Below are 56,938 nucleotides of genomic sequence, written 5' to 3' on the forward strand. Positions count from 1 at the left end.
CACCGCCGCATCCAGCGCCTGCTGCGCGGTCTTCTGCCCGCCCAGCGCCGCCTCGATTTCTTCCGACCAGATGTCGCGCAGCTGCACCATGTTGCCGAAGCGAAGCCCGCGGGAATTCTCCGTCGGCTCCTTGTTGGTGAGCTCCTTCAGCGGTGTCTCCAGCGTCGGGTTCTTCTCATAGAAACCCGATGCCTTGGTCTTTTCATAGGCCGCCTTGGTGATCGGCAGATAGCCGGACTCCTGATGCAGCTTCGCCTGCCGATCGGTGTCGGAGAGGAACGCGAAGAATTTCGCCACGCCTTTATATTCGTCCGGCTTCTTGCCGCCCATCACCCACAGCGATGCGCCGCCGATGATCGAGTTCTGCGGTGCGCCCGTGGCGTCCGGATAGTAAGGCATCGGCGCCGAGGTGAAGGCGAATTTCGCGGTGCTCTTGGCGGTCGCGTAATAGCCCGACGAGGTCAGGAACAGCGGACATTCACCGGAGCCGAAGCGCGCTTCGCTGCCATTGGCGCGGCCGGAATAGTCATAGGTCTTGTCCTTCACCAGTTCGGTCAGCGTCTGCAGATGCTTCACATGCAGCGGCGTGTTGAATTGCAGCACGGTGTCGAAGCCGTCGAGCCCGTTGGCCTTGCTGCCGATCGGCACATTATGCCAGGCAGAGAACTGTTCGATATTGGCCCAGGTCGCCCAGGCATTGGAGAAGCCGCAGGTCGTGTATCCCGCGGCCTTCAGCTTCTTGGCGCTGTCGAAAACCTCAGGCCAGGTCTTCGGAATCTCCGCGATGTCAGCTTTCTTCAGCGCATCGAGATTGACCCACATCACCATCGACGACGAGTTGAACGGGAAGGACAGCATCTCGCCCTTCGAGGTCGAATAGTAACCGGTGATCGCCGGCAGATAGGCGTTGGGGTCGAACGGCTCGTTCGCATCCTTCATCAGTTGATAGACGGGCTTCACCGCGCCCTTGGCGCTCATCATGGTCGCGGTGCCCACTTCGAACACCTGCAAAATATGCGGCGCCGTGCCGGCGCGGAAGGCGGCGATGCCGGCATTCATCGTGTCGGGATAGGCGCCCTTGAAGGTCGGCACCACCTTGTAGTCGCTCTGCGAGGCATTGAAGTCGGCGGCAAGCTTGTTGACGATGTCGTTGTTGCCGCCACTCATCGCGTGCCACCACTGGATCTCGGTCACCGCCTGCGCAGGTGCAGCAAAAGCCAGCGTGGAGGCGAGCAGGGTGGCGAGCGCGATGTGAGTGCGATTCATTCAGTTTCTCCCGGGTGCCGTCATCGTCTTACCGCAACAAATCTGCGCCGGATGACGTGCATGCGACATTTTGACGGCGCGGATGCTAGGCGGGAAAGGGCGGCGTTGGGAAGCCGCAAAAAAGTCGAACAGGGTTTGCGCTCTGTGGCCTGCCCCGCACCTAGTCTGTCGTCTCCGCCTAGCGCGCAATTGCGCGCGCGGAGGCGGGGATCCAGTACACGCCGGCTCTTCGGTTTTATCACAACCGTCAGTGTTTACTGGGCCGCCCGGTCAAGCCGGGCGGCGACAGTTGATGTTGATCGTCAGCGCTTGCGCTCTGTGCCGCTCACGGTTCCCTTGGCAACGAGGTCCTTGATCTGATCGGCCGAGTAACCGAACTCGGTGAGGATCTCGTCGAAGTGTTCGTTAAACTTCGGCGGCACGCGGCGAAGGCTCGCTTTGGTGCGATCGAAGCGGACCGGCGACGCGACGCCCTTGTACCAGTCCTTCTCGATGACATCGCCGCGATGCTTGGTGTGCGCATTGGCGAGGGCCTTGTCGATCGACTGCACCGGGCCGGCGGGAAGGCCGGCGCCAAGCAGGCGTTCGCACAGCGGTGCGGAATCGTGCTGTGCGAGGATCGTCTCAAGCTCAGCCCGCAGCGCATCGCGATTCACCACGCGGTCGCGGTTGCGCGCGAAGCGTTCATCGGTGCCGAGATCCGGCTTGCCGAGTTCGCGGCACAGTTTTCGGAAGGTGCCGTCATTGCCGACGCCCATGAAGATGTTGCCGTCGCGCGCCTTGAACACGGCATAGGGCACCAGATTGGGATGCTCGTTGCCGGTCAGGGCCGGTGGCTTGCCGCCATTGTAGAAGTAGTTCGAGGTGTGCGGGTGCATGATGGCAAGGCCGGTCTCATACAACGTCGCTTCCACGAACTGTCCAAGGCCTGACTTTGCACGCTCCTGCAGCGCCATCAGGATGCCGACGCAGGCATAGAGGCCGGTGCACATATCCACGAGCGCGACACCGATACGGGTCGGGCCAGAGTCCTGCGAACCGGTGGAGGCCATCAGGCCGACCATCGACTGGATGATGGCGTCATAGCCGGGATGGCCGCCATGCGGGCCGTCGGCGCCGAAACCGGAGATGCGGCAATGGATCAGCTGCGGGAATTTTTCGCGCAGGAAATCGTTGCCGATGCCCCATTTGTCGAGGGTGCCGGGCTTGAAGTTCTCGATCATCACATCGGCGTCTTCGAGCATGCGCATCAGGACGGCGCGGCCGCCTTCGGATGCGAGATCGAGGCCGATGGAGCGCTTGTTCCGATTGGCGCCGACGAAATAGGCCGCATCCTCGTCATGGAAGGGGGGGCCCCAGTCGCGGGTCTCGTCGCCGGCGGGCGGCTCGACCTTGACGATGTCAGCGCCGTGGTCGCCCAGGATCTGCGTGCAGTAGGGACCGCCGAGCACACGCGACAGATCGATCACGCGCAGGCCGGCAATGGCGCCGGGGGCTACGGGTAAGCTCATTCAATCAGCCTTCTCTCTAGTGTCGTTGTTATTATGCCGGAGAGCATCGTGAAGGCTGTCAGAGCTACCGGGCTTGGCGGCGCGCGGCAATGGGCGTCTTCGCGCAGCCGCCATGAGCGCAGGGCGAACGCAAAAGGCCCGGCAGATGCCGGGCCTTTTGGCCGATCTATCTCGCTCCGCCCTCATCCTGAGGAGCCGCGTAGCGGCGTCTCGAAGGATGGCTGCAGGCTCCGAGCCCGGCCAGCTCATGGTTCGAGACGCGCGCAAGGGCGCGCTCCTCACCATGAGGGCTAGAGATCAGCTTCTTACACGATCACCGAGCGCACCGCGATATTCCCGCGCGTGGCATTCGAATACGGGCAGACCTGATGCGTCTTCTCAACCAGCGCTTCCGCTTCGGCGCGATCGACCCCCGGCAGCGAGATCGCCAGTTCGACATCGAGACCGAAACCGCCTTCGGAGCGCGGGCCGATACCGACGGTCGCGGTGACGGCGGTGTCAGCCGGCACCTTCGGTCCGCCCTGCGAACTGACGAACTTCATGGCGCCGATGAAGCAGGCGGCATAGCCGGCTGCGAACAGCTGCTCGGGATTGTTGCCTTCGCCGCCAGCGCCGCCGAGCTCCTTCGGGGTGGCAAGCTTGACGTCGAACGTGCCGTCGGTGGTGGTCGAGCGGCCGTCACGGCCGCCGGTTGCCTTGGCGCTGGTCTTGTAGAGGACATTCACGGACATGGTGGTCTCCTTCGGGCTGTGGCGCTTGCGCGTCGTTTGTTGATGCGATCATAATTGAGCGCAATTAGATTGTGCGCAATATAAAAAGAAGCGCGCGCGATCGAATTGTGCTCAACAGATCGTGAGCGGGCTTGGCTGGGGCGTCGGCTCGTGACCAGATGGGGTCTGGAGATGATGATGGCGAAGAAACCGGCCCCTTCGGGCCTCTTGCAGCTCGATAACCAGATCTGCTTTGCGGTCTATTCCGCAGGCCATGCGTTCAACCGCGTGTACAAGCCACTGCTGGAGAAGCTCGGGCTCACTTATTCGCAGTATCTGGCGATGCTGGTGCTGTGGGAGCGCGATCAGGTGCCGGTGAAGGAGATCGGCGAAAAGTTGTTCCTGGATTCGGGCACGCTGACACCGTTGCTGAAGCGGCTCGAGGCGGCGGGCCTGGTGAAGCGCACGCGTGGTGCGGAGGACGAGCGCACGGTGATCGTGACGCTGACCGCGCAGGGCAAGGCGCTGCGTGACAAGGCCGGCGCCGTGCCGCAGGGCATTCTCGGCGCGACGGGCTGTTCGGTTGATGAGCTGGTGGCAATGAAAGACGAGATCGTCGCGCTCAGGGATCGGCTGAACAGGGCGCTGGGGGAGTAGGCGGCGTCAGAGGCGTTTCTTGGCAAAGGCGCGGCCGGAGTGGGATTTCAGATATTTCTCAAACGCGAGCGCACGGTGCTTATCCGGAAATGCGCAGTACCACACCAACTCCCACGGCATGAACTTCGACGTGTGCGCTGATCTGCCCGCGTTGTGTTCAGCGATTCGCTTTTTCAGATCGGCAGTCGCGCCAATATATTCCTGCTCAGGAAACTGAATGCTCCGGATGATGTAGACGTACCACATGACGGTGTTCGCCTGGGATCGTCGGAAGAAGAGCGGGTAGGGCAGTCAAAAAGAAAGAAACGGAGTTTCAATTTCAGTCCGTCTTCGCCCTTTGGGCTTCGCCGGACACCACGCTTCGCCAAAAGGCTCTGCGCGGCTGCGCCACGCGAAGCCACTTGGCGAAGCGTGGTGGAGCCAGGCGGGATCGAACCGCCGACCTCTTGCATGCCATGCAAGCGCTCTCCCAGCTGAGCTATGGCCCCTGAAGCGCGACGGCCTGGGTCGGCGTCGCGCGGCAAACCCAAACCACATGTTCGGGTGGATCACAAGACCCTTGTCAGGATCTTGTCACTTAACTTTCTTCGTCGCCGCCAACGTCGCCGATGATGTCGGTCACGTCGTCGTCGCCTTCGTCCTCGTCGGCGATGAAGGTCGAATCGTCGTCATCATCATCAACCGAATCGTCGGCTTCGATGTCGTCCTCGGATTCCAGCACGGCAGCCTTCTTGCCGGTGTTCTCCTCGGCATCGGCTTCCTCGAGCGACACCAACTCTTCGTTCTCGTTGGTCTCGTTCTCGTCCGTCGTGTTCGCAGGCGACGCAGCGCGCTCGGCGGCGCGGCCACGGGGCGGAGCAACAGGAGCGATCGGCACCACCTCACCGGTATAAGGCGAAATCACCGGCGTCTTGTTGAGGTCGTAGAACTTCTTGCCCGTGGTTGGGCAAATGCGTTTGGTTCCGAGGTCGGATTTGGCCACGTGCAGGTGTCCTGGGGATTTCTTGAAAAACGGTGCTTCACTTGGCTAGTTGAGACGCTCCTGTCAATAGCGGTTTGCACGAGAGTGACGGCCGCGTGACGCGCCGTGGCCCATATGCTACGAGCCCGCTTGCGCAAGGGAACAGTATTTTGAGCCATCCAGACACATCCGCCGCCCAGCCGACGCCTCTCACAGCGCGCAAAAGCGGCGCTTTGCGCGGTTCCGCACGCGTGCCCGGCGACAAGTCGATCTCGCATCGCGCGCTCATTCTCGGCGCGCTGGCGGTCGGCGAAACCCGGATCACCGGCCTGCTCGAAGGCGAGGATGTCCTGAATACCGCCAAAGCGATGCAGGCGCTCGGCGCAAAGGTCGAGCGGACCGGCGATTTTGCGTGGAAGGTCAATGGCGTAGGTGTCGCCGGCTTTGCCCAGCCGGAGGCGCCGCTGGATTTCGGCAATGCCGGCACCGGCTCGCGCCTGGTAATGGGCGCCGTTGCCGGTTGCCCGATCACCGTGACATTCGACGGTGATGCCTCGCTGCGCAGCCGCCCGATGCGCCGCATCGTCGATCCGCTGGAACTGATGGGCGCAAAAGTCACGGACTGCCAGGAAGGTGGCCGGCTGCCGCTGACCTTGCAGGGCGCCCGTGATCCGCTGCCGATCGTCTACAAGACGCCGGTGGCTTCCGCGCAGATCAAGTCCGCGGTGCTGCTGGCCGGCCTCTCGGCCCCCGGCACCACCACGGTGATCGAGTCAGAGGCCAGCCGCGACCACACCGAGCTGATGCTCAAGCATTTCGGCGCCGAGATCGTCTCCGAGAAGGAAGGCGCCCACGGCCGCAAGATCACGCTCACCGGCCAGCCCGAGCTGAAGGGCGCCGACGTCGTGGTGCCGGCCGATCCGTCCTCAGCCGCCTTTCCGATGGTGGCGGCGCTGATCACGCCGGGCTCGGAGATCGAGCTCACCGACGTCATGACCAATCCTCTGCGCACCGGCCTGTTCACGACGCTCCGCGAAATGGGGGCGGATATCGAAGAGACCGATGTCCGCGGCGATGCCGGCGAGCCGATGGCCAGGTTCCGTATCAAGGCATCGAAGCTCAAGGGCGTCGACGTGCCGCCCGAGCGCGCGCCGTCGATGATCGACGAATATCTGGTGCTGGCGGTGGCGGCGTCCTTCGCCGAGGGCACCACCATCATGCGTGGTTTGCAGGAGCTGCGCGTAAAAGAGTCCGACCGCCTCGAAGCCACCGCCGCGATGATCCGCGTCAATGGCGTCAAGGTCGAGATCGTCGGCGACGACCTGATCGTTCACGGCACCGGCCGTGTCCCCGGTGGCGGCACCGTTTCCACCCATATGGATCACCGCATCGCCATGTCGGCCCTCGCCATGGGCTGCGCGTCGGATGCGCCGGTCACCATCGACGACACCACCTTCATCGCCACCAGCTTCCCCGACTTCATCCCGATGATGCGCCGGCTGGGCGCGGATTTTGCTTAAATACGCCGTAAGGGCGCATCTCTAGGTACCGACACGCATATGATCATCGCCATCGACGGACCCGCCGCCTCCGGTAAAGGCACGCTCGGCAAGCGCCTGGCAAAGCATTATGGCTACCGTCATCTCGATACCGGCGTGCTGTATCGCGCGGTCGGCTTTGCGCTGCTGTCGCGCGGCATCGATCTGCATAACGAGATCGAAGCGGTTCATGCCGCCGAAAGCCTCGATCCCGAGCATTTCGGTAATCCGCTGCTGAAAACCCAGGAATCCGGCGACGCGGCCTCGATTGTCTCGGCTTTTCCGCGCGTTCGCGAGGTGTTGCTCAACTTCCAGCGCCATTTCGCCGAGGAACCGCCCGGCGCCGTGCTCGATGGCCGCGACATTGGAACCGTGATTTGCCCCGACGCCGACGTGAAGATCTATGTGGTGGCCGATCCCGTCGTCCGCGCCCGCCGGCGCACGCTGGAGGCCAAGGGGCGTGGCGAGGCGGCCGATGAGGCGCTGGTCCTGGCGGACATCCTCAAGCGCGACGAGCGCGACCAGAACCGCCCTGTAGCGCCCTTGAAGCCCGCGGAAGATGCTTACTTGCTGGATAATTCGAATTTGGATATAGAAGGCGGCGTCCGGGCCGCCATCGATATTGTCGAGGCCGTCCGAGCGGGCCGGCAGCGGGTCTGATCGTCCTCTCGTCCTGAGAGGCATCCAGGCAAAACCGCCGCCGTCATTGGAGGAGCGCCCGCTCCCGGTCTTGAACTGCGATACGCTTTTCAGGCTCCGGACACATTCACTGACATCTCACGTCTCGATCGTGAAGGCATGCTGCCGGCCCGTTTTGCACCTCCAATGCAAGGCGGTCGTCAGAGGTTGCGGACCCCTGACCCTCCGCGCGCGAGACGCCCCATAACCCGTACGGCCGGCAAGATACCGCATCTGGAGAACCAATGGCTTCGATTGATTCCTACAATCCCTCGCGCGACGATTTCGCAGCGATGCTCGACGAGTCCTTCTCGGGCGGCAACCTTCAGGAAAGCTCTGTTATCAAGGGCATCGTGGTTGCGATTGAAAAGGACATGGCCGTCATCGACGTCGGCCTGAAGACCGAAGGCCGCGTGGCGCTGCGTGAATTCGCAGGACCCGGCCGTGATAGCGAATTGAAGGTCGGCGACGAAGTCGAGGTGTTCCTCGACCGGATCGAGAACGCACTCGGCGAAGCCGTGCTGTCGCGCGACAAGGCCCGCCGTGAAGAAAGCTGGGGCAAGCTCGAAAAGGCGTTCAACGCCAACGAGAAGGTCAACGGCGTTATCTTCAACCAGGTCAAGGGTGGCTTCACCGTCGATCTCGACGGCGCCGTGGCCTTCCTGCCGCGCTCGCAGGTCGACATCCGTCCGATCCGCGACGTTGCTCCGCTGATGAACAACTCGCAGCCGTTCCAGATCCTCAAGATGGACCGTCGCCGCGGCAATATCGTCGTGTCGCGTCGGACCGTTCTCGAAGAGACCCGCGCTGAACAGCGTCAGGAACTCGTCCAGAACCTCGAAGAGGGTCAGGTCATTGACGGCGTCGTCAAGAACATCACCGATTACGGTGCGTTCGTTGACCTCGGCGGCATCGACGGCCTGCTGCATGTCACCGACATCGCATGGCGTCGCGTCAACCACCCGACCGAAGTTCTCACCATCGGTCAGACCGTCAAGGTCAAGATCATCAAGATCAACCACGAGACCCACCGTATCTCGCTCGGCATGAAGCAGCTGCTCGACGATCCGTGGCAGGGCATCGAGGCGAAGTACCCGCTGAACGCGCGCTTCTCGGGTCGCGTCACCAACATCACCGACTACGGCGCATTCGTCGAACTGGAGCCGGGCATCGAAGGCCTGATCCACGTCTCGGAAATGTCGTGGACCAAGAAGAACATGCACCCCGGCAAGATCGTTTCGACCTCGCAGGAAGTCGAAGTGCAGGTGCTCGAGGTCGACAGCGTCAAGCGTCGTATTTCGCTTGGTCTCAAGCAGACCATGCGCAATCCGTGGGAAGTGTTCGTCGAGAAGTTCCCGGTCGGTGCGACCGTGGAAGGCGAAGTCAAGAACAAGACCGAGTTCGGTCTGTTCCTGGGTCTCGATGGCGACGTGGACGGCATGGTCCATCTGTCGGATCTCGACTGGAAGCAGCCGGGTGAACAGGTCATCGACAACTTCAAGAAGGGCGATGTCGTCAAGGCGATCGTTCTCGATGTGGATGTCGAGAAGGAGCGCATCTCGCTCGGCGTCAAGCAGCTCGAAGGCGACCCCTTCGCAGAGCCGGGCGACGTCAAGAAGGGCGCTGTCGTGACCTGCGAAGTGATCGACGTGAAGGACTCGGGTATCGACGTCCAGATCGCCGGCACCGACTTCACGACCTTCATCAAGCGCTCGGAACTCGCGCGTGACCGCAACGACCAGCGCGCTGAGCGTTTCGCCGTCGGCGAGAAGGTCGATGCCCGCGTGATCCAGTTCGACAAGAAGGCCCGCAAGGTCCAGGTGTCGATCAAGGCGCTCGAAGTGGCCGAAGAGAAGGAAGCGATCGCGACCTACGGTTCGTCGGATTCGGGCGCGACCCTGGGCGACATTCTCGGCAAGGCGCTCAAGCAGAGCGGCGACAAGTAAGCTCAGGCTTATTTGCTGCGACAAATCGGGGCTCCGGCATTGCCGGGGCCCTTTTTGTTTTGGGCAGGCTCTATTTGTCGTCGCCCGCAAAAGCGGGCGACCCAGTAGACACGCCCGCCTGAGATCAATCACGGCCGTCGCCGTGTACTGGATCGCCGGCTCCAAGCGCGCAATTGCGCGCCAGGGCGGGCGATGACAATCGAGTGGGATGGCGGCATGCTCGGCGCCCAGCCATCTCATGGTTGGAGACGCGGCCAAGCGGCCGCTCCTCACCATGAGGGTGCGGAGGCAAGCCGCAACACCCCCATCACCTTGTTTTCTTCATATTGCCTCGCAATTGAGGTATTCGAGAAACCCCACGTAAAGTCTGCGCAGACGATTGATACCGTCCCGCCGAAGTTCAGGAGCCCCGCATGTCGCTTGATTCCGATGTGATCGTCGATCGCCGCCGGCTGCGCCGCAAGCTGACCTTCTGGCGGACCATTGCGGTGCTCGTGGTAGTGGTCGCCATTGTCGCAGGCGGCCTCTATGCGACGCGTTCGGGAACACAGGCGTCCTCCGGCGCCATCGCGCGCATCAAGATCGAAGGGCTGATCCAGAGCAACAATGAGCGCATCGAGGCGCTGGAGCGGCTGGAGAAGTCGTCAGCGGCTGCCGTCATCGTGCAGATCAATTCGCCCGGCGGCACGGTCGCAGGTTCCGAGCAGCTCTACGACGCGCTGATGCGCCTGAAAGCCAAGAAGCCGATGGTCGTCATGGTCGAAGGTGTCGCCGCCTCCGGCGCCTATATCGCAGCCCTCGCCTCGGATCAGATCATTGCGCGGCAGACATCGATGGTCGGCTCCATCGGCGTGCTGGTGCAGTTTCCCGTGCTCAGCGGCCTGATGAAGACCGTCGGCGTCAAACTCGAGGAAGTGAAATCCTCGCCGCTGAAGGCGGCGCCGAATGGCGTCGATGAGCCCTCGCCGGAAGCCCGCGCCGCATTGGAAGTGCTGGTGAAGGATAACTACACCTGGTTCCGCGGCCTCGTGCAGAACCGCCGCGCCATGGATGACGTGCAGATCGAGAAAGTGGCCGACGGCCGTGTGTTCACCGGGCGTCAGGCGATTGGCCTCAAGCTGATCGACCAGATCGGCGACGAGAAGACGGCGGTGGCGTGGCTGGTGGCTGAAAAGAAGATCAAGAGCGATCTGCCGGTGCGGGATTACAAACTGTCGCCGAAATTCGGCGATCTCACTTTCCTGCGGGCAGCCACTTCGGTCACGCTGGACGCGGTAGGCCTGTCGTCCATCGCACGTCAGGTGGAGCAGGGCGGTTTTGCGCAAGCCATCGATGGTATGGGTCTCGACGGCATGCTGGCGCTGTGGCGTCCGGTGTCGCTGAACTGAGTCTGAATCCAGAAGATGTCACGCAGTCTGCCCGCAACCCGCTGTTCCGCACTGCGAGCAGGCGGCCAAGCGTCTTTTGGAGCAATTGTCACGCACTTTCCGGGCAGTCATCCGTCATTTAGCGACTTGACAGCTCAGCACTTTTTCACGGAAATGCAGCCTCCAATTCATAGCCCAACGTCTCGATGATCAAATCCGAACTCGTCCAACGCATCGCTGAACACAACCCGCATCTGTACCAGCGGGATGTGGAGAACATCGTGAATGCGATCCTCGACGAAATCGTCGCAGCCCTCGCGCGCGGTGATCGGGTCGAGCTGCGCGGTTTTGGTGCTTTCTCTGTGAAGCATCGTCCGGCGCGTGCAGGCCGCAATCCGCGCACCGGTGAGCATGTTCCGGTCGATCAGAAGAGCGTGCCGTTCTTCAAGACCGGCAAGGAAATGCGCGAGCGCCTGAATCGCGACCCGTCTGCGCCGGCGCCGGCCCAGGCATCGGAAGCCAGCGCCTCCTAAGCGGGCTCGGCTCGCGATGGGCGGGGCGGTTTTCGTCTCGCTTCACTGCTACGTGAGAGATCTCGATGCGCAAATTCCTCACGGCTCTGGTCGTCATCCCCGTCGCAATCCTTTTCATTGTCTTCGCCGTTGCCAATCGCCATCTGGTGACGGTCTCCTTCGATCCATTCAACAGCGCTGATCCTTCCATCGGTGCGACATTGCCCCTGTTTGTGGTGCTGATCGTGGTCGCCATTCTCGGCGTCATCGCAGGCGGTACCGCCACCTGGATCAGGCAGCGCCATTGGCGCCGCGCCGCGCGCCAGCATGAGGCCGATGCGCGCCGTGCAAGGAGTGAGCTGGCCGATCTCCGCGCCGAGATGGCAACAGCACGGGCGACCACCCAGAGGCCAGTACCGGGCCTGCCAGCGCCCGGCTATGCGGCCGGCGAGCGAGACAAGGCCGGCGCGACGTTGTAGAACCCGCCCGGATGCGCGCCATTGCCGGCGCCGCCTGTCCGTTTCACCTTTCCCTGTTCGCAGTGGCCCGTTGAGAGCATGCCCCTGACCGTCAAAATATGCGGCCTGTCCACGCCGGAGACGCTCGACGCGGCTCTGCTCGCTGGCGCCGATATGGTGGGCTTCGTGTTCTTTCCGCCGTCGCCGCGGCATGTCTCGCTCGATATGGCCGAGAAGCTCGGCCGGAAGGCGAAGAAGGCCGTGAAGGTCGCGCTGTCCGTGGATGCCGATGACGCATTGCTGGCCAACAGCATCGAGGCGCTGCGTCCGCAGATCCTGCAGCTGCATGGCAAGGAAAGCGTCGCCCGCATTCGCGACATCAGGCAGAAGTTCGGGCTGCCCGTGATGAAGGCGATCGCCGTGGAGACTGCGGCCGATCTCGCCGCGCTGCCCGGCTATGCTGCCGTCTGCGATCGCATCCTGTTCGATGCCAAGGCTCCGAAAGACGCCACGCGTCCCGGTGGTCTCGGTGCTGTGTTTGACTGGCACTTGCTCGAAGGGCTCGATCTCAAACTACCCTTCATGGTGTCGGGTGGATTGAATGCAGAGAATGTCGCCGAGGCCGTGCGGATCACGCGCGCCGGTGGCGTCGATATTTCGTCCGGCGTGGAAAGCGCGCCGGGCATCAAGGATCCCGAGATGATCCGCAATTTCATCCGCGCCGCGCGCGCAACGGAAGAGCTGGCGACCTGATGACGACTGCGATCCCAAACTCCTATCGGACCGGCCCCGACGAGACCGGCCATTTCGGCATCTTTGGCGGCCGCTTCGTCGCCGAAACCCTGATGCCGTTGATCCTCGATCTGCAGAAGGCCTATGAGGATGCGAAAGCCGATCCGGCCTTCCGTAAGGAGATGGACGGCTATCTGAAGGCCTATGTCGGCCGTCCGTCGCCGCTGTATTTCGCCGAGCGCCTCACCGAGCATCTCGGTGGCGCGAAGATTTATCTGAAGCGCGAAGAGCTCAATCACACCGGTTCGCACAAGGTGAACAATGTGCTCGGCCAGATCATGGTCGCGCGCCGCATGGGCAAGAAGCGCATCATCGCCGAGACCGGCGCCGGCCAGCATGGCGTGGCGACGGCGACGCTGTGCGCGCGCTTCGGCCTCGAATGCATCGTCTATATGGGCGCCGTGGACGTCGAACGTCAGCAGCCCAATGTGATCCGCATGGAAATGCTCGGCGCCAAGGTGGTGCCGGTGCAGGTCGGTGCGCGCACGCTGAAGGACGCCATGAACGAGGCGATGCGCGATTGGGTCACCAATGTGCACAACACGTTCTATTGCATCGGCACCGTCGCCGGCCCGCATCCCTATCCGATGATGGTGCGCGACTTCCAGTCGATCATCGGCGACGAGACCAAGGTGCAGATGCAGGAGATCGAAGGCCGCCTGCCGGATTCGCTGATCGCCTGTATCGGCGGCGGCTCCAATGCGATGGGCCTCTTCCATCCGTTCCTCGACGACACGTCCGTCGATATCTACGGCGTCGAAGCCGCCGGCCACGGCCTCACCGGCCTGCATGCCGCATCGATCGCGGGCGGTCGTCCAGGCGTTCTGCATGGTAACCGCACCTATCTGCTGATGGACGAAGACGGCCAGATCCAGGAAGGCCATTCGATCTCCGCCGGTCTCGATTATCCCGGCATCGGGCCGGAGCATTCCTGGCTGCATTCGATCGGTCGCGTGAAGTATCTCTCGGCGACGGATGAAGAAGCATTGGCGGCATTCCAGCTGCTGTCGAAACTCGAAGGCATCATCCCGGCGCTGGAGCCGGCGCATGCGCTCGCCAAAGTGAGCGAACTCGCGCCGACACTGCCGAAGGATCACCTGATGGTCGTCAACCTCTCCGGCCGCGGCGACAAGGACGTCCCGCAGGTGGGCGATATTCTGAAGGGCCGGGCATGATACGCATTCTTGGAATGCAGGGAATTCTTGTTCTTACCCTGTATGCCGGAATGGTATCGCGCGGCCTGGCCGCTTTCGATCAGAGCGGAAATCCAACGGGAGCCTGGTACAGCCGAGACGGGGTCATTCTTGTTCTCACCTGCTTCAGACGCTTGGGGGATCACGACCACAAATGCGGTAGTACCAACGAGCTCAAGGTTCTTCTCGTGAACAAGTCGAACCGGGAAAATACCGTGGGTGTCGAATGCTATCGTCTGAGTGGAGATACCCTAAGTGTGCTTGCAAGCTTGGTCGTAAAGCTAGAACCACTGGCTCACACGGAATACTCTTTTAAATCTGAGATAATCGGAACTGCACCTTCAGGCAGCTGCCAGCTATCATATCCTTCAAGTAAGAAACTTGAGACGACACCAGGTTGGGTAAAACTGAAATGACCCGCATCGATACCCGTTTCGCCGAACTCAAAGCCGAAGGCCGTTCGGCTTTCGTCACGTTCGTCATGGCCGGCGATCCCGATCTCGCCACCGCGCTGGAGATCGTAAAGGCGCTCCCGAAGGCCGGCGCTGATATCATCGAACTCGGCATGCCCTTCACCGATCCGATGGCCGATGGCCCTTCGATCCAGGCTGCGGGCCTGCGCGCCCTGCAAGCCGGCACGACCCTGCGCAAGACGCTGCAGCTGGTGCGCGATTTCCGTAGCTCAGACGACAAGACGCCCATCGTGCTGATGGGCTACTACAATCCGATCTATATCTATGGCGTCGATAAATTCCTGCCCGATGCCAAGGACGCCGGCGTCGATGGCCTGATCATCGTCGATCTGCCGCCGGAAGAAGATAACGAGCTCTGCATCCCCGCGATGAAGGCCGGCCTCAACTTCATCCGCCTCGCAACGCCGACCACCGACGACAAGCGCCTGCCGGCCGTGCTCGCGAACACGTCGGGTTTTGTCTATTACGTCTCCGTCACCGGTATCACTGGTGCTGCGGCCGCCGATGCGTCGGCCGTCGGCACCGCGGTGGCGCGCATCAAGCGCCACACCAAACTGCCGGTCTGCGTCGGCTTCGGCATCCGCACCCCGGAAGCCGCCCAGGCGATCGCCAGCCACGCCAATGGCGCGGTGGTCGGCACGGCGCTGATCGATGCCCTCAAGGGCTCGCTGGATGCGGACGGCAAGGCGACGGCGAAGACCGTCTCGGCGGTTGCGGATCTGACTGCAGCACTCGCTGCGGGTGTCCGCGGCGCGAAGCAGGCCGCAGAATAAGCCGAATTGGCCCCTAACCGGGCGGAACCGCGGTTGCCGGGCTCGGCCCCAGCCGCCATATGAATATGAACAGCGACGCCCGATCCACGCGACGCGGAGACTAAAATGAACTGGCTCACCAATGTCGTCCGTCCAAAAATCCGCAACATCCTGCGGCGCGAGACGCCGGAGAATCTCTGGATCAAATGTCCGGATACCGGCCAGCTGGTGTTCTACAAGGACGTCGAGAGCAATCAGTTCGTCATTCCCGGCTCGAACTATCACATGCGCATGGGCGCCACCGCGCGCCTGAAGTCGGTGTTCGACAACGAGACCTGGTACGACGTGGCGCTGCCCGACGTGGTCGCCGATCCGCTGAAATTCCGCGACGAGCGCAAATATGTCGACCGCATCAAGGACGCCCGCACCAAGACCGGGATGACCGACTCGGTGAAGGTCGGCTACGGCAAGCTCGAAGGCATGGGCACCGTTGTCGCCGTGCAGGATTTCGATTTCATGGGCGGCTCGCTCGGCATGGCGGCTGGCGAAGCGCTGGTCCGTGGCCTCGAACTCGCCGTCGAGAAGAAGTCACCCTTCATCGTGTTCGCCGCGTCTGGCGGCGCGCGCATGCAGGAAGGCATCCTGTCGCTGATGCAGCTGCCGCGCACCACCGTGGGCGTGCAGATGCTGCGCGAGGCCAAACTGCCTTACATCGTCGTGCTGACCAATCCGACCACCGGTGGCGTCACGGCCTCCTATGCGATGCTGGGCGATGTGCAGATCGCCGAGCCCGGCGCGCTGATCGGCTTTGCCGGCGCGCGCGTGATCGAACAGACCATCCGTGAAAAGCTCCCCGAGGGTTTCCAACGCGCCGAATATCTGCGCGATCACGGCATGGTCGACATGGTCGTGCATCGCCATGACCTGAAGCCGACGCTGGCGCGTCTGTGCCGCCTGCTCACCAAGGCGCCGGCTGTCGAAGCCGCGCCGCGCGTCCTGCCCGAGCAGATCGCCGTAGCGCCCGACGCGGTGCCGGCTCCGCAAGCGTGAGCGAGACCGCGCCGACATCATCGCCGCTCGGCGATATTCTGGCGCGACTCTCCGCCTTGCATCCGAACACGATCGATCTGTCGCTGGAGCGTATGGCGCGCCTGATGGCGCAGCTCGGCAATCCCGAGCGCCGCTTGCCGCCGGTGATTCATGTCGCCGGCACCAACGGCAAGGGTTCGACCATCGCCTATCTCCGCGCGATCCTCGAAGCGGCTGGCCTCGGCGTCCACGTCTATACCTCCCCGCATCTTGTCCGCATGAACGAGAGCATCCGCCTCGGCGGCATGCTGGTGAGCGATGGCGATCTGCGCGATGCCTTTGCCTATGTCGAAAACGTCAATGCCGGAGCGCCGATCACGCTGTTCGAGGCGGAGACGGCGGTGGCGTTCCACATCTTCGCCAGCCATCCGGCCGATGTGCTGCTGCTCGAAGTCGGCCTCGGTGGCCGGCTCGACGCCACCAATGTGATCGAGGCGCCGGTCGCCTCCGTCATCACGCCCATCGCCATCGACCACACCGATTTTCTCGGCGACACCGTTGAGAAGATCGCGACGGAGAAAGCCGGCATCATCAAGCGCCGGGTGCCGGTGGTCATCGGCGAGCAGCCGCCTGCAGTCGCCACGGTCCTCGCAGCGCAGGCGCGAAAACAGCATGCGCCGACGCACAGCGCCGGGCAGGAATGGCACATCAGCGTCGAGCGCGGCCGTCTCGTCTATCAGGATGAGCGCGGCTTGATGGATCTGGCGGCCCCGCGCCTGTTCGGCCGCCATCAGTTCGGCAATGCCGGCCTGGCCATCGCGACGCTGCGTGCGCTGCCTCAATTCAAGTTCGATCCCTCCATCTACGAGCGCGGTGTCGCTGCGGCCGAATGGCCCGCGCGCATGCAGCGGCTCACCTCCGGCAAGCTGCTGCCACTTGCACCCGATGAGTCCGAGCTCTGGCTCGATGGCGGCCACAATGCCGAAGGCGGCCGTGTCATCGCCGAGGCGCTGGGCGATCTCGAAGAGCGCGTGCCGCGTCCGCTGGTCGTCATCGTCGGCATGATGGCCAACAAGGATGCGACAGGCTTCCTCGCGAATTTCGCCGGTCTCACGCGGCACATCATCGCCGTGCCGATTCCCGATCGCGCCGGTGCCATGCCGGTCGCGACGTTAGCCGATGCCGGACGCGCGCTCGGCATGCGCGTCGAGACGGCGGAGAGCGCCAGCGCTGCGCTGCAATCGCTGCGGCGTCTCGCCTATGAAGTGCCGCCGCGCGTGCTGATTGGCGGCTCGCTCTATCTCGCCGGCCATGTGCTTGCGGAAAACGGCACGCTACCGGCGTAACTCTCTGTCATCGCCCGGCTTGTCCGGGCGATCCAGCAAACACTGATAGTGCGGTGTGTACTGGGTCACCCGGTCAAGCCGGGTGACGACATATGGAGTTTGTGGAGAACGGCATGCTACCTGCATGGTATCTGGCGTAACTTCACGCTCAGGAGTCTTCATGCGTTTCGCCGTTCTTGCCGATGTCCACGGCAACTATCTCGCTCTCGAAGCCGTGCTCGCTGATATCAGGGCTCAAGGGCTTACCGAGATCGTCAATCTTGGCGACATGGTCTCCGGCCCGCTCGATGCCCATCGCACCGTCGAGATCATGATGGGCATGAATGCCGTCTGCGTGCGCGGCAATCACGATCGTTACGTCACCGACTATACGCTGGATCAGATGTATCCGTCGGATCGCCTCGCTCATAGCCAACTCACCTCGGCACAGATGGAGTGGCTGCGCGCATTGCCGTTTAGCGCGATCTATCGCAACGAGGTCTATTGCGTGCATGCCACGCCCGATGACGACAACACCTACTGGATGGAAGCGGTGACGCCCGAGGGCGTGGTTCATATGGCCGCGATCGAGAGCATCGAGGCCAAGGCCGCCGGCATCACGCAATCGCTGATCCTCTGCGCCCACACACATATCGCGCGGTCCGTGCGGCTTCGCGACGGACGCATGATCGTCAATCCCGGCAGCGTCGGCGGTCCCGGCTATCGCGATATCACGCCATTTCCTCATGTGCTCGAAGTCGGCACACCAGATGCGTGCTACGCGATCATCGAGAAGCGCGGAGATCGCTGGGACGTGACATTCCGGCAAGTGTCGTACGATCACGACGCGATGGCGACACTGGCGCGGCAGAACGAGAGCCTGGCCTGGGCCAGCGCCTTGGCGACGGGGTGGATCAGGTAACTCCGCCCCTCATGGTGAGGAGGCGCGGAGCGCCGTCTCGAACCATGAGATGGACTGGCTCGGAGTTTGCGGCCATCCTTCGAGACGCCGCTGCGCGGCTCCTCAGGATGAGGGGCGGAGTATAAACAAAAACGGCCGGCGACATCGTCACCGGCCGTTCCGCAAACTCACATCCGTCTCAGCTTACACCGCCGACGAAATCCACTGCTGCAGCTTTGCCTTCGGCGCGGCGCCGACCTGGCGGGAGGCCATTTCGCCGCCCTTGAAGATCATCAGCGTCGGGATCGACATCACGCCATATTTCGACGCGGTCTTCGGGTTCTCGTCGACGTTCAGCTTCAGGATGGTCACCTTCTCGCCCATGGCGGCCGAGATTTCGTCCAGCGCCGGGGCAATCATGCGGCAGGGGCCGCACCATTCGGCCCAGAAATCGATCACGACCGGGCCGGTCGCCTTGAGCACTTCCGCTTCGAAATCGGCGTCTGTCACCTTGCCAACGGCCATGGTCTTGATCCTCGTCCTGTCCAGTAAAAGGCGCCGATCAGAATCGCGCGCCGGAATGATGCATCCAACCTATGAACGCCCCCTTGCCGGGTCAAGGCGTGCTCACGCAGCGATGATGGCGGCCAGCTCCGCGTCCAGCGCGGCGCTGGAAATCTCCATCATCTCAATGGTTTCCGTCCAGAGCAGCGCGGCGCGCACCGGCCGGTCCGGATACAGTTTTGCCAATACCCCGCGATACAGCGCCAGCTGCCGGATATAGGCTTTTGGCGCGGCCACCAGCTTGCGCGGCGGATTGTGGTTGGTCTTGTAATCCACGATCCGCACCTCCGTTGGCGTCACCACCAGCCGGTCGATCTGGCCGGAGACGAGGAAAGTGGAGCCGTCCAGACGGCTCAGGCGTCCCGCAACCGCCACTTCCGCCCGGCTGCCAGGCGCGAACAGCGCGGCGAGACTTGGCTCGGCCAGCAGGCCCAGCACCTGGTTGGCCAGCGTGCCGCGGTCGATGTCGGTCCAGCCATCCCTCTGCTCCGCTTTGCGGTTGAGGAAGCCCATCGCCGTATCGCGGCGCTTGTCGGGCACGATCTCGGGCAGCGATTGCAGCAGCCGATGCACGAGATTGCCGCGCTGCATGGCCATCTTGCGCTGCCGTTCGGCTTCGCCGGGCAAGGCCGTGAAACGATCGTCGTCCTCGGCATCCGATGGCCGCAGCAGGCTCTCGCGCCGCGGCTGATCGCCCACTTTGCCACGCAGCCAGGCCGGCAAGGCGATCGGGGCAGCCACCGCCGTCGTCTCCGCAGCGCTCAGCGCCGGTGCCGCGTCGCCCGGTTTGGTATAGCGCTTCACCACGCCATCCGGCGGCGGCACCTGCTGCATCTGCAGGCCGGAATTCTCCAGCCCCTTCTGGATCAGGTCGTACCAAGAGTGCTCACGCACCGCGTTGCGATTGCCGGGCATGCAGCCGCCGACAATGAGGCGGTCCGCCGCGCGCGTCATCGCCACATAGAGCAGCCGGCGATATTCGTCCTCGGTGTCCTGAATCATCGCCGCGCGGGCGAGCGCGACGGCTTCCGGATCGTCGCTCTTCTTGCCGGCCCATACCACCACGCCCGAAGGCCCCGGCGCCGCATTGCCCTGCGGCACATGGATCAGGTTCATGCGCTGCGAATCCGAGGGCGACGATGTGGTGTCGATCATGAACACCACCGGCGCTTCCAGTCCCTTGGCGCCATGCACCGTCATCACCCGCACCTCGTCGCGGGTGATCTCCATGTCGCGCTTCACTTCGGTATCGGCCGCGCGCAGCCATGCGACAAACCCTTGCAGCGAGGCCGGCGCCTTGCGCTCATAGCCGAGCGCCAGTTCGAGAAATTCATCGAGCGCATCATTGGCCTCGTGGCCGAGCCGCTGCAGGATGCGCGCCCGCCCGCCATCGCCGCCGAGCAGCCAGGCATAGAACGCAAACGGCGTCTCGCTGGCGAAATGTTTTTCACAGGCGATCAGCCGCGCCAGCGCGGCGCCGAGCGTCTTGTCGCCAGCCGCCTTCTCGCCAAGCGAGTCGCGCAGCGATCGTCCATGCCGATCCCATGCGATCTTGTAGAGATCGTCATCGTCGAGCCCGAACAACGGGCTCTTCAGCACGGTCGCGAGCGCCAGATCGTCCTGCGGCAGCAGCAGTGCATCGGCGAGATTCATCAGGTCGATGATCGCGATATGCTCGGTCAGCTTCAGTCGATCAGCACCAGCCACGGGAATGCCCGCATGCTTCAGCGCCTGGATGATCGCATTGAAAGCCGATCCGCGCCGCCGCACCAGGATCAGCATGTCGCCATAGCGAAGCCGCCGCCGCTTGCCGAGCGGCCCGGTCTCCGTTTTCGCCACGATCAGCTCCCTGATCTCGGCCTGCACCCGCCGCGCCAGCTTCACGTCCGGGCTGGTTTCCGAGCGTTTGTCGAAGGGGGCATCCCAGCCCTCGATGCTCGGGCGCTCGTCGGGCTGTTCCAGCTCCCACAGGTCGATCAGGCTCGGCCCGGCATCGTCCAGCGATTCATGCTGCGGATAGGCGCTCTCATTGTGAATGCTGCGATAGATCGCGGGATCGCGAAACACGTGATCCACCGATTGCAGGATCGCGCCGCCGGTGCGGAACGAATAGGTGAAAGCGACCGGATCGAATTTTAGACCCGCTTTGGTGAAGCGCGCCTGCAGCGCGCGCCGCCGTTCGTCGAATTCGCGCGGTGCGGCACCCTGGAACGAGAAGATCGATTGCTTCTCGTCGCCCACGGCAAAGATCGTGCGTTTGGCGCCATCGCGCGCGCCTTCGCCGGAGGTGAATTCCGCGATCAGATGGGTGAGGATGTCCCATTGCCGCGGGCTCGTATCCTGCGCTTCATCGATCAGCACATGATCGACGCCGCGATCGAGTTTGTAATGCACCCAGCCTGCCGCACCGGAATCGAGCAGCGCCAGCGTCTGGTCGATCAGGTCGTCGTAATCGAGCAGCCCGCGCTCGATCTTTTCGCGGCGATAATTTTCCGCCACCTGGCTCGCGATCACCAGCAATGATTCCGTGCGCTCACGCATGGCGACGCCGCGGCGGCGGTCCAGCAGCGGGATAATGCGATCGCCTTCGCGTTGAAGCGTGGCGAGAATGCCGGGATGATTGTCGGCAATCTTCTTGGTCGCCAGCGATTTGCGCAAGCTCTGCTCCTTGGTCAGGAACAGTTCGAGATATTTTTCCACTTGCTCGGTGCCGGACAGCACCAGCGCATCGCGCAGCCGCGTGGCCTGGTCGCCATCGGTCTTGCTGCCGGTCGCGAGGCTCTCCGCCGTGGCGATCCACTCCTTGCGCGGCAGATGCGGGCCATCGACGATCTCCAGCTCGATGGCTTCGCGCGTATCCGTCGGCGAGACGCCGAGCGTTGCGCACAGCTGAGCCATCGCGGCATCGGTGGTGCCGGCGCGCGCGATCCAGGCCAGAAATTGATCGCGGCTGAGACTTGCCTCGCGCACCACATCGCGGAAGGTCACATCGGCCGCCGATGTCATGGCGATGGTCAGCGCGCGGCCTTCGGCGCTTGCGGGGGCCGCTGCAGCCGCCAGCAGCACCTTGAGCGAGGCGCGCTCCATCATCTCGTTCTGGTCGCGGTCGTCCAGCACGCTGAAGCGGGCGGGCACATTGGCCTCGAACGGAAACTGCTGCAGCAATCGCGTGCACAGCGCGTGGATGGTCTGCACCTTCAACCCGCCCGGCGTCTCCAGTGCGCTGGCGAACAGTTCGCGCGCCCGCGCGCGCAGTTTCCTGTCGGGTATTGCCACGCCGGCATTGCGGATTTCCGCATCGAGTGCCGCATCATCCAGCGTCACCCAATGGCCGAGCCGCGTGAACACGCGCTCCGCCATATTCGCCGCCGCGGCCTTGGTGAAGGTCACGCAGAGAATCTTCTCCGGCGGCACATCATTGAGCAGCAGCCGAATGACGCGATTGACCAGCACATAGGTCTTGCCGGAGCCGGCATTGGCCGAGACGAACACCGAGGATGTCGGGTCCGACGCCAGCTTCTGCTTGGCCGTTGCAGCCTCGGGAATATTGCGCGGGCCGCTCATGACTCGCCTCCGCCGCCATTGGCGGACCATTCCTTGATGCGGGCGAGATCGTCATAGGCGCCGTAGCGGTTCGACCACATGGAGAGCGCGAGCGATGTGTAGCCGGTGGCCTCGTCCTCGAATTTGCGGATCAGCGCTTCCAGCTTGGCGCGCGCCTCGATGGCGGCATCGTCGGGATGCTGGGCCTCGTCCTTGCGCTCGATGCGCAATTCGATCGGCTTTTCCTCGCCCGGCGGATTGTTGCCGCTGAGGCGGATATAAGTGAGCTCGCTCACGGAACTGCCGGCGGCAATGCCGCGAAAGCCGCCCTCGCGCAGGATCGCGGCTTCCAGTGTCAGCTGCGGCGACAGGCCCATGCGCACCTGTTTGCCGGTCGGCGGATTGCCGGTCTTGTAGTCGAGCAGCGCAAAGGTGCGGTCGGTGCGATGCTCGATGCGGTCGGCACGGGCCGAGAGATGGAAGATGCGGCCATGATCGAGCGGGATCGCGATCTCGCCGCGCGTCTCGGCATCGATACTGGCCACATTGATGCGTCGTTCGATCTCCCAGTTCGCGAACCATGACGCGATGCGCAGGAAGCGCGGCCACCACAGCGCCTGCGCTTCCGGCCGGTTCATCAGCGGATCGAAATGCACCTTGCCGATTCGACGAAGCGCCGCAGCGGGATCATCCGGCAACGCCTTGCTGAATTCCAGCGTGAAGTCACCGATCGCATTATGGATGGCCGAGCCGCGATCGGCGGCGGACAGCGGCATGTCCACGGGATCGAGCGGTGACAGTTTCAGGATATATTTCGCATAGATCGAATAGGGATCGCGCAGCCAGTCCTCGATGGCGGTGACGGAGAGTCGCAGCGGGCGCGCATCGCGCGGCGGCTTCGGCTCCGGCTGCGTGACCGGTGTGACGGTGTCGGGCTGGTCGAGTTTTTCCGCATAGCGGACATAGATCTCGCCGGCTTTCACCGCGGCTGTCCAGCGTTCCTCGCCAGCCACCGCCTCCATGCGATGCAGGAAGCGCGAAGCCACCGCCGGCGCGCCGCCGACTTTCGCGGCATGGCTGAGGATCACCTCGTCATGGCCGAGCAATTGCACGAAGTCATGGGCGGTGAGGCCGATGCGGCGTTCCGGCAGGTCGAGGCCGAGCTGGTTGCGCATCGGCCGGCTCAGCCAGGGATCGATGCGCGGCGACGGCGGCCAGATGCCCTCGACAAGCCCGCCGAGGATCACGCGATCCGATTGCGTGAGGCGCGCTTCGAGCTGGCCATAGATGCGCAGCCGCGCATTGGCGACTTCCGGCCGCCGCACGATGCCATCGGCAAAGGCGGTCTGGAACACATCGGGATAGTCGCGGAGCTGTAGTGTGAGGCCCGAGAGAACGAGGCGATCGTCGCCGCCATCCGCGGGCGTTTCCATGACGAGGAGATCGTCGAACACCTTTGCCAGCGCATTGCCGCCGGTGCGGCCGGCCAGCGCGACGGCGGCACCTTTGTCATCACGTGACAATCTTTCGATGGCTTCGCGATGTTGCTGTGCCACAGCCGCGAAATCGATCGGCCGGATCGGATGGATGCCTTCCAGCGGCGCCAGCGCCTTCTGCAGCTCCGAGATCAGATCATCGACGCGATCGAGTTGTTCGCCGCTCAGCTTCGTGCGCAGCTCGGCGCGATGCAGCATCGACGGCTCGTCGCGATAGAGCTTGCCGAGTTCGTCGCGGAACCGGGCAAAATCCTGCTTGAGTCCCGAAGTGCCCGCTGCCGGCCGCGTGCCGCGCAGCAGCGCCAGCTCCAGCGTCTCGACGGCATCGCGCCATCCGTGCGCGGGCGCACCAAGCCGGAACAGCGGATGCTTCAGCAGCGCAAGCAATGTCGCCGGCTCGAGCTGTTCTGCTGCGGCTTCCGCAACAAGCCGCGCAAAGATCCCGGCGGATGTCTCGGTCAGTGCATCGCCGCCGGAATCGTCGAACAGCAGATTCCATCGCCCCAGCGCCGCCATCACCCGCCGCGCCAGCGCGCGATCGGGCGTCACCAAGGCGGCGGATTTCTTCTGCTCATGGGCCTCGCGCATCGCAATCGCGATCGCCAGCGCTTCCATTTCCGGATTGGCGGCGGCGATGACGGAGAGCTTCGTCATGCCTGCGGCGATCTTCTGCTCGACTGCCGGCTCGCTCAGCCGCTTGTGCCACTGCGCCGTCGCGTTGGACGGCCGCATCGCCTCGGACGCCAGCAATTCGCGCCCATGTGGCAATGGCGCACCGAGCGTGATTACATCGCTGCGCTTGATGTTGAAGCGCTCCAGCAGCGCATGCAGCGCATATTGCGGATGATTCGATGCGGAGGATTCGACGAAGCCGAGCACATCCCGGCTGCCGCCGATCAGTTTCCACGAGGCGTCGTCGAGATCGGTATCCAGTCCCGGCAGCACCACCGCGCCTTGCGCAAGCTGCGCCACCGCGTGCAGGAATTTCGCCGTGGTCGGCATCGAGCCCGTGGAGCCGGCGGCGATGATCGGCCCGCCTGTATGGGCCTTCAGCCTTGCGGCTTCCGCATCGATCAGGCGATCGCGCCGCACCGCCGGTTCGATCCGGTTGCGGCCCTCCAGTTCGGCGGGCCACCATTCGCGCGCGATCTTGAGGAAGTCGAGCGTCAGCTGCCAGTAGCGGTCATGCGCATCGGGCACCAGCGCGTCGAGCTCCGACCACGGCACCTGTCGCGTCGCCATGTCGTCCATCAGTCGCGCGAGATCGTCGCCGAGCGCCAGCATCGAAGCGGGGCCGCCGGCCACCAGCGGCGCCTGGGCGGGATTGTCGGGCCTGATCTGCTTCGCCCAGGCCCCGATCAGCTGGGCCAGCAGCAGGCGGCGCTGCAATCCATCGAGGGCGTCAGGCACGTCAGGCAAATCCAGCGCATCGGGCGCTGCGGCATGGGCGAAAGCGAGTTCTTCTTCATCCACATCGCCGAGCGGCACGATGCGCGGCAGCAGCACCGCGTCGCCGCCGAGCACGTCGAGAAACACCTCCTGCGCCATGCGCCCGGCCCGGCGCGTCGGCAGATAGAGCGTGACGGTGGCGAGTTTGGCGCGATCAGTACGCGCTTCGAAGCCCGGCACGAGATCACCATCCACCAGCGCCGTGATCAGCGTGCGCAGAAACGGCGCCGAGGATGGAATGGTGAAAACGCGCATGAGCGACCCGATTCGAGAACGGGCGCATCATGGCATGGGGAGAGACCGGAAGGGAGTCAGGCTCTCCGAACCCTTATGGTGAGGAGCGCGCTCTTGCGCGCGTCTCGAACCATGAGATGCCAGAGCTTCGTCGCCATCCTTCGAGACGCCGCTGCGCGGCTCCTCAGGATGAGGGTGGAGTTCGGGATTACGCCACGCTCGCCAGGAACGCATCTTCCGCAGCGCGCACCGCGTCGGGCGTGCCGACATGCATCCACACGCCGTCCATGCGCAGGCCGTAGAGCCGCTCGGCCTCATTGGCGCGATCGAACAGTTTTGTCAGCGCGAATTCACCTTGCGGCGCATCCGCAAAAATCGCCGGCGAGATGATGGCCACGCCGGCATAGACGAACGGCACCACCTGGTTTTCCTTGCGGCGGCGCAGCGTACCGTCGGGGCGCATCTCATAATCACCCTTGCCGCTATAGCCGATGCTGTTCGCCGTCGGCGCCATCAGCAGCAGGATGTCCATCTTCGCCGGATCAAAACTCTCGGCGAGGCGCACCAGATTCGGTCGTGCGCCGTCGATCCACATCGTATCGGCATTGAGATGATAGAACGGCTCGCTGCCCAGCAGCGGCAATGCTTTCACCACGCCGCCACCGGTGCCGAGCACCTGGTCGCGTTCGTCGGAGATCGTGATCTTTGGCGCCGTGCGTGTCTTCACATGATCGATGATCTGGTCAGGCAGGTAATGCACATTGACCACGGCTTCGCGCACATCGACGGCGGCGAGTTTATCCAGCACATGATCGAGCAGCGGCTGGCCGGCGACGGGCACCAGCGGTTTCGGCATGGTCTCGGTCAGCGGGCGCATGCGCAGCCCGAGGCCGGCAGCGAGAACCATGGCTTTGGTGGGTTTCACGGACATGACGTTGCGTCTCGAAAAGCGATTCTGAATCGATTGGTGGAAAGTGTAGCACGGGGCGCGCAGTCGCGCATAAATTCATCGAGCAATAAGGGCGCGACATGACGTCGATGCGACACACCGCATGATCACGCGTCGGCGTCCTGATTCTCCGGTCGTTTTGAACTTTTCTTCTTCTTGTCGCCCGGCTTGAGGAAATTCACGCCGATCTGGTCGCCATTCACCCAGCCGAGTTCGCAGCGGCGATAGGCGAGGCCCGTGGATGACAGCAGCAGGAAAAATTCTTTCAGGTGCAATCCTTCCACCGAGGTCTCGACAGTCAGCTTCGCGCCAGTCTCGGACACATCTTCGAGGATGCAGGCGCGGCGCCAGGTGCCGTCGATCCCCATCATCTGCGCGGGAAAGCCGCGCTCGAACACGACTCGATGGTCGCTGCGTTGGTCCGTGTGTGCCATGACCGATCCCTACTCAGTACCGATAGCCCCGCAGACGAGGCTTTGGCCGATCTTGAGGACGAGACTAAGGCGATCGTGGCTAAGATTGCGTTAAGGATTGGGGCAGCTCCGTCCCTCATGGTGAGGAGCGCGCCCTTGCGCGCGTCTCGAACCATGAGATGGCCTGGCTCCCGAGCGTGCGGCCATCCTTCGAGACGCCGCTGCGCGGCTCCTCAGGATGAGGGCCGAGTTATCCCTGTGGCGCCGGTACGTATCTCTCATACCACTCGCGAAACGCCGTCAGTCTCGGATGCGCCAATGATCGATTGAGATAGGTCCAGATCCGCGGCTGATGCTTGAGATAATGCGGCTTGCCATCGCGGCGATTGAGGCGCGCAAAGGTGCCGAGCAGCCGCGTGTTCCGCTGCGCCGACATGATCGCATAGATCTCGGCAAACGACGCCGGATCGAAATGCGGCTCCGCCGCGAGCCGCGCCTTGATATAGCGCGTCAGCATCGCAAGCTCGATGGGCTCGGACACGTCGATCCGCGCATCCTGCAGCAGCGACACGACATCATAGGCCGCATGGCCGAGCACCGTATCCTGGAAATCGATGACGCCGACCTGATTGATGCCGTCGCGCGCGGGCAGCCAGATCATGTTCGGCGAATGGAAGTCGCGCAACACCCAGGTGCGCGGTGCGGCTTCGATCGATGTCAGCAGTTCGCGCCACAGCGCAAAAAACTCCGCCTGCAACGCGTCACTCGGAGCAGCATCCCGATCCGGCAGATACCATTCCGGCATCAGCCCGACCTCGATCAGCAGCGCGTCGGTGTCGAAGACGGGAATCGTATAGTCCTGATGCGGCAGCAGCGGCAGCGTTTCCGGCAGTTGCTTGCCATGCAGCACCGCCAGCATGTCGGTGGCCGCCTGATAGCGTTCCACGATCGGCGCGGGCGGCGATCCCTCGATCACGCCCTCGATGCCGAAATCTTCCGTGATCAGAAAGCCCGCATCGAGATCGGCGTGATGGATCGCAGGCGCCGAGATGCCTTGCGCGCGCAGCCCGTTTGCAATCGCGACGAACGGCTTCACATCCTCCGCCAGATGCACCGCTGCGCTGTAGGACTTGCCGCCATAGACAGGGGCGCCGTCGGGCCGTTTCGGCGCATTCATCAGGATGAAGACGCCGTCGTCGCGGATCAGCCGCGCATAGGAGCGCGTCGAGGCATCGCCTGCCATGCGCCGGCGTCCGGCATCGAGAGTGCGCGCTTCTTCCAGGAATTCGCGCAAGCTCTGCAGGCGCTGCACGATCGCTGCGGCCTTGCCGTGCCCGGTAATCTCCGCGGCGCGCGCGAGCGAGCCCAGCGCAGGCCGATGCGTCAGCGCGATATCGATACGATCGGCGGGCAAATCGCCTTCGGCGCGTTCCGGCCATTCGATCAGCGCCACTGCGCCTTCGGGCAATGGCGAAAGGCCGATCTCCTCCATCTCGGACGGCTCGGTGATGCGATAGAGATCGGCATGCACCAGCGGGAAGGATGGCAGGTCGTAGCTCTGCGCCAGTGTGAAGGTCGGGCTCGGCACTTCGAGCTCGTCATCGCTGGCGAGATAGCGGATCATCGCGCGGGCAGCGGATGTCTTGCCGGCGCCGAGATCGCCGGACAGCGTGATGACATCGCCGGCGCTGATCAGCAGCGCGAGATCAGCCATCAGCGCGGCCGTGGCATCTTCATTGGGCAGCGCGAGGGAGAATGACGTCGTCATGGCTGGGCTCGCTCACCTCTCCCCACCGGGGAGAGGTCGACCGGCGAAGCCGGGCGGGTGAGGGGGCTACCACAAACTCCATCATTTGCGGCTGCCCCCTCACCCGCGCGCAAGGGCGCGCGACCTCTCCCCGGCGGGGAGAGGTGACCGAGCGCCAGCGCGATAATGGAGTATGAGAACAGCCCGCTCATTCGGCTGCGTTACGATGGGCGGTTTGGTCCAAAGGGAAGTCGCAGCTCACCGTCGTGCCCCTCCCAACCGTTGAGTCGATCCGCACCTTGCCGCCATGCAGTTCGACGAAGGAGCGCACCAGCGACAGACCGAGCCCGGCGCCGCGATGGCGCGAGCCATTGGCGTGGCTTTCGAACCAGTCGAAGATCTTGTCCTGCTTGTCCTGCGGAATGCCGGGGCCGCGATCGGTCACCGAGAAGGTGATCATGTGCTCGGTGCGTGCGGCTCTCAGCGTGACAGCTGAATCATGCGGCGCAAAGCCGACCGCATTGGCGAGCAGATTATAGAGCACCTGCACCACGCGGCTCTCGTCGCCGATGAAGCTGCCGATGTCAGAGGCGACATCGATCTGCAGCGCGATACGATCGCGCGCCAGTCGATCCTGCACGCCTTCGGCCGCAGCATCGATGATCGCGCGGATGTCGATCGGGCCGAGATTGAGCGACATCGCGCCGGCATCGATGGTGGCGAGATCGAGGATGTTATTGATGATCGCCAGCAGCGCCGAGGTCGAGGTGGTGATGTAGTCAAGATATTCGGCCTGCTTGGCCAGCAGCGGCCCTGTCGAGGAATCGCTGAGCAGATGCGCGAAGCCGATGATGGTGGTGAGCGGCGAACGCAGTTCGTAGGAGACGTGGTGGACGAAATCCACCTTCATCTGGTCGGCCGCCTCGAGCGCCTCATTGCGCTCGCGCAGTGCACGCTCGACATTTTCGGCGTCGGAAATGTCCTGGAAGGTCAGCATGGTCGCGCCATCCGGCAGCGGCATGCACATGCAGGCCAGCACGCTGCCGTCCTTGCGCTCCATCTTCAGCGGTACCGGCGCGCGGTTGTCGATGGAGGTGATGGCGCCGCGAATGGTCTGCCAGACGGCAGGCTCGTCGAATAGTGGCCGACACCAGGTCTCGACCATCTCGATATGCGGCTCTTGCGCCAGCGCCTCGTCGGAGAGGCGCCACATCTTTGCGAAAGCCGGATTGAACAGCTGCGCGCGGCCATTGCTGCCGAACACGGCCACGGCTTCGCCGAGGGCATCGAGCGTTTCGCGCTGGACGCGGATCAGCCCGTCGAAGCGGCGGGCGAGATCGAGGCGCTCAGTGACGTCGTCATAGAGATAGGTGACGCCGCCTTCGGGATTCGGCGTGGTGACGATGGAAAGCGCGCGGCCATCCGGCAGATACCAGACATCCTTATGCGCTTCATTGGCGTGATAGGCCTCGTGCAGCTTGTTTTTCCAGGTGCGGAAATTCGGCTGCTCCGGCAATTTGCGCGCCGCGCGCAGGCGATCCAGCACGCTGGAATCGTCGGGATTGCTGTCGAGGAAGGTGCGATCGAGGTCCCACAGCCGGCGATAGGCATCGTTGTAGAAAGCAAGCCGACGCTGGCCGTCGAACACGGCAACGCCGGATGACAGCTGATCCAGCGTGCGGCGATGCGCTTCCGCCATGCGGATGAGTGCCGCCTTCAGGGCTGCAGCTTCAGATGCATCGATGGCCATGCCGGCGCTGCCGGCGCCGATGCGCGCGGCATGCACGTCAAAGATCTTGCGCTCGCCGGAAATGACGAGGGGGATGCGCGCGGCAAACGGCTGGTTGTCGTTCAGCGCATGCGCAAGGCTGTCGCGGTGGTCGCTGTCGAGGAGCTCGAGATTGCGGCCGATGGCGTCGGCCGTATCGGCGGCTTCGGTCGCGCGCACATAAGCGGCATTGGCGAAAGCCAGCTTGCCATCGGCATGGCGAGCCCAGATCGGCGTCGGCGCCGCATTGGCGAAACCGCGCAGCGTGTCGCTTTCTTCCGCAAGGTCCTTGTAGCGCAGGGTCATTTCCGCCAGCTCACGGCGCAGGCCGGAGAGTTCGCGAATCCGGACAATGGCTTGCCCGCCGATGGCGCGGCCCATCGCCTCGATGGCGCGGCCGGTGGTCGTTGTCAGATTGAGCACAAAGCCTTCGCCGGCATCGAGCAGCGCATCGACGGCATGGTCCATGCGCAGCGCCGGCTCCGGCGGCAGCCAGGTTCCGAAAGCGAGAATGCGCTGCGGCTGATGCGCCTGCGGATCCTGCGACATCATGATGGCGGTATCGCCGGAAATTTCGGGACGGGTTTCGCCGGCGGCCCAGGAGACCAGCACCTGCGGCTCGGTGAACAGCAGCGCGCGAAAGCGGTCGGCCTCGGTCTGCACGGCATGGAGTTCGTTGCGCAGCTTGGTTTCGGTGCGCGCGGCGCGCTGGCGATTGCGCATCAGCAGGATCGCGCAGACCACGGAAAAGCCGAGCACGGCGCCGCCGGTGGTGAGCGCTGCAATTTCCTGGCGATCGAGATCGACCAGGCCGGCAAGCGTCAGCGGCGAGTCCTCGGCGGCGAGCGCGTGTGAGGCGAGTGCGACAGACGCACCGACGCCGACAAGCCCGTCACGCACCATGGCGGTGCATGAGAGCAAGGTCCGACGCATCATCGCGACCACGCCTGGCATTCTTCGCCCCAAAACCGCACGACTCCCCAGGCGGTCCCCGCACCACCTCAAACGAATCGGTGGAGGATATCTGCTTCGGGACTCGCCGGGTAAGAGTCCAGACCGTGAACGTGAATCAGGGGGTTAAGAAAAGCGGCGGCGTTTGAATCGAATTGCGCGGAGTGTGGCGAAAAGACTCGGTCTTGCTGTCTCGTAGGATGGGTTGAGCGCAGGCGCGCAGCGCCGGAGCGATAACCCATCGGCGGAGTGAGCCACATCGTTCGGCCGATGGGTTTTCGCTTCGCTCAACCCATCCTACGATCAGGCGCTTTATCTCCCCGTCGAACCAAACCCACCGCTACCGCGCTCGGTCTCGCCCAGAGCCGCCACCGTCACCAGTTCCGCCTGCTCGACTTTCGCAATCACCATCTGCGCGATTCTCTCCCCGCGCTTGATCGTGAAAGCTGCATTGCCGTGATTGATCAGGATCACCGCGATCTCGCCGCGATAATCCGCATCGATCGTCCCCGGCGAATTCAGCACCGTGATGCCATGCTTCGCCGCCAGCCCCGAGCGCGGGCGCACCTGCGCCTCATAGCCCGGCGGCAATGCGATGCTCAGTGCCGTCGGCACCATCGCGACCTTGCCGGGCTCCAGCACCACCGGCGCGGAATCCGGTACCGCCGCCAGCAGGTCCATCCCTGCGGCATGCGCGGTCTGATAGGCCGGCAGCGGCAGGCCCGCGCCATGCGGCAGTTGCTGGACTTCGACTTTGACGGTGGTGCTCATGGTGTCTCTTTCGCAATGGCGGAAGCGATGCGCGCGACCAGCGTCACGGCGACATCCTCCTTGCTCATCGGGGCCCATGAATCAACGGCGATCTCGCCGCTCTCCTTGTCGCGCGTGAGCAGATTCACAGTGTTGCTGTCGCCGCCCATGATGCCGGTCGCCGGCGACACGTCATTGGCCACGATCCAGTCGCAGCCCTTGCGCTTGATCTTGGCGGTGGCGTTGTCGATCAGGTGCTCGGTTTCGGCGGCGAAGCCGATGACAAGCGGTGGACGATTCGATTCGCGTTTCGAGATCGTCGCGAGGATGTCCGGATTTTCCGTGAGCTGCAGCGGCGGCATCGCCTCGCCGGCTTTCTTCTTCAGCTTCTGCGCACCTTCATTGACGACGCGCCAATCCGCAACCGCTGCGGCGAAGATCGCGATATCGACAGGCAGCGCGGCCTCGACAGCGCTCAGCATATCCCGCGCGGATTCCACATGCTTCACGTCCACACCACGGGGCTCATCGAGCTCGACCGGGCCTGACACCAGAATCACGTCAGCGCCGGCCGCACGCGCCGCATCCGCGATCGCATAACCCTGCTTGCCCGACGAGCGGTTGGCGATATAGCGCACGGGATCGATCGGCTCATGGGTCGGCCCCGCGGTGATCAGCACGCGCTTGCCCCTCAGCGGCTGTGGACGTTGCGGCCGCAGCAGCGCATTGGCGGCTTCCGCAATCTCCGTCGGCTCCGCCATCCGCCCGGTGCCGGCTTCATTGCGCTCCGCCATCTCGCCGGCATTCGGCCCGATCATGCGGATGCCGTCGCGCTGCAGCTGCGCGACATTGCGTTTCGTTGCAGGGTTGCCCCACATCAACGGATTCATCGCCGGCGCGATCAGGATCGGCTTGTTGGATGCGAGAAGAATCGCGGAGGCGAGATCATCCGCATGCCCGTTCGCCATCTTGGCCATGAGATCCGCGGTCGCCGGCGCCACGACGATCAGATCGCATTCGCGCGCGAGGCGGATATGCCCGGCATCGAACTCGCTCTGCGGATCGAACAGGTCGGTGTAAGCGCGCTCGTTCGAGAGGGCGCTCGCAGCCAGTGCCGTGACGAATTTTTGCGCGGCCTGGGTCAGCACCACGCGGACATGGATGCCGCGCTCCTTGATCCGGCGGATCAGGTCGAGGGATTTATAGGCCGCGATGCCGCCGCCGATGATCAGCGTGACCTTGGGCTGGCTGCCATGATCTTGCCGCAAGATTTCGCGCGAAACGGGCGGTGAAGCCGCATTTTCGGGGAGCTGTTCTTGCGGCAAACCAGCGGCCGCACGATGGCCGCCTTGCGACGCCTCACGCAAAATGACCCGGACTTCGTCCTCCACGGACCGCCCGTTGCGAGCCGCCCGGAGCCGGATTTCGTCGCGAATGGCGTCGTCGAGATTGCGAATGGAGAGATTGGCCATGCGGCGCCTCGCGCTGTTTGATGGCAATGCTAGCACGATGCGCCAGCAATGCAATCATCGCACGGTGAGCAGAATTCCGATGAAGGTGAGCGCGATCACCCAGATCCCGATGGTCCGCCACCTGGTCTGTTTGGCGCGAATTCTGCCAATGGCTGCAATGGTTTCGTCGTCGAGCCGGACGCCGTTGCGGGTCATGGTCTCGAGCTGCTCCAGCACCGTCATCGCCCGCGTGGCCAGCATCGGCAGGCCGGAGGCGGCCTTGCCCAGCTCGCCGGCGCCGGCCAGCGCGCCCTGAATCTTGCCGAGTGGCCCCAGATTGCGCTCGATCCACTCGCGCACGACGGGATCGGCGACCTTCCAGATATCCAGTTTCGGATCGAAAGTCCGTGCCACGCCCTCGACCACGACCATGGTTTTCTGCAGCAAAATCAGTTCCGGCCGGGTCTGCATGTCGAACAGGCCGGTTACTTCCAAAAGCAAAGTCAAAAGCTTTGCCATGGAGATTTCTTCCGCCGTCCGATTATGAATCGGCTCACCAATGGCGCGGATTGCCTGCGCGAAATTCTCCACCGAGTGATGCGCCGGCACATAACCGGCCTCGAAATGCACCTCGGCGACGCGGCGATAATTGCGGGTGATGAAGCCTAGCAGAATCTCCGCGAGAAAGCGCCGTTCCTTCAGGCCGAGCCGGCCCATGATGCCGAAATCGACCGCGACGAGGCGGCCGTCGCTGCCGAGGAACAGGTTTCCCGGATGCATGTCGGCATGGAAGAAGCCGTCACGCAACGCATGACGCAGAAAGCTCTGGATCACCTTGCGGCCGAGATCCGGCAGATCGGTTTGCGATTCGGCAAGACGCTTGTGATCGTTCAGCGCGATGCCGTCGATCCACTCCATGGTCAGCACGTTATGCGAGGTGCGGTCCCAATCGACTTCGGGGACGCGGAAATCCGGATCGTTCTTCGTGTTCTCCGCCATTTCGGAGAGTGCGGCAGCCTCCAGCCGCAGATCCATTTCCATCGCGACAGAGCGCGACATCACGGTGATGATCTCGTTCAGCCGCAGGCGGCGCGCTTCCGCCGAATGTTCTTCGGCATTGCGCGCGACGAAGAAGAAATCGCTGAGGTCGCGGCGGAATTGCGCGGCCACATTCGGGCGCAGCACCTTGACGGCAACGGTCTTGCGCACGCCGTCCTTGTCGATCTCCGCGCGATGCACCTGCGCGATCGACGCGGCTGCCACCGGCGGCGAGAAGCTCGCATAGAGCTGCGACATCGGCCGCTCCAGCGAAGCGGCCACCACATGCTCGGCTTCGGTCATCGAGAAGGGCGGCAGGCGATCTTGCAGATTCTCCAGATCGCGCGCCATGGCGACGCCGACGACATCAGGCCGCGTGGCAAGAAACTGTCCGAGCTTCAGATAGGCGGGGCCCAGCCGCGTCAATGCGCGCGACAGCTTTGGTCCGGTCTGCGCATTCTTGCGCTCGATCAGCCGCGCAATTTTCACGGCAAGCAAAGCCGGTGGCGGGATCAGTGCGGGATCGACAGCGCCGAACACGCCTTCGCGCGCGAACACGATGCCGGCGCGAGCGAGGCGCGTGATATGCGAGAGAGCAGAAATCACAAACGCCAACCCGAATGCAGTGCGACGATGCCGCCCGAGAGCAGTTCGTATTTCACCCGCGCAAAGCCGGCGTCGCGGATCATGTCGGCGAACGCATTCGGCTTCGGAAACTTGCGGATGGACTCCACGAGATACTGATAGGATTCGGAATCGCCGGTCACCGCCTTGCCCATCGGCGGGATCAGTTTGAACGAGAACAGGTCATAGATCTTGTCGAGGCCCGGCACGTCCACTGTCGAGAATTCGAGGCAGAGGAAGCGGCTGCCGGGCTTCAGCACGCGATAGGCTTCCTTGAGTGCGCGGTCGATGCGCGGCACGTTGCGGATGCCGAAGGCGATCGTATAGGCGTCAAAACTCTTGTCGGCGAAAGGCAGCTCCTCGGCATTGCCTTCGACGAACGAGACCTGATGTTCGAGATGCTGCTTGATCGCGCGCTCGCGGCCGACTTTCAGCATGCCCGTATTGATGTCGCAGACCGTCGCCGCGAAGCCGAGACCCGACGCCTTGGCCGCACGGAAAGAAATGTCGCCGGTGCCGCCCGCCACGTCGAGCAGCGCGAAGGGCGCGTCCGAGCGGGGCGGGTTGAGGGTGTTGATCATCACGTCCTTCCAGACGCGATGCATGCCGCCGGACATCAGGTCGTTCATCAGGTCGTAGCGCTGCGCCACGCTGTGGAACACCTCGTTCACCAGCGTCTGCTTGTCGCCCACCGGCACGTCGCGGAAGCCGAAATGCGTGGTTTCGCCCGGCTGATCCATGCTGCTCATCTCAAAAAACCTCGATTGCGGCGGACCATAGCCTGCCGGCGGCAAAGGGGCTATCACGTCAGCCTCGCAAGGTGAATGACGTATCTCATGCCCGAACTCCCCGAAGTCGAGACCGTCCGGCGCGGCCTGCAGCCCGCCATGGAAGGCGCCCGGATCGACCGCCTCGAGCTCCGCCGCGGCGACCTGCGGTTTCCGTTCCAGCCCGATTTTGCCGAGCGGTTGCAGGGGCGGATGGTCACCAGCCTTGGTCGCCGGGCCAAATATCTGCTCGCGGATCTGGATTCCGGTGACGTTCTTTTGATGCATCTCGGCATGTCCGGCTCGTTCCGCGTCGTCTCCGACGGGACGAATGAGATGCCCGGCGCGTTCCATCATCCACGCAGCGACGAGCGGGCGCATGATCATGTGGTCTTCCACATGTCGTCGGGCCCGTCGGTGATTTATAATGACCCCCGCCGCTTCGGTTTCATGAAGATCTTTGCCCGCAGCGAGGCGGAGCAGGAGCCCTTCATCAAGGATATCGGCCCGGAGCCGCTCGGCAACGAATTCGATGCGGCGATGCTGGCCGAAGCCTGCCGCAACAAGAAGACAAGCCTGAAGGCCGCGCTGCTCGATCAGACCGTGGTCGCTGGTCTCGGCAATATCTATGTCTGCGAGGCACTGTTTCGCTCGCATCTGTCACCGCGCCGCCTGGCTGCGACGCTTGCGACCAAGAAGGGCGAGCCGACCGAGCGCGCCACCTTGCTGGTGGATGCCATCCACGACGTGCTGAATCTCGCCATCAAGGCCGGCGGCTCATCGCTGCGCGATCATCGCCAGACCTCCGGCGAACTCGGTTATTTCCAGCATTCGTTCCAGGTCTATGACCGCGAGGGCGAGGCCTGCAAAACCGACGGCTGCTCGGGCATCGTCAAGCGCTTCGTACAGAAAGGGCGATCGACCTTCTGGTGCCCGAAGTGTCAGAAGTGACGGTGAGGAAGGAGTTTTTGTCATGACCGACACGTCCAATCCCTCCATCCGCTTCAACGACGGCGCTGCCTATGAGCGGATGATGGGTGTATGGAGCCGTCTTGCCGGCGAGACGTTTCTCGACTGGATTGCACCAAAGCAGGACCTCGCCTGGATCGATGTGGGTTGCGGCAACGGCGCGTTCACCGAGCTGATCGTGCAGCGCTGTGCGCCACGGGCGGTGAATGGTGTCGATCCGTCCGACGGCCAGCTCGATTATGCGCGCAAGCGGCCGGGCACGCAAATCGCGACCTATCATCAAGGTGACGCGATGGCGTTGCCGTTTGGCGATAAGGCCTTCGATGCGGCCGTGATGGCGCTCGTGATCTTCTTCGTGCCGGAGCCGCCGCGCGGCGTGGCGGAGATGGCGCGGGTGGTGAAGCCCGGCGGTCTCGTGTCTGCCTATGCCTGGGATATGGATGGTGGCGGCTTTCCGCTGCAGCCCGTGATGCGGGAGTTGCGCGCCATGGGCTTTGTGCCGCAGCCGCCGCCCCATCCGGATGCGTCCCGGACCGAAAACCTGATCGCGCTGTGGCAGGGCGCCGGGCTCTCCGATATCGCAACGCGCCGGATCGACGTGACCCGACGCTTCGAGAGTTTCGAAGATTTCTGGGCAGCCTCGACCTCCGGCTCGACAGTGAAGCCGGCGGTGGCCGCAATGGCACCTGACATATTGGCCGAGTTGCAGCACCGCGTGCGGGCGCATCTCACAGAGCAGTCTGGCGGGGCGGTCAGCTATGACGCCTTCGCCAATGCCATCCAGGGACGGGTGCCCGGCTGATATTTATCAAGCCGGCAAATCCCCGGTAATATTGTCTCAACTTGAACGGGTGTATAAATACCCCTGATAACCACGGCGCGCGCGAATGCTCGCCTGGCAGCCGTTTTTATGATGGTTGCGAGGTACCGCAGGAGGCCACACGTGTCCGTCGAAAAATTCCTCAGGCAGCGCGCCGTCAATGTGGTCGTGGGTGGCCAGTATACGCTGTCGAACTGGCTCGATCCCGAGGGCAAGCCGCGCAGCTTTGCCTGCCGCACCAGCCGCGTGTCGCCGTTCCGGATGATCGTCGATGCGCCGGTTGTCGGGCGGCTCGGCGACCGGATCGACACCTATTTCGGGGACTTCGGAAAGCTGGAGGGTGAGATCAGCGACACGGTGTCGGGCAGCTTCCTGCTCGAACTGATGCTGACGAGGCCGATGCGGCAGAAGATGTCGGATCAGCTCACCTGGCTGGAGAAAAGGCAGAAGGATCCGACCATCCGGGATGGCCGCAAGCAAGCGCGTATCGTGCCGGCGAGCCCGCATTCGATGCTGACCTTTGCCGATGGATCGATGAAAAGCTGCTTCGTGATCGACATGTCATCGTCCGGCGCGGCAGTGTCCGCGGATGTGCAGCCGGAGATCGGGACGCCGCTTGCCGTCGGGGCGTGCGTCGGCCGCGTGGTGCGTCATCTCGCCGGTGGTTTCGCGGTGAAATTCGTCGAGGAGCAGGGCCGCGACGTGCTGGAGCGCCGCGTCATCCGCCCGATGCAGGCCCCGCGTGCGTTGAGAGCGACAACGCTGGAACAGCGCATGGATCGCATGGAAGAAGCGTAGCGAGCGCAGGACTATTTGCGCACACAGATCAGGCGCACCATCGATGCCTTCGCATCGCTGGCCTTTCCGGTTTCTGCCGCCACGCCATTCGCCTTGACGAAATTGCGCACAATCTCCGTGGGCGCCAGCACGGCCTGAGTTGCTGCAGGTGCCGGGCCTGCGACAATGGTGGGTTTCAACTGCGTGAGTCCGGCGAACGCGCCGTCGTTATCGATGGCCGCAGCGCCAGCGAAGCCGATGCCTGGTGCGGGCGACAACGTCGTCTCCCCATTCGCTCCCTGCGCCGCCGAAGCTTTGATGCTGCTGACGGTTGCGCCGCCGCCCTGGTTTTGCGGATCGGCGATGCCGACGAGAGTGAGATCGGGCTTGGCGGCGCCCGTGCCGAGCGGCAGCGGCTTGAGATCGCGGGCGCCATAGATGCGCAGCAGAGCGAGGTCGCGCGTCTTGTCTTCCGCTAGTTTGTCAGCGTTGCCATGGCCGGCCACAGTGATCGACAGGCAGCCATCCACGGCCTGCCGATCCGTGATGATGGCGCCATCGGCGGTCACCACGATGCCCGACGCATATTCGACCTTTTTGCGCGGTGGCGGCGCTGCGGCCTGGGCGCTGGCGGGGAAGGCGTCGAAGGCCGAGGACATGGCGATCACCACAGGCTCCATGGTGCCTTCGGTGGCCTGGTCATAGAGGATGGTGATCATGCGGACTTCGTCGCCCTTGATCTGGCCGCGGACGTAGAATTTTTTCTGGTTCTGCAGGCCGGACAGCACGAAGAAATCCGGCTTCACCGCGCTGTAATCGAGCTTGCGGCCGGGCAGCTTGCGTTCGGCCTCCGCCAGCTTGGCGCTTGCAAGACCCTCTTCCTTGCGGCGTGTCAGCAGGACCTGGATCGTGCCGGAAGCGGATTGCCATTTGCTGCCGCCGGCATCGGAGATCTGCTGCGGCACCAGTTTGCCGGGGATGCCGAGCTTGGCGCCGGTCACCATATCGGTGACGATCTTCCAGCCCACATTGTCCCGCGGCTTCTTCGCAGCGGCGGCGAGCAGGCCGCGCTCCTGCGGGTTCAGGACGCCGGTTTCCTTGCCGCCATTGTTCTTCTGGAACGCCTTGATGCTGTTGACCATGCGATCGGAGACTTCGCCATTGATGGCGCCGTTGTAGTTCCCGGTCCAGGCGAGATCGGACTGGATCGACAGGCGCTCGGCCTGGGTCATGCTCTTGGCGGTGTCGGCAGGGGTCTGCAAAGCCGGCCGCACCGGCACGGTGGTCACGGGTCTGGGCTTTGCGGGTGCGCTCGGGGCGGGGGACTGTGCATGCGCCGCAGAGGCAAGAAGAATCATCGCGGTTGCCGACAGTATCGATCTCATGACATGTCCCGTATGAAGCCTGCGATTGATTTTACGGCAATTAAGCACATCTGCTGGGTCGGTGACAGCGATCTGCGGGTTCAACACCGGCCTCATGGTGAGGAGCACGCCAAGGGCGGGCGTCTCGAACCATGAGTGTGTTGTGCTCATGGTTCGAGACGCGCGCGATGCGCGCTCCTCACCATGAGGGGGGAGAGTTTGGAGCGAATAACATCATGCTGAGTGGCGATGAACTCGAGCGCTATGCGCGCCACATCGTGTTGCGCGAGGTCGGTGGCCCCGGCCAGGCGAAGCTGCGCGCGGCGAAAGTGCTGGTGATTGGCGCCGGCGGGCTCGGTGCGCCCGCGCTGATGTATCTCGCGGCGGCGGGCATCGGCACGCTGGGCGTGGTGGATGATGACGAGGTGTCGCTGTCCAACCTGCAGCGCCAGATCATCCATGCGACGCCCGATATCGGCGCGCTGAAAGTGAATAGTGCTGCGGCGAAAATCCACGCGCTCAATCCGCATGTGAATTTCGTCGGCCATGGCGAGCGGCTGAATGCTGACAATGCGATGGCACTGATCCCGGCCTATGATCTCGTGCTCGATGGCTCCGACAATTTTTCGACGCGCTATCTGGTGTCGGATGCCTGCTATCTCGCCGGCAAGCCGCTGATCTCGGCCGCGCTCGGTACGTTCGATGCGTCGCTCACAACGCTGCGGCCGCATGAGCGCAACGACAAGGGCGCACTCAACCCGACCTATCGCTGCCTGTTTCCCGAAGCGCCACCGCCCGGCACCGTGCCGAGCTGCCAGGAAGCCGGCGTAATGGGCGCGCTGGCCGGCATGATCGGCTCGATGATGGCGCTGGAAGCGATCCGCGAGATCGTCGGTTTTGGCGAAGGCCTGGTCGGACGTCTGTTGATGATCGACGCCCGTTCGATGCGCTTCGAGACCCTGCGCTATGCGCGCGATCCCGCCAATCCGCTGAACGGCGATACGCCGTCCATCACGGATTTGAGCAGCTATCGTTGAAGCGCTCAGCCGCTCGCGGCAGCCACGAGCTTGCCATAACGTTCGCCATCGCTGCGCAACTCGGCCTCGAAGGTATCGGGCGTCGAACTGGTGATGGTGACGCCCTGGGCCGCATATTGCTGGACGAGAGCGGGGTCGGTGAGCGCCTCGGCGAGATCGCGCGCGATCTGGCTCACGATCGGCTTCGGCGTGGCACCGGCGGCGAGCATGCCGAACCAGCTATCATAAGCGAAGTCCGGCAGTCCGGCCTCGGCAAAGGTTGGCACATCAGGCAACTGCGGCAGACGCGCTTTGCCGGTGACGGCGAGGGCGCGCAGCTTGCCGGATTGAATGAGGTCGCCGCCCACATTGAAGAAGGTGAAGGCCATGTTGGTGTCGCCACGCATGACGCTGATCTGTGATTCCGGCTGTCCGCGATGCGGGATCAGAACCATCTTCGCGCCGGTAAGGCTCTTGAACAGTTCGGCGGCGATGCCGGTCGAGCTGCCGACGCCGGCGGAACTGTAGCTGAGGCCATCGGGCTTGGCCTTTGCGGCGGCAATGAATTCGGCGAGCGTCTTATACGGCGCATCGGGCGGCACGATCAGGATCACCGCGGTGGTGGCGACGCGGCTGATGGGGGCAAAATCCTTGATCGGATCGAAGCCGAGATTCTTGTTCACCACGCCGACCACGCTGTGGCCATTGGAGGTCAGCATGATCTGCGATCCGTCGGTGGGGCCCTTGGCGATGCTGCTGACGCCGGCGATGCCCGGCCGGTTCTCGACGATGACCTGCTGCTTCCATTTGGTGGCGAGCTTGTCCGCCACGGTGCGCGCGAGAATATCGGTCATGCTGCCGCCGGAGAATGGCACCACGATGCGGACGAGTTGGCTGGGATAGGTCTGTGCTGACGCGCTGCTGCCGATCAACGCCGCGGACGCGGCGAGGCCGGAGCCGATCATGAACTGTCGGCGATCCATTGGTGTCCTCCGTGTGAATTCAAATGCCGGGCTTTCAGCCTCTGGCGGTGTTGGGCAGTGGCATTGCGAGCAACACCACGGCCGGTCTCTTCGTCGCGTTGCGCAGCGCGCGGATCTCGTTGGGCGCGATGCGGCAGGAATCCCAGGTGGTCAGCGTGGCGGTGCAGTCCGGCGTCTCGAAGGTCACCTCGCCTTCGAGCACCACGTAGAACTTCTCTTCGGGCGAGGCTGATGGCGTGATGCCGCCGCCGGGCAGGATCTGGCTCATGCCGAGCCACATCACATCGCTCGGCCCCGCATCGCGTCCCTGCAGGCGGAACATCCGCATGTCACTGTGGCCGGGGGCCTCGTAGCGCGGCGCGTCATTCAGGCGGACGACATGCATGGCTTCACCCGTTGGGCTGGAAGACGACGCGATCGCGCGACGAGCCGAGCACGGCGGCATAGGCCTCGGCGGCGCGAGCGAGCGGATAGATCGCGTTCGGTTCGATCGGGAATGGCTTGAGTGCACCGGTGGCAAAGCCTGGCACGAGGTCGCGCAGCACCTCGGCGCTGGCGACGGATGAGAGTGCCAGCGTATCGATGCCGACATAAGTGTGCCGGCCGCGATAGAAGGCGAAGATGTCGAAGGACACCGGCTGTTTGACCGATGCGATGAAAATCTGGCGGCCGAGCAGCGCCAGCGATTTGGTGCCGGCGTCGTAATAGGGCTCGCCCACGGTGTTGTAGACGATATCGGCGCCCTTGCCGCCTGTGAGTTCGCGCACGGTGGCGGCGACATCGCTGCGGCTGGAATCGATCACGGTCACTTCGCCATGGGCATGGCCGACATAGGGCTCATCCTTGCGTACGACGCCGATCACGCGCGCACCTTGCCAGGAGGCGATCTGCGCCGCGGCCTGGCCGACCTTGCCATTGAGGCCGAGGATCAAAACGGTTTCACCGGCTTTCGGCATGCCGGCGCGGCGAAAGCCTTCCTGTGCGGTGACGAAGGGCACGCCGATGCCTGCGGCTTCGGCGAGGCTGATACTCGCGGGCTTCTCGACTACCGCGTCCGCTTCCACGACCAGATGCGTCGCATGCGTGCCGTCGCGGCGGATGCCGAGATCGCCGGAGGAGCCGAAGACGTCCTTGCCGATCAGCACATCCGGGCCTTCCAGGACGACACCAGCGAAATCGCGGCCGGGTGTGCGTGGGAAGATCGCGTATGGCATCATGCCGATTGCCGCTTTCGCATCCGATGGATTGACGGCGGCAGCCTTGATCTCGACAAGAACGTCGGTTGCGTTGGTACGCGCAAGCGAATGCCGCTCGATGGCGGGCGCGACGCTTTCGATCTGCTCGACTTTCGCGTTGAGCCGCAGGCAGGTGGCGGTCGTCATGCTGAAGCCTCCGGCAGATCGAACAGAGCGCGTGCTTCAGCGGGGGTGGCGATCTGCGCGCCGATCTCCTCGATAATGCGCCGTGCTTTCTCGACCATCGCTGCATTGGAAGGTGCCAGCACGCCACGTTCGAGATAGACGCCGTCCTCGATCCCGGTGCGGGCATGGCCGCCGGCGAGCACGGATTGCGCCACCATGGGGAATGTGGAGCGACCGATGCCGATGGCGGTGAAGTGCGCATTCGCCGGCAGCAGACCGCGTGCATAGAGCACCGTCTCCGGCGAGGGCTGGAAGCCGTATTTCACGCCCATCACGAAGGAGGTCAGCGCCGGGCCGCTCAGCGTGCCGTCGGCGAGGAGATCATGGAGCAGCGCGATGTCGCCGGAATCGAACAATTCGATCTCGGGCTTCACGCCGGCGGCGCGGATCACCCTGGCCATGCGGCGGACATTGCCGGGCGTATTGATCACCACCTGCGCGCCGGAATTCATGGTGTTGAGGTCGAGCGTGCAGATATCGGGCTTCAGCGCGGTGATGTGCGCGACACGCTCCTCCGGATTCATCAACGTGGTGCCGGCATCGGCGATCTTGGGATCGTCCTTCGATGGCACGAAACGTCCGCCGGGGCCGGTGGTGATGTTCAGGATCAGATGACGGTTGCGGGCGCGGATGCGCGCGACGACGTCCTGATAATAGTCAAGCTTCATCGATGGCGCGCCCGAGCCGGGCTCGCGCACATGAATATGGGCGACCGCCGCGCCGGCTTCTGCCGCGCCGAGGCAGGCATCCGCGATCTCTTCCGGCGTGATCGGCAGATGCGGTGTCTGATCCGGACGGGTCAGATTGCCGGTGACGGCGCAGGTAATGACGACCTTGTCGAGCATCGGGCGCATCATCGTCTCCTTACAGTGCCCGGCCGCCGTCGACGACGATGAGCGAGCCGGTGGAATAGGTCAGATGCGTTGCGCAGGCGGCGATGGCGCGGCCGACATCATCGGCGGTGGCGACGCGCTTGAGCGGGATGGTCGGTGCGACCTTCTCCAGTGCTGCGGCATCGCGGCCGGGCACGAAATCGGTGGCGACCACGCCGGGCGAGACCGACATCACGCGCACATCAGGCGCCAGCGCGCGGGCGAGTGACTTTGTCATGGTGTCGATGCCGGCCTTGATGGCGGCATAAGCGAGATTTGAGCCGACGCCGCTGAGGCCGGCGATGGAGGAGACGCTGACGATCAATCCGTCGCCGGAGGCCTTGAGCATTGGCGTGAAGGCGCGGATCGCGGCGAATTGCCCGCGCCAGTTCACCTTGAACATGTCGTCGATGAAATCGTCGGTGAGCGCGTCGAGATCGCCGATGGGGATCGGCTTGGTGTAGCCCGCGGTGTTGACGAGGATGTCGCAGCGACCGAAGGCCTTCTCAACATCGCCGGCAAGTGCGGTGAGTGTCGCGGTGTCCTCGACCACGGCGCGGCGGGCGAGATGGCCTTTGCCCGGCAGCTGTGCGAGCAGCGCATTCGCCGCCGCTTCACCGGAGCGCCAAGTCACCACGATGGTGGCGCCTTCGGCGGCAAGCATCTGTGCCGCCGCGGCGCCGATGCCGCCGGAGCCGCCGATCACGACCGCAATCTTGCCTGTGAGGGGTTGTGTCATCGGTCGCTCACTTGATGGGAGGATGCGGCAGCACGGCTTCGCCGGGCTCCATCACGAAAGTGTAGTTGAGGCTGAACCACTCGCCGCTGACGTCCGGCGCCGGCGGCGTTCCTTCGCCCTTTCGGAAGTCGCCGATCAAAGCGCGAGTCACGCCGAACACCACATCGCTTTCCAGATGCTCGTCGTCATCGACGAACACCTGGGTGATCAGCGTCTTGAAGCCGGGCTTGTAGGCGAGGACATGCAGATGCGCGGGCCGGTAGGGATGGCGGCGCTGGGCGGCCAGCATCTCGCCGGTCGGGCCATGGGTCGGAACCGGATAGCCGGCCGGCTTGACGGAGCGGAAGCCGAAGCGGCCATCCGCATCGGTCGTGAACACGCCGCGCAGGTTCATGTCGGCCTGCCCGGCGTCCTGGTTTTCATACATGCCCGATGGCGACGCCTGCCAGACATCGACGCGGGCACCGTCAATCGGCGCGCCCTGGGCGTCACGGATATTGCAGCTCACGAACAATGGCGGGCCGGGCGTCGGCGAGCGGACGATGGAGGCGCCGTTCTCCATTTGCGGGGCATTGGCGCGCCAGAATGGGCCGAGCAAGGCTGCCGCGGTCTCGCTGGCGCCGTCCTGCCCGTTGTTCAACAGGCAGACCAGGGTGGAGAGGCCGACGGCATCGCTGAACAGCACGGCCTCGTTATGGGCGTCGTTGCTGGACTGGCCGATCCGGTTGAGGAAATCGATGGCGAATTCGAACTCGGCTTCGGTGAGCCGGACGTCGCGGGCGAAAGCGTGGAGGTGGCGGACGAAGGACGCCATGACCGTGCGCAGCCGGTAGTCCGGCGCGGGGCTCATGGCGTCGAGAACGACGTCGGTCACGTCCTGCTGACGTGTGATGATCATTGGGTCCTCCCGGTCGATTGGCTGTCGCGTCCATGTTGCGAGCGGCGCTTTATGCGCAATCGATTGCATAAACGCTAATGCAATCGTTTGCGCAGGTCAAGCGAATTGACTAAGCTCAGCTATCGCTTTGACCGATCGCAGCTTTCCCTGCTGGAACGGGATACTTTCGTGCGAATGGATGGGCTGCAGTCGAGCAAGGTGCCATGGCAACGGTGACGATCAAGGACGTAGCGCGGGAAGTTGGCGTTCACCCGTCCACGGTGTCGCGCGCGCTCGATCCCGCGCGGCGGGACAGGCTCGGAGAGCCGGTCGTCCTCCGGGTGCTGGAAGCGGCTGAGCGGCTCGGTTACCGGCCGGATGTGGCCGCCGCCAGCCTGCGCAGCGGGCGCTCCAAGCTCATCGGGATCGTGGTGCCGGACATCGCCAATCCCGTCTTCTCACCAATCATCAGCGGACTCGAACGCGCGCTGTCGGCGCGGGGCTATGCCCTGATCGTCGCCGATCAGCGGCCGGATCGCACGGGTGGCCATGATCTCGTGCAGACCTTGATTGCACGCAGGGTCGACGGGCTCGTGCTCGCCAGCGCGGCCCTGAAGGACAATGCCGTGGAGCGCTGTCTGCAGGCGCAGATTCCGGTCGTGCTGGTCAACCGGTCTGAAGGTCAGGCGCGGGTGCCGTCGGTGGTGTCCGACGACATGGCGGGGATCACGCTGGCGGTGGATCACCTGATCGCGTCCGGGCATCGACGCATCGTGCACATCGCCGGGCCGCAGTCGCTCTCGACGGGCTTGCTCCGTCGTCGTGGCTTTGTGGCAGCGATGCGGGCGGCTGGTCTCGATCCCGACGAGGATGACATCGAGGAAGCCTCCGCCTTCACCCGCGAAGCGGGACTGCCGGCGGCCCGCAGCCTGCTGGCGCGTCGGCCGGATGCGACGGCGGTGGTCGCGGCCAACGACCTGCTCGCGCTCGGCGTCTATGAGGCCCTGCGCGAACAGGGGCGGCGGTGCCCGGAGGATGTCTCTGTCATCGGCCATAACGACATGCCGCTGGTCGATCTCGTCAATCCGCCGCTGTCCACGGTCCGCATCAGCCATCACGAGATGGGCGAGCGGACCGGGGAGCTTTTGCTCGATCTGATCACCGGCACCCATCAGGGCGCGTTGCAGATCGTGACATCGCCTGTGCTGGTCGCGCGCGCATCGACGCGGCCTGTGGAGAGCTGAGCGCTTACGCCTTTTCGCTATCCATATGCGCGAGCTGGCTGTCGGGATAGCGACCGCCAGCAGCGGCATCGGCTGGAATGGCTTGCTCCAGAGCTGCGAGATGCGCCGGCGTCAGTTTCACATTCAGCGCACCCAGCGCTTCGGTGAGCCGATCACGGCGGCGGGCGCCGACCAATGGGACGATGTCGTTGCCTTGTGCCGCGACCCAGGCGATCGCCACCTGTGCGACCGAAGCACCGATCTCGTTGGCGATGGCGCGCAATTTCTCCACCAGCGCCAGATTGTGATCGATATTCGCAGCCGAGAAGCGCGGGCTGATGGCACGGAAATCCTGCGTGCCCTGCTGCTTGCTCCAATGGCCGGAAATCAAGCCGCGCGACAACACGCCATAGGCGGTGATGCCGATGCCGAGTTCGCGGCAGGTCGGCAGGATGTCGCGTTCGATGCCGCGCGAGATCAGCGAATATTCGATCTGCAGATCGGCGATCGGATGCACCTTGGCGGCGCGGCGGATGGTCTCGGTGCCGACTTCGGACAGGCCGATATGTCTGACGTAGCCGGCCTTGATGAGGTCGGCGATGGCGCCGATCGTATCCTCGATGGGCACGTTCGGATCCAGCCGCGCCGGGCGATAGATGTCGATGGCCTCGACATTCAGCCGCTTCAGCGAATAGGCGACGAAATTTTTCACCGCGACCGGGCGGGAGTCATAGCCGTTCCAGGCCATGTCCGGGCCGCGGAGGGCGCCGAATTTCACCGAGATCTGGGCGTTGGCGCGCTTGGGATGGCCGCGCAGGGCTTCGGCGATCAGCATCTCATTGTGGCCCATGCCATAGAAATCGCCGGTGTCGAGCAGCGTGATGCCGGCTTCGAGGGCGGCATGGATCGTGGTGAGGCTCTCGTCGCGGTCGGCGGGGCCGTAGAAATCCGACATGCCCATGCAGCCGAGGCCGAGTGCCGAGGTCTGCGGGCCGGTCTTTCCGAGGGTACGGGTGTCCATTGGAATGCTCCGTGGCTGTGAAGGGCGGTCTCTGTGCCGCCGATGCCGACCGATATGCGCCGAACGTCGCCCTTCGATAAGCTGGACAATCCTGAAAGGCTTGTTCAATCCTGCGGACAATGGATCACTTGAATCTTCGCGATCTCTCCGCCTTCCTCGCCGTCGCCCGAACGCGAAACTTTCGCCGGGCGGCTGTGGAGTTGCAGGTGTCTGTCTCAGGTCTCAGCCAGCGGCTCCGCGACCTGGAAGCGCGTCTTGGTGTGCGATTGCTGCATCGCACAACACGCAGTGTCTCGCTGACGGAAGCCGGCGAAATGCTGCGCACAAAAGTCTCTCCCGCGATGGGAGATGTTCATGCTGCATTGCAACAAGTTCGAGGCTTCAGCGCTGTGCCCTCTGGCCGGCTGCGGATCAATGCCCCGGCGCCCGCGGTGGACCTCGTCCTGGCGCCGATGGTGACACCGTTCTTGCAGCGCTATCCCGACATTCAGCTTGAAATCATTGCGGAAACGTCGCTGGTCGACATCGTTGCCGAAGGTTTCGACGCCGGCATTCGTTACGGCGAACACCTCGCCCAGGACATGATTGCGATCTCGCTGGGGCCGCCGGAGCGCTATGTGGTGGTGGCTTCACCGCAATATGTTGCGCAGCATGGACACCCTGTTGTGCCGCAGGATTTGCTGCAGCATTGCTGCATCAGAACCCGCTTCGCGTCCGGCGCGCTGCTGGATTGGGAGTTCGAAAAGGACGGTCGGGAGGTCCGGGTGGCGCCGGAGCCGGCGCTGATCGCCAGCTATTCGCGGCTCGGGATCGAGGCCGCTTTGGGCGGGCTCGGCTTCTTCATGACATTCGAGGGCTATGTGCGGGAGGCGGTGGCGTCCGGGAAACTGGTCAGTGTGCTGGAAGACTGGCTGCCGCCATTTCCGGGGCCGTTTCTGTATTATCCGAGCCGCAGGCAGCCGCCGCCGGCCCTGGCGACGTTCGTCGGTTTTGTCGGGGAATGGAGGCGTAGGCGCTAGTTCGGGATTTCCGCGGTGGGCTCGCGGGTCTGCCAGAAGGTCAGCACGCGCTTGGCGGTGGCGGGAACCAGCCGTTCGAAATTCTGCCGGGCTTCCTCTACATCGGGCGCTGCCGGCGACCGGCCGGGACCGACGCGAAGCGCAATCAAGGCGCGCACGGTGGCCCAGGAAATACCGATCGACTTGCCAAGGATCAGCATCGGATCGTCGCGGTCGCCCTTCAACAGCTGATCGATGGTGGCGATGCGGACGCCGGACATGGCGGCCAATGCGGCAGCTGTTTCCTCATATTGATGGGCGCGGGCGAAGCGCAGCAGCGCGCCTTCGTTCAGCTCGGCGCTGGTTTGCAGCTTCCGCACGGTACGCTCGGCGCTGGCAAAATCGCGTGTCAGAGCAAGGTGTTGCTGCGCACCAGAGATGTCCTGCATGGCGCGGTTGATGGCTGCGCGCAATTCGGGGGCGGCGGCATCGAACAGCCGGCGGCGCACCACCTCGACCGATTGCGCCAGCAGATATTTGAGCTGTTCGGTGGACAGGTCGTCGCGCTGGCCGACGGTGATGGCGAGCACGCCGTCATCGCCGGCGCGGCGGATCAGGCCGTGATAGCCAAGCTGCGAGAATACCGCACCGGCATTGCCGGCGACGCGGCGGATGACCTCACGGTCGCCGCGGCGGATGATGATGTCAGTCAGTCGCGGGCCGAGGGTCGGCCGATCGGAGATTGCCAGCAGATGCGGCTGGCCTTTAACCTTGGCGATATCGAGCAAAGTCGGCTCGTCGATCTGCGGCGAGCGGCGCAGCAACGGCCCGGCGATCACGATTTCATCGTCGCGCACCAGCATGGAGATCAGCTGCGGCGGGGCATTGACCAGTTCCGCCAGCCGCTCGGCCAGCATGCGCCGCGCCTCGACCTCGGTCTGCGGGACCAGGCTGGTCAGGATACTGTCAAACAGGTCCACATGGGACGGTTGGAACCGGGATGCGCCCTGCAAAAACAGGTCGGCAATCTTCCGGACGGCCTCACCACGGCGCGCGGGATCGCCGTTGCGGACGATCTCCTCGAGCCCCGGAATGAGGGATTTGGCCTCTGCCATCAAGAATACTCAACTACGCCAATCACAAAGGCCTGCGTAGACTAAAGGGGCTTTGTGAAGGAAGGGTTAGTCTGCGGAAGCATAGATGCGAGAGTTTACAGTGACTTAACATAGAGTGGGTTCGAGCACGAGCTTCCCGTGGTCGAATCTCGCCCTTGCCGTCCCGCCCGAAAAGGTCTATATCGGCCGCAACTTACAGTTCTCATACAGACCGTTTGAGAGTGGGGCCCCCGGGGACCCGCTCTTTTTTATTACCTGAATCGACCCAAAACCTGGACCGCTGCTGCCCGATGACTGACCCGATCGAACCCACCCAGAATGATGCCGAGCTGCTCGCCGAGCCGCGTCTGGTCGTCGAGCCTGGTGCTGGCGCGCGCGTGGCGGCCATTGCGACCCCCGTGCTCGAAGGCATGGGCTATCGGCTGGTGCGTATCAAGATTTCGGGCGAGGCCGGTTGCACCGTGCAGATCATGGCGGAGCGGCCTGATGGCTCGATGCTGGTCGAGGATTGCGAAGCGATTTCCAATGCGCTGTCGCCGGTGCTCGATATCGAGGATCCGATCCAGCGCGCCTATCGGCTCGAGATTTCCTCGCCGGGCATCGATCGCCCGCTGGTGCGTCGTTCGGATTTCGAGCGCTATATCAGCCATCTCGTGAAGGTCGATATGGCGGTTGCCGTCGGCGGCCGTAAGCGTTTTCGCGGCTTTATCAGCGCTGTCGAAGGCGGCGAGGTTCTCATCGACCGTGAAGGCGCGCGCGACGGCGAGGACCCGATCACCCGTCTGCCGATGGAAGATATCGGAAGCGCCAATCTCGTGCTGACCGACGAACTGGTCGCCGAGTCCATGCGCCGCGGCAAGCACGCCGAGGAAGATCTCAAGCGCGAGCTTGGTCTCGCGCCGCCGCCGGCGCCGCATGCCAAGCGCAGCGATCCGAAGAAGAGTTTTGCACCGAAGGCCAAGGTCGCGAAGGCTGCGAAGAAGCCGCTGCCGAAGAACACCAAGGCCCACCGCCTCGCTGCGCGCGGCGATTTCGATTCCACCGAAGGAGACTGAGCCATGGCCGCTATTAGCGCCAACCGACTTGAACTCTTGCAGATTGCCGACGCCGTTGCGCGCGAGAAAACGATCGACCGCAGCATCGTGATTTCGGCGATGGAAGAGGCGATCGCGAAGGCAGCGCGCGCGCGTTACGGCTCGGAAACAGACGTTCACGCCGAAATCCATCCGAAGACCGGCCAGCTCTCGCTGACCCGCCACATGCTGGTGGTCGAAGATGTCGAGAACTCGTCGAACCAGATTTCGCTCAATGATGCACAGCGCGCCAATCCGGGTGCGCAGGTCGGCGACACCATTGCCGATACGCTGCCGCCGCTGGAATATGGCCGTATCGCTGCGCAGTCGGCCAAGCAGGTGATCGTGCAGAAGGTGCGCGAAGCCGAGCGTGACCGTCAGTATCAGGAATTCAAGGATCGCATCGGCGAGATCGTCAACGGCGTCGTCAAGCGCGTCGAATATGGCTCGGTGATCGTCGATCTCGGCCGCGGCGAAGCGATTGTCCGTCGCGACGAAATGCTGCCGCGCGAAGTCTTCCGCAACGGCGACCGCGTCCGCGCCTATGTGTTCGACGTGCGCCGCGAGACCCGCGGTCCGCAGATCTTTTTGTCGCGCACCCATCCGCAGTTCATGGCCAAACTGTTCGCGCAGGAAGTGCCGGAAATCTATGACGGCATCGTCGAGATCAAGGCGGTTGCCCGTGATCCCGGTTCGCGCGCCAAGATCGGTGTGATCTCGCGCGATTCATCGGTGGATCCGGTCGGCGCCTGCGTTGGTATGCGCGGCTCGCGCGTGCAGGCCGTGGTGAACGAGCTGCAGGGCGAAAAGATCGACATCATCCCGTGGTCGCCGGATATCGCGACCTTCGTGGTCAACGCGCTGGCGCCGGCGGAAGTGTCCAAGGTCGTCATCGACGAAGACCGCGAGCGCATCGAAGTCGTGGTGCCGGACACCAATAACCAGCTATCCCTTGCGATCGGTCGCCGTGGCCAGAACGTGCGTCTGGCCTCGCAGCTGACCGGCTGGGATATCGACATCCTCACCGAGCAGGAAGAATCCGAGCGCCGCCAGGCCGACTTCGAGAACGCCACCCGCGTGTTCATGGAAGCGCTGAATGTCGACGAAGTCGTCGGCCAGCTCTTGGCGTCGGAAGGCTTTACGAACGTCGAAGAACTCGCCCTGGTGGATGCCAAGGAACTGGCGAGCATCGAAGGTTTCGACGACGAGACCGCCGAAGAATTGCAGAGCCGCGCCCGTGAATATCTGGAACAGCAGGAAGCCGAATTGAGCGCACGTTGCAAGGAACTGGGTGTCGACGAGGCGCTGCGCGATGTGCCGGGCGTGACCCTGCAGATGATGGTCAAGTTCGGCGAAAATGACGTCAAGACCGTCGAAGACCTGGCCGGCTGCGCCACCGACGACCTGGTCGGCTGGACCGAGCGCAAGGAAGGCTCCGAGCCGGTCAAGCATGCCGGTTTCCTCGACGCCAACGAGATTTCGCGTGAGGACGCCGAGCGTCTGATCATGGAAGCCCGTGTCGTTGCCGGCTGGATCACCCGTGAAGATCTGGACAAGGGCGTCGAGCCCGAGTCCGAAGACGTCGAAGCGTAAGGATATGCGCCACGCATGCTCGCCAGTTTTGACCCCGCAGATCTTGATCGCGGCCCCCGAGACACCAAATCGGGGACTGAGCGGATGTGCGTGGTCTCACGGCACGTGCGTCCGATCGATGAACTGATCCGTTTCGTCCTCGCCCCCACGGGCGAGCCTGTTCCTGACCTCAAGCGCAAGCTGCCGGGTCGGGGCATGTGGGTTTCGGCCTCGCATAAAGCGGTGGCCGAGGCGGTGAAGCGCAATCTGTTCGCCCGGGGTTTCAAGACAAATGTCAAACCATCGGCCGATCTCGCCGATGAAACCGATAAATTGATGCTGCGCGGCGTGATCGAGGCATTGGCCATGGTGGCCAAGGCGGGTCAGGTCGTCGCAGGTTTCACCAAGGTCGAAGACACATTACGGCGTAATACCGCCGGAATCCTGTTGCATGCCTCCAACGGCGCCGCCGACGGCATCCGCAAACTGGATGGCATCGCCCGCCAAAATGCCGAATTCGACGAAGAAACCGATCCGTTGCCCATCATTTCGCTGCTTCATAGCGACGAATTGGATTTGGCATTGGGGCGGTCAAATGTGATACATGCTGCCGTGCTGACAGGCCCGGCGGGCAAAACGTTCCTGTCGCGCAGCCAGACTTTGGTCCGATACCGGATGGCTGACGCGGACATCAACGCAAGCGCCAAACCATCGAAGACCCATGCGTCGCCGGACACGGCGCTGCCGGACGACGATCTCGCCGATTGAATTAGAACGATGACGAATGTGCGACCGCGCACACCGCAAAAGGACTAGGACTGCTGAATGGTTGATACGAAAACGCCTGGCGACAAGACTCTGAGCGTTCCCAGCAAGACCTTGACGCTGAAGCCACGCGTCGAGCAGAGCACTGTGCGCCAGAGCTTCAGCCAGGGCCGTAGCAAGCAGGTGGTGGTCGAGAAACGCGGCAAGCGCCGCATTCCCGGCGAAACCACCAGCACCGAAGCTGCTGCACCCGCTCCGGCACCGGCCGCCGCACCTGCGCCGGTTCCGGCAGCACCGGTTGCTGCTGCGCCGACGCCCGCTCCGACTCCCGCCGCACCTGCGCCGGCTCCGGCGCCCGTTGCTGCGGCTCCGGCTGCGCCGGCGCCTGTTGCTGCTGCGCCTGCCGCTCCCGTCCGTGCTGCTGCACCAGCCGCGCCGGTTCGCCCGGCTGCGCCTGCCGCTCCGGTTCGCACCTCGTCATCGGGATCGTCGTCCCGCGTGCCGACGCCACCCTCGCGTTCTGCTTCGCCGCCGCCGCGTGGTGGTTCGCAGCGTCCGCAGCCGCCGCAGCGCAGCGGCTCCGGCGTCGTGCTGCGCACGCTGACCGAGGATGAGCGCAACGCCCGAACCGCTGCGCTTGCCGATGCGCGCGCCCGCGAGGTCGAAGAGCGCCGTCTTGCCGAGGCCGAAGCGGCCCGTCGCAACACCAAGGAATACAAGGAGCAGGCCGAGCGTGAAGCCGCCGAAGCCCGTCGCAAGGCCGAGGAAGAGCGTCACCGCCTGGAAGAAGAAGCCAAGCGCAAGGCGGAAGCTGAAGCCAAGCGCCGTGAGGCCGAGGCTGAAGCCAAGGCCAAGTCCGCTGCCCGCACGACGACCACCACGGCTCGTGCGCCGATCGCGACCACGTCCGGCCGTCCGGCTGTTGCTGCTGATGGCAGCGACGAGGATGAAGCACCGCGCGTCGTTCGTCGCCCCGGTGGCGGCCCGGCTCGCCCCGTGATCGCACCGAAGCCGACCGCCAAGCCTGGTCCGCAGAAGGAACGCGGCCGTCTCACCGTCGTCACCGCGCTATCGGCCGGCGATGTGCGCGAGCGTTCGGTCGCCTCGTTCCGTCGCCGTACCCAGCGCCTGAAGGGTCATCAGTCGAACGAGCCGAAGGAAAAGCTCATTCGTGAAGTGGTGATCCCGGAAGCGATCACCATTCAGGAACTCGCGAACCGCATGGCGGAGCGCGCGGTGGACATCATCCGCATGCTGATGAAGCAGGGCGCGATGCACAAGATCACCGACGTGATCGATTCCGATACCGCGCAGCTCATCGCTGAAGAACTCGGCCACACCGTCAAGCGCGTCGCCGCGTCGGACGTTGAAGAAGGCCTGTTCGACGTCGCCGACGATTCCACCGATACGGAAACCCGTTCACCGGTCGTGACCGTCATGGGCCACGTCGATCACGGCAAGACGTCGTTGCTCGACGCGCTGCGTCAGGCAAACGTCGTGTCGGGTGAAGCCGGTGGCATCACCCAGCATATCGGCGCCTATCAGGTCACCTCGCCGGAAAGCGGCAAGAAGATCACCTTCATCGATACGCCGGGCCACGCCGCGTTCACCGCGATGCGCGCCCGCGGCGCCAAGGTCACCGACATCGTCATCCTCGTGGTGGCGGCCGATGACGGCGTGATGCCGCAGACGATCGAAGCCATCAACCATGCCAAGGCGGCGGGTGTGCCGATCATCGTGGCGATCAACAAGATCGACAAGCCCGATGCGAAGGCGGAGCGCGTGCGCACCGAGCTTCTGCAGCATGATGTGCAGGTCGAATCCTTCGGCGGCGACGTCGTGGACGTCGAAGTGTCGGCGAAGAACAAGACCAATCTCGACAAGCTGCTCGAAATGATCGCGCTGCAGGCCGAAATCCTCGATCTGAAGACCAATTCGGATCGTCCGGCGGAAGGCACCGTGATCGAAGCCAAGCTCGATCGTGGTCGTGGTCCGGTGGCGACCGTGCTGGTTCAGCGCGGCACGCTCCGCATCGGCGACATCATCGTGGCCGGTTCGGAAATGGGCCGCGTCCGCGCGCTGATCTCCGATCAGGGCGAGCAGCTCACCGAAGCCGGTCCGTCAGTGCCGGTCGAGGTGCTCGGCTTCAACGGTCCGCCGGAAGCTGGTGATCGTATGGCCGTCGTGGTCAACGAAGCCCGCGCCCGCGAGATCACCGACTATCGTACCCATGCGAAGCGCGAAAAGTCCGCAGCCTCCACCAACGGCATGCGCGGCTCGCTCGAGCAGATGATGAGTCAGCTGAAGACCTCGGGCCGCAAGGACTTCCCGCTGGTCATCAAGGCCGACGTGCAGGGTTCGCTGGAAGCCATTCTCGGCTCGCTGGAGAAGCTCGGCACCGACGAAGTCGCAGCCCGCATCCTGCATGCAGGCGTCGGCGGCATCTCGGAATCGGACGTGACGCTGGCGGAAGGCTTCAATGCCGCCATCATTGGCTTCTCGGTGCGCGCCAACAAGGAAGCGACGGCTCTTGCCAAGCGCAACGGCATCGAAATCCGCTACTACAACATCATCTACGATCTCGTGGATGACGTGAAGAAAGCCATGTCCGGCCTGCTCGCGCCCACTCTGCGCGAAACCATGCTGGGCAATGCGCAGATCCTCGAAGTGTTCAACATCTCGAAGGTCGGCAAGGTCGCGGGTTGCCGCGTCACCGACGGCAATGTGGAACGCGGCGCGAATGTGCGCCTGATCCGCGACAACGTCGTCGTGCACGAAGGCAAGCTGTCGACGCTGAAGCGCTTCAAGGACGAAGTGAAGGAAGTGGCGTCAGGCCAGGAATGCGGCATGGCGTTCGAAAACTACTCCGACATGCGTGCCGGTGACGTGATCGAGTGTTATCGCATCGAGACCATCCAGCGCTCGCTGTAAGTCCAAGTCTTACAGAGAGCCGGATTTTGAGAAGGCCGTCATGCCCGGCGTAATGCCGGGCATCTACGCCTTGTTTTCACAACAATAGACGTGGATGGCCGGGACAAGCCCGGCCATGACGTCGTTATTTGGGTTGGCAAAAAGATGCCCAAGCATCATCAGAAATCCGCAGCGCCCGGCGGCTCGCAGCGTATGTTGCGCGTCGGCGAACTGATGCGCCATGCGATCGCCGATATCCTCTCGCAGGGTGGGGTTCATGACCCCGTGCTGGCGACATCCATCATCACGGTGCCGGAGGTGCGGATGTCTCCGGACCTCAAGCTCGCCACCGTCTATGTGATGCCGCTCGGCGGCAAGAACACCGAGCCGGTGCTGAAGGCGCTGGCCGCGAACAAGAGTTTTTTGCGCACCGAAGCCGCGCATCGCGTGAACCTGAAATACGCGCCTGATCTGCGCTTCCGCATCGACGAGCGTTTCGACGAAGCGGAACGCATCGACAAACTTTTGCGCACCCCTGCGGTGGCGCGTGACCTCAAACAAGACTCGGACAACGAAGAATGACTGTGACGACGATCAAGACCGAAACCGG

50 protein-coding genes and 1 tRNA gene (2 of these 51 running past the window's edge) are annotated in these 56,938 nt (G+C 63.7%); 25 read left to right on the forward strand and 26 right to left on the reverse strand.

Features of this window, described 5'->3' with window-relative positions:
- The 3 genes from ugpB to AC1RQ5_RS03740 form a co-directional block, all read right to left on the reverse strand.
- Positions 1–1,266, reverse strand: the 5' portion of a protein-coding gene (gene ugpB / locus AC1RQ5_RS03730; protein ID WP_493197125.1) for a sn-glycerol-3-phosphate ABC transporter substrate-binding protein UgpB. Its footprint begins 48 nt before the window's first position; 1,266 of the gene's 1,314 nt are visible here — the first part of the coding sequence; it begins with the start codon at positions 1,264–1,266; its stop codon lies beyond the left edge, outside the window.
- A 302-nt stretch (positions 1,267–1,568) separates the two neighbouring features.
- Positions 1,569–2,777 (reverse strand): CaiB/BaiF CoA transferase family protein, encoded by a 1,209-nt coding sequence (locus AC1RQ5_RS03735; RefSeq protein WP_493197126.1) that lies wholly within the window; start codon positions 2,775–2,777, stop codon positions 1,569–1,571.
- A 305-nt stretch (positions 2,778–3,082) separates the two neighbouring features.
- A complete protein-coding gene (locus tag AC1RQ5_RS03740) occupies positions 3,083–3,508 on the reverse strand; it encodes an organic hydroperoxide resistance protein (protein ID WP_493197127.1) in 426 nt (141 codons plus the stop codon).
- 177 nt (positions 3,509–3,685) lie between these two features.
- Here AC1RQ5_RS03740 and AC1RQ5_RS03745 point away from each other — a divergent pair, with 177 nt between their 5' ends.
- Positions 3,686–4,144: a MarR family winged helix-turn-helix transcriptional regulator gene (locus AC1RQ5_RS03745; RefSeq protein ID WP_493197128.1), complete on the forward strand. Its 459-nt coding sequence runs from the start codon at positions 3,686–3,688 to the stop codon at positions 4,142–4,144.
- Positions 4,145–4,150: 6 nt separating this feature from the next.
- On the opposite strand, the gene AC1RQ5_RS03750 is transcribed toward AC1RQ5_RS03745, so the two are convergent.
- The 3 genes from AC1RQ5_RS03750 to AC1RQ5_RS03760 all read right to left on the reverse strand — a co-directional run bounded on the left by AC1RQ5_RS03750 (position 4,151) and on the right by AC1RQ5_RS03760 (position 5,126).
- Entirely contained in the window at positions 4,151–4,390 is a 240-nt protein-coding gene (locus AC1RQ5_RS03750) for a GIY-YIG nuclease family protein (RefSeq protein WP_493197129.1), read from the reverse strand.
- A 166-nt stretch (positions 4,391–4,556) separates the two neighbouring features.
- Positions 4,557–4,632, reverse strand: a tRNA-Ala gene (locus tag AC1RQ5_RS03755).
- An 89-nt stretch (positions 4,633–4,721) separates the two neighbouring features.
- Positions 4,722–5,126, reverse strand: coding sequence for a TIGR02300 family protein (locus tag AC1RQ5_RS03760; RefSeq protein ID WP_398484529.1), 405 nt, complete (start codon positions 5,124–5,126; stop codon positions 4,722–4,724).
- A gap of 149 nt (positions 5,127–5,275) precedes the next feature.
- Between AC1RQ5_RS03760 and aroA the strand changes: the two genes are divergently transcribed.
- From aroA to AC1RQ5_RS03820, 12 genes are all read left to right on the forward strand, one after another.
- Positions 5,276–6,625 (forward strand): 3-phosphoshikimate 1-carboxyvinyltransferase, encoded by a 1,350-nt coding sequence (gene aroA, locus AC1RQ5_RS03765; protein WP_493197130.1) that lies wholly within the window; start codon positions 5,276–5,278, stop codon positions 6,623–6,625.
- A gap of 39 nt (positions 6,626–6,664) precedes the next feature.
- Complete coding sequence (cmk, locus tag AC1RQ5_RS03770; RefSeq protein WP_398484534.1) at positions 6,665–7,303, forward strand: (d)CMP kinase; 639 nt, start codon at positions 6,665–6,667, stop codon at positions 7,301–7,303.
- Positions 7,304–7,566: 263 nt separating this feature from the next.
- Positions 7,567–9,267: a 30S ribosomal protein S1 gene (gene rpsA, locus AC1RQ5_RS03775; RefSeq protein WP_493197131.1), complete on the forward strand. Its 1,701-nt coding sequence runs from the start codon at positions 7,567–7,569 to the stop codon at positions 9,265–9,267.
- Positions 9,268–9,680: 413 nt separating this feature from the next.
- Entirely contained in the window at positions 9,681–10,655 is a 975-nt protein-coding gene (gene sppA, locus AC1RQ5_RS03780; protein WP_493197132.1) for a signal peptide peptidase SppA, read from the forward strand.
- A gap of 185 nt (positions 10,656–10,840) precedes the next feature.
- Positions 10,841–11,167: an integration host factor subunit beta gene (locus AC1RQ5_RS03785; protein WP_398484831.1), complete on the forward strand. Its 327-nt coding sequence runs from the start codon at positions 10,841–10,843 to the stop codon at positions 11,165–11,167.
- A gap of 65 nt (positions 11,168–11,232) precedes the next feature.
- The gene (locus tag AC1RQ5_RS03790) at positions 11,233–11,625 is read left to right on the forward strand and encodes a LapA family protein (protein WP_398484829.1); all 393 of its coding nucleotides are present in this window, start codon (positions 11,233–11,235) and stop codon (positions 11,623–11,625) included.
- Positions 11,626–11,703: 78 nt separating this feature from the next.
- Complete coding sequence (locus AC1RQ5_RS03795; RefSeq protein ID WP_493197133.1) at positions 11,704–12,357, forward strand: phosphoribosylanthranilate isomerase; 654 nt, start codon at positions 11,704–11,706, stop codon at positions 12,355–12,357.
- Positions 12,357–13,571 carry a tryptophan synthase subunit beta gene (gene trpB, locus AC1RQ5_RS03800; RefSeq protein WP_493197134.1) on the forward strand — a complete coding sequence of 405 codons (1,215 nt, stop codon included), beginning with the start codon at positions 12,357–12,359 and terminating at the stop codon, positions 13,569–13,571. The genes AC1RQ5_RS03795 and trpB overlap by 1 nt, the downstream gene beginning before the upstream one ends.
- A 430-nt stretch (positions 13,572–14,001) precedes the next feature.
- Complete coding sequence (trpA, locus tag AC1RQ5_RS03805; RefSeq protein WP_493197135.1) at positions 14,002–14,835, forward strand: tryptophan synthase subunit alpha; 834 nt, start codon at positions 14,002–14,004, stop codon at positions 14,833–14,835.
- 105 nt (positions 14,836–14,940) lie between these two features.
- The gene (gene accD / locus AC1RQ5_RS03810) at positions 14,941–15,864 is read left to right on the forward strand and encodes an acetyl-CoA carboxylase, carboxyltransferase subunit beta (RefSeq protein WP_493197136.1); all 924 of its coding nucleotides are present in this window, start codon (positions 14,941–14,943) and stop codon (positions 15,862–15,864) included.
- Positions 15,861–17,189 carry a bifunctional folylpolyglutamate synthase/dihydrofolate synthase gene (locus AC1RQ5_RS03815; RefSeq protein WP_493197137.1) on the forward strand — a complete coding sequence of 443 codons (1,329 nt, stop codon included), beginning with the start codon at positions 15,861–15,863 and terminating at the stop codon, positions 17,187–17,189. The genes accD and AC1RQ5_RS03815 overlap by 4 nt, the downstream gene beginning before the upstream one ends.
- Before the next feature lie 160 nt (positions 17,190–17,349).
- Positions 17,350–18,090 (forward strand): metallophosphoesterase family protein, encoded by a 741-nt coding sequence (locus tag AC1RQ5_RS03820; RefSeq protein ID WP_493197138.1) that lies wholly within the window; start codon positions 17,350–17,352, stop codon positions 18,088–18,090.
- A 183-nt stretch (positions 18,091–18,273) separates the two neighbouring features.
- Here AC1RQ5_RS03820 and trxA read toward each other — a convergent pair whose 3' ends face one another.
- The 11 genes from trxA to ubiE form a co-directional block, all read right to left on the reverse strand.
- A complete protein-coding gene (gene trxA, locus AC1RQ5_RS03825; RefSeq protein ID WP_398478372.1) occupies positions 18,274–18,594 on the reverse strand; it encodes a thioredoxin in 321 nt (106 codons plus the stop codon).
- A gap of 102 nt (positions 18,595–18,696) precedes the next feature.
- Positions 18,697–22,197: a double-strand break repair helicase AddA gene (gene addA, locus AC1RQ5_RS03830; protein ID WP_493197139.1), complete on the reverse strand. Its 3,501-nt coding sequence runs from the start codon at positions 22,195–22,197 to the stop codon at positions 18,697–18,699.
- Positions 22,194–25,376: a double-strand break repair protein AddB gene (addB, locus tag AC1RQ5_RS03835; protein ID WP_493197140.1), complete on the reverse strand. Its 3,183-nt coding sequence runs from the start codon at positions 25,374–25,376 to the stop codon at positions 22,194–22,196. The genes addA and addB overlap by 4 nt, the downstream gene beginning before the upstream one ends.
- 187 nt (positions 25,377–25,563) lie before the next feature.
- A complete protein-coding gene (locus tag AC1RQ5_RS03840; RefSeq protein WP_398478379.1) occupies positions 25,564–26,286 on the reverse strand; it encodes a nucleotidyltransferase family protein in 723 nt (240 codons plus the stop codon).
- 125 nt (positions 26,287–26,411) lie between these two features.
- On the reverse strand, positions 26,412–26,738 hold the full coding sequence (locus tag AC1RQ5_RS03845; protein ID WP_398478381.1) for a PilZ domain-containing protein: 327 nt from the start codon (positions 26,736–26,738) through the stop codon (positions 26,412–26,414).
- Positions 26,739–26,967: 229 nt separating this feature from the next.
- Positions 26,968–28,485, reverse strand: a complete 1,518-nt coding sequence (tsaE, locus tag AC1RQ5_RS03850) for a tRNA (adenosine(37)-N6)-threonylcarbamoyltransferase complex ATPase subunit type 1 TsaE (RefSeq protein ID WP_493197141.1) — start codon at positions 28,483–28,485, stop codon at positions 26,968–26,970.
- 187 nt (positions 28,486–28,672) lie between these two features.
- Entirely contained in the window at positions 28,673–31,186 is a 2,514-nt protein-coding gene (locus tag AC1RQ5_RS03855) for a sensor histidine kinase (RefSeq protein WP_493197142.1), read from the reverse strand.
- 309 nt (positions 31,187–31,495) lie between these two features.
- Positions 31,496–31,954, reverse strand: a complete 459-nt coding sequence (gene dut, locus AC1RQ5_RS03860; protein ID WP_493197143.1) for a dUTP diphosphatase — start codon at positions 31,952–31,954, stop codon at positions 31,496–31,498.
- Entirely contained in the window at positions 31,951–33,405 is a 1,455-nt protein-coding gene (coaBC, locus tag AC1RQ5_RS03865; protein WP_493197144.1) for a bifunctional phosphopantothenoylcysteine decarboxylase/phosphopantothenate--cysteine ligase CoaBC, read from the reverse strand. Before coaBC ends, dut begins: the two co-directional genes overlap by 4 nt.
- A 54-nt stretch (positions 33,406–33,459) precedes the next feature.
- Entirely contained in the window at positions 33,460–35,028 is a 1,569-nt protein-coding gene (ubiB, locus tag AC1RQ5_RS03870) for a 2-polyprenylphenol 6-hydroxylase (RefSeq protein ID WP_493197145.1), read from the reverse strand.
- A complete protein-coding gene (ubiE, locus tag AC1RQ5_RS03875; RefSeq protein WP_493203295.1) occupies positions 35,025–35,786 on the reverse strand; it encodes a bifunctional demethylmenaquinone methyltransferase/2-methoxy-6-polyprenyl-1,4-benzoquinol methylase UbiE in 762 nt (253 codons plus the stop codon). Before ubiE ends, ubiB begins: the two co-directional genes overlap by 4 nt.
- A gap of 96 nt (positions 35,787–35,882) precedes the next feature.
- Here ubiE and mutM point away from each other — a divergent pair, with 96 nt between their 5' ends.
- The 3 genes from mutM (at position 35,883) to AC1RQ5_RS03890 (ending at position 38,400) form a co-directional block, all read left to right on the forward strand.
- Positions 35,883–36,764, forward strand: coding sequence for a bifunctional DNA-formamidopyrimidine glycosylase/DNA-(apurinic or apyrimidinic site) lyase (gene mutM, locus AC1RQ5_RS03880; protein WP_493203297.1), 882 nt, complete (start codon positions 35,883–35,885; stop codon positions 36,762–36,764).
- A gap of 22 nt (positions 36,765–36,786) precedes the next feature.
- The gene (locus AC1RQ5_RS03885; protein WP_493197146.1) at positions 36,787–37,584 is read left to right on the forward strand and encodes a class I SAM-dependent methyltransferase; all 798 of its coding nucleotides are present in this window, start codon (positions 36,787–36,789) and stop codon (positions 37,582–37,584) included.
- 141 nt (positions 37,585–37,725) lie between these two features.
- Complete coding sequence (locus AC1RQ5_RS03890) at positions 37,726–38,400, forward strand: PilZ domain-containing protein (RefSeq protein ID WP_493197147.1); 675 nt, start codon at positions 37,726–37,728, stop codon at positions 38,398–38,400.
- An 11-nt stretch (positions 38,401–38,411) separates the two neighbouring features.
- Here AC1RQ5_RS03890 and AC1RQ5_RS03895 read toward each other — a convergent pair whose 3' ends face one another.
- Complete coding sequence (locus AC1RQ5_RS03895; RefSeq protein ID WP_493197148.1) at positions 38,412–39,764, reverse strand: serine protease; 1,353 nt, start codon at positions 39,762–39,764, stop codon at positions 38,412–38,414.
- A gap of 215 nt (positions 39,765–39,979) precedes the next feature.
- Here AC1RQ5_RS03895 and AC1RQ5_RS03900 point away from each other — a divergent pair, with 215 nt between their 5' ends.
- Positions 39,980–40,780 (forward strand): HesA/MoeB/ThiF family protein, encoded by an 801-nt coding sequence (locus tag AC1RQ5_RS03900; RefSeq protein ID WP_493197149.1) that lies wholly within the window; start codon positions 39,980–39,982, stop codon positions 40,778–40,780.
- A gap of 5 nt (positions 40,781–40,785) precedes the next feature.
- On the opposite strand, the gene AC1RQ5_RS03905 is transcribed toward AC1RQ5_RS03900, so the two are convergent.
- The 6 genes from AC1RQ5_RS03905 to AC1RQ5_RS03930 are packed head-to-tail and all read right to left on the reverse strand — an operon-like array spanning position 40,786 to position 45,672.
- Positions 40,786–41,742, reverse strand: a complete 957-nt coding sequence (locus AC1RQ5_RS03905) for a Bug family tripartite tricarboxylate transporter substrate binding protein (protein WP_493197150.1) — start codon at positions 41,740–41,742, stop codon at positions 40,786–40,788.
- Positions 41,743–41,776: 34 nt separating this feature from the next.
- Positions 41,777–42,127 (reverse strand): cupin domain-containing protein, encoded by a 351-nt coding sequence (locus tag AC1RQ5_RS03910; protein WP_493197151.1) that lies wholly within the window; start codon positions 42,125–42,127, stop codon positions 41,777–41,779.
- A gap of 4 nt (positions 42,128–42,131) precedes the next feature.
- Complete coding sequence (locus AC1RQ5_RS03915; protein WP_493197152.1) at positions 42,132–43,124, reverse strand: quinone oxidoreductase family protein; 993 nt, start codon at positions 43,122–43,124, stop codon at positions 42,132–42,134.
- Entirely contained in the window at positions 43,121–44,008 is an 888-nt protein-coding gene (locus AC1RQ5_RS03920; protein ID WP_493203298.1) for a beta-keto acid cleavage family enzyme, read from the reverse strand. The genes AC1RQ5_RS03915 and AC1RQ5_RS03920 overlap by 4 nt, the downstream gene beginning before the upstream one ends.
- 19 nt (positions 44,009–44,027) lie before the next feature.
- Positions 44,028–44,774: an SDR family NAD(P)-dependent oxidoreductase gene (locus AC1RQ5_RS03925; RefSeq protein ID WP_493197153.1), complete on the reverse strand. Its 747-nt coding sequence runs from the start codon at positions 44,772–44,774 to the stop codon at positions 44,028–44,030.
- 7 nt (positions 44,775–44,781) lie between these two features.
- Entirely contained in the window at positions 44,782–45,672 is an 891-nt protein-coding gene (locus tag AC1RQ5_RS03930) for a dioxygenase family protein (RefSeq protein ID WP_398478413.1), read from the reverse strand.
- Positions 45,673–45,875: 203 nt separating this feature from the next.
- Here AC1RQ5_RS03930 and AC1RQ5_RS03935 point away from each other — a divergent pair, with 203 nt between their 5' ends.
- Positions 45,876–46,895, forward strand: coding sequence for a LacI family DNA-binding transcriptional regulator (locus tag AC1RQ5_RS03935; RefSeq protein ID WP_398478415.1), 1,020 nt, complete (start codon positions 45,876–45,878; stop codon positions 46,893–46,895).
- 4 nt (positions 46,896–46,899) lie between these two features.
- Here AC1RQ5_RS03935 and AC1RQ5_RS03940 read toward each other — a convergent pair whose 3' ends face one another.
- Positions 46,900–47,895, reverse strand: a complete 996-nt coding sequence (locus AC1RQ5_RS03940; protein ID WP_493197154.1) for an aldo/keto reductase — start codon at positions 47,893–47,895, stop codon at positions 46,900–46,902.
- 119 nt (positions 47,896–48,014) lie between these two features.
- On the opposite strand from AC1RQ5_RS03940, the gene AC1RQ5_RS03945 reads away from it, so the two are divergent.
- Complete coding sequence (locus AC1RQ5_RS03945) at positions 48,015–48,914, forward strand: LysR family transcriptional regulator (protein WP_493197155.1); 900 nt, start codon at positions 48,015–48,017, stop codon at positions 48,912–48,914.
- Here the strand turns inward: AC1RQ5_RS03945 and AC1RQ5_RS03950 are convergent.
- Positions 48,911–50,008 (reverse strand): DUF2336 domain-containing protein, encoded by a 1,098-nt coding sequence (locus AC1RQ5_RS03950; protein ID WP_398478421.1) that lies wholly within the window; start codon positions 50,006–50,008, stop codon positions 48,911–48,913. The two genes, AC1RQ5_RS03945 and AC1RQ5_RS03950, sit on opposite strands and share 4 nt — an antisense overlap.
- Before the next feature lie 290 nt (positions 50,009–50,298).
- Between AC1RQ5_RS03950 and rimP the strand changes: the two genes are divergently transcribed.
- From rimP to truB, 6 genes are all read left to right on the forward strand, one after another.
- Positions 50,299–51,063 (forward strand): ribosome maturation factor RimP, encoded by a 765-nt coding sequence (rimP, locus tag AC1RQ5_RS03955; protein WP_493197156.1) that lies wholly within the window; start codon positions 50,299–50,301, stop codon positions 51,061–51,063.
- 3 nt (positions 51,064–51,066) lie between these two features.
- Positions 51,067–52,674: a transcription termination factor NusA gene (gene nusA, locus AC1RQ5_RS03960; RefSeq protein WP_398478425.1), complete on the forward strand. Its 1,608-nt coding sequence runs from the start codon at positions 51,067–51,069 to the stop codon at positions 52,672–52,674.
- Between the two features lie 15 nt (positions 52,675–52,689).
- A complete protein-coding gene (locus AC1RQ5_RS03965; protein WP_493197157.1) occupies positions 52,690–53,421 on the forward strand; it encodes an RNA-binding protein in 732 nt (243 codons plus the stop codon).
- Between the two features lie 57 nt (positions 53,422–53,478).
- Positions 53,479–56,349 carry a translation initiation factor IF-2 gene (gene infB / locus AC1RQ5_RS03970; protein ID WP_398478428.1) on the forward strand — a complete coding sequence of 957 codons (2,871 nt, stop codon included), beginning with the start codon at positions 53,479–53,481 and terminating at the stop codon, positions 56,347–56,349.
- Positions 56,350–56,493: 144 nt separating this feature from the next.
- Complete coding sequence (gene rbfA / locus AC1RQ5_RS03975; protein WP_398478430.1) at positions 56,494–56,910, forward strand: 30S ribosome-binding factor RbfA; 417 nt, start codon at positions 56,494–56,496, stop codon at positions 56,908–56,910.
- Positions 56,907–56,938 carry the 5' end (the start) of a tRNA pseudouridine(55) synthase TruB gene (gene truB, locus AC1RQ5_RS03980; RefSeq protein ID WP_493197158.1) on the forward strand. The gene runs 1,051 nt beyond the window's last position, so the window shows 32 of its 1,083 coding nt (coding positions 1–32); the start codon lies at positions 56,907–56,909; its stop codon lies off the right edge, out of view. Before rbfA ends, truB begins: the two co-directional genes overlap by 4 nt.

The sequence above is a fragment of the Tardiphaga sp. GW821-FHT12E02 genome, assembly GCF_058807155.1.

Excerpts from the sequence above, each read along its gene's own strand:
- tsaE (WP_493197141.1), bottom strand. The coding sequence starts at position 28,485 with ATGACGACGTCATTCTCCCTCGCGCTGCCCAATGAAGATGCCACGGCC.
- ubiE (WP_493203295.1), bottom strand. The coding sequence starts at position 35,786 with ATGGATCAGCCGGGCGAAACCACGCATTTCGGCTTCCGCGACGTGCCG.
- AC1RQ5_RS03945 (WP_493197155.1), top strand. The coding sequence starts at position 48,015 with ATGGATCACTTGAATCTTCGCGATCTCTCCGCCTTCCTCGCCGTCGCC.
- AC1RQ5_RS03920 (WP_493203298.1), bottom strand. The coding sequence starts at position 44,008 with ATGCTCGACAAGGTCGTCATTACCTGCGCCGTCACCGGCAATCTGACC.
- AC1RQ5_RS03750 (WP_493197129.1), bottom strand. The coding sequence starts at position 4,390 with ATGTGGTACGTCTACATCATCCGGAGCATTCAGTTTCCTGAGCAGGAA.
- AC1RQ5_RS03930 (WP_398478413.1), bottom strand. The coding sequence starts at position 45,672 with ATGATCATCACACGTCAGCAGGACGTGACCGACGTCGTTCTCGACGCC.
- infB (WP_398478428.1), top strand. The coding sequence starts at position 53,479 with ATGGTTGATACGAAAACGCCTGGCGACAAGACTCTGAGCGTTCCCAGC.
- rbfA (WP_398478430.1), top strand. The coding sequence starts at position 56,494 with ATGCCCAAGCATCATCAGAAATCCGCAGCGCCCGGCGGCTCGCAGCGT.
- nusA (WP_398478425.1), top strand. The coding sequence starts at position 51,067 with ATGGCCGCTATTAGCGCCAACCGACTTGAACTCTTGCAGATTGCCGAC.
- AC1RQ5_RS03925 (WP_493197153.1), bottom strand. The coding sequence starts at position 44,774 with ATGACACAACCCCTCACAGGCAAGATTGCGGTCGTGATCGGCGGCTCC.
- AC1RQ5_RS03845 (WP_398478381.1), bottom strand. The coding sequence starts at position 26,738 with ATGGCACACACGGACCAACGCAGCGACCATCGAGTCGTGTTCGAGCGC.
- AC1RQ5_RS03915 (WP_493197152.1), bottom strand. The coding sequence starts at position 43,124 with ATGACGACCGCCACCTGCCTGCGGCTCAACGCGAAAGTCGAGCAGATC.
- AC1RQ5_RS03940 (WP_493197154.1), bottom strand. The coding sequence starts at position 47,895 with ATGGACACCCGTACCCTCGGAAAGACCGGCCCGCAGACCTCGGCACTC.
- trpA (WP_493197135.1), top strand. The coding sequence starts at position 14,002 with ATGACCCGCATCGATACCCGTTTCGCCGAACTCAAAGCCGAAGGCCGT.
- AC1RQ5_RS03905 (WP_493197150.1), bottom strand. The coding sequence starts at position 41,742 with ATGGATCGCCGACAGTTCATGATCGGCTCCGGCCTCGCCGCGTCCGCG.
- AC1RQ5_RS03820 (WP_493197138.1), top strand. The coding sequence starts at position 17,350 with ATGCGTTTCGCCGTTCTTGCCGATGTCCACGGCAACTATCTCGCTCTC.
- addA (WP_493197139.1), bottom strand. The coding sequence starts at position 22,197 with ATGAGCGGCCCGCGCAATATTCCCGAGGCTGCAACGGCCAAGCAGAAG.
- AC1RQ5_RS03840 (WP_398478379.1), bottom strand. The coding sequence starts at position 26,286 with ATGTCCGTGAAACCCACCAAAGCCATGGTTCTCGCTGCCGGCCTCGGG.
- AC1RQ5_RS03795 (WP_493197133.1), top strand. The coding sequence starts at position 11,704 with ATGCCCCTGACCGTCAAAATATGCGGCCTGTCCACGCCGGAGACGCTC.
- addB (WP_493197140.1), bottom strand. The coding sequence starts at position 25,376 with ATGCGCGTTTTCACCATTCCATCCTCGGCGCCGTTTCTGCGCACGCTG.
- AC1RQ5_RS03910 (WP_493197151.1), bottom strand. The coding sequence starts at position 42,127 with ATGCATGTCGTCCGCCTGAATGACGCGCCGCGCTACGAGGCCCCCGGC.
- trpB (WP_493197134.1), top strand. The coding sequence starts at position 12,357 with ATGACGACTGCGATCCCAAACTCCTATCGGACCGGCCCCGACGAGACC.
- AC1RQ5_RS03790 (WP_398484829.1), top strand. The coding sequence starts at position 11,233 with ATGCGCAAATTCCTCACGGCTCTGGTCGTCATCCCCGTCGCAATCCTT.
- AC1RQ5_RS03895 (WP_493197148.1), bottom strand. The coding sequence starts at position 39,764 with ATGAGATCGATACTGTCGGCAACCGCGATGATTCTTCTTGCCTCTGCG.
- dut (WP_493197143.1), bottom strand. The coding sequence starts at position 31,954 with ATGAGCACCACCGTCAAAGTCGAAGTCCAGCAACTGCCGCATGGCGCG.
- AC1RQ5_RS03900 (WP_493197149.1), top strand. The coding sequence starts at position 39,980 with ATGCTGAGTGGCGATGAACTCGAGCGCTATGCGCGCCACATCGTGTTG.
- AC1RQ5_RS03965 (WP_493197157.1), top strand. The coding sequence starts at position 52,690 with ATGCTCGCCAGTTTTGACCCCGCAGATCTTGATCGCGGCCCCCGAGAC.
- rpsA (WP_493197131.1), top strand. The coding sequence starts at position 7,567 with ATGGCTTCGATTGATTCCTACAATCCCTCGCGCGACGATTTCGCAGCG.
- rimP (WP_493197156.1), top strand. The coding sequence starts at position 50,299 with ATGACTGACCCGATCGAACCCACCCAGAATGATGCCGAGCTGCTCGCC.
- coaBC (WP_493197144.1), bottom strand. The coding sequence starts at position 33,405 with ATGGCCAATCTCTCCATTCGCAATCTCGACGACGCCATTCGCGACGAA.
- AC1RQ5_RS03740 (WP_493197127.1), bottom strand. The coding sequence starts at position 3,508 with ATGTCCGTGAATGTCCTCTACAAGACCAGCGCCAAGGCAACCGGCGGC.
- cmk (WP_398484534.1), top strand. The coding sequence starts at position 6,665 with ATGATCATCGCCATCGACGGACCCGCCGCCTCCGGTAAAGGCACGCTC.
- AC1RQ5_RS03950 (WP_398478421.1), bottom strand. The coding sequence starts at position 50,008 with ATGGCAGAGGCCAAATCCCTCATTCCGGGGCTCGAGGAGATCGTCCGC.
- sppA (WP_493197132.1), top strand. The coding sequence starts at position 9,681 with ATGTCGCTTGATTCCGATGTGATCGTCGATCGCCGCCGGCTGCGCCGC.
- trxA (WP_398478372.1), bottom strand. The coding sequence starts at position 18,594 with ATGGCCGTTGGCAAGGTGACAGACGCCGATTTCGAAGCGGAAGTGCTC.
- AC1RQ5_RS03935 (WP_398478415.1), top strand. The coding sequence starts at position 45,876 with ATGGCAACGGTGACGATCAAGGACGTAGCGCGGGAAGTTGGCGTTCAC.
- AC1RQ5_RS03745 (WP_493197128.1), top strand. The coding sequence starts at position 3,686 with ATGGCGAAGAAACCGGCCCCTTCGGGCCTCTTGCAGCTCGATAACCAG.
- mutM (WP_493203297.1), top strand. The coding sequence starts at position 35,883 with ATGCCCGAACTCCCCGAAGTCGAGACCGTCCGGCGCGGCCTGCAGCCC.
- accD (WP_493197136.1), top strand. The coding sequence starts at position 14,941 with ATGAACTGGCTCACCAATGTCGTCCGTCCAAAAATCCGCAACATCCTG.
- AC1RQ5_RS03885 (WP_493197146.1), top strand. The coding sequence starts at position 36,787 with ATGACCGACACGTCCAATCCCTCCATCCGCTTCAACGACGGCGCTGCC.
- AC1RQ5_RS03855 (WP_493197142.1), bottom strand. The coding sequence starts at position 31,186 with ATGCCAGGCGTGGTCGCGATGATGCGTCGGACCTTGCTCTCATGCACC.
- AC1RQ5_RS03785 (WP_398484831.1), top strand. The coding sequence starts at position 10,841 with ATGATCAAATCCGAACTCGTCCAACGCATCGCTGAACACAACCCGCAT.
- AC1RQ5_RS03735 (WP_493197126.1), bottom strand. The coding sequence starts at position 2,777 with ATGAGCTTACCCGTAGCCCCCGGCGCCATTGCCGGCCTGCGCGTGATC.